Origin of the sequence: Litoribrevibacter albus, from assembly GCF_030159995.1 — a bacterium.
GTDB lineage: Bacteria > Pseudomonadota > Gammaproteobacteria > Pseudomonadales > Litoribrevibacteraceae > Litoribrevibacter > Litoribrevibacter albus.
The window spans coordinates 806,408-852,936 of record NZ_BSNM01000016.1; the positions used below are offsets into that span (position 1 = coordinate 806,408).

Sequence of the window (46,529 nt, forward strand, 5' to 3'; positions counted from 1 at the left end):
ACGTAGAGCATCCAGAGGTGGATGCTGAGTTGGAGATCGGTGAGGAAGCCGGTGTGGTGGAATCGGTAAAAGCAGCTTCCGACATTTATATGCCTATTTCAGGCACTATCGTCGAAGTGAACGAGTTGCTTGAAGATGCGCCTGAGACAGTAAACGCTGACCCTTATCACGATGGTTGGTTCTTTAAAATCAAGCCTTCTAACGAAGAAGAGCTTGAGCAACTACTTGATGCGGACGCTTATCGCGAGAAGTGCGAAGCAGACGATTAAGTTAGACATATCAACAAAACGGGGCAATTGCCCCGTTTTGTGTTTTTAGATTTGCGATCTCTTGACTGGTTAGTTAGGTTTTGGGCTGTCGCATAACGAGTTTCAATTATTTGAGGTTTCTCATGCCATTCATTCCTCACACTGAACTAGACGTTCAGGAAATGTTGGAAACGATCGGAGTTTCATCCATTGAAGATCTGTTTGATGAAATTCCTGCTCAACTTCGTGCCGGTGAACTAAAAAAAGTACCGGATGCATTGAGCGAAATGGAAATGATGCGCAGGATGCGAGAAAGAGCTGCTCAGGATGAAGGCGCGCTGTGTTTTATCGGAGCAGGTGCTTATGAGCATCATATCCCGGCTGCTGTGTGGGACGTAGCCACTCGTGGTGAGTTTATGACCGCGTACACTCCGTATCAGGCGGAAGCGAGTCAGGGCACACTGCAATTGATCTATGAATACCAGTCGATGATGGCATCGCTGATGGCGATGGATGTCTCCAATGCTTCTTTGTACGATGGTGCATCAGGCTTGGCGGAAGCGGTATTGATGGCTGTTCGAGCGAATCGCAAATCTAAAAGCCGTAAGATTCTGGTACCGGGTGCGGTTCATCCGATGTATCGCTCTGCACTGGCGTCCATTGTTGAATCTCAAAACATTGAGTTGGTTGAAGTACCTTGGTCTGACGCGCAGGGGACGACCGGTCTCGATGCGCTAAGTGCTTTCGAAGGTCAGGACATTACTGCGGTTGTGATTGCTCAGCCGAACTTCTTTGGTCAGTTGGAAGACGTAAATGCCTTGACTGACTGGGCGCATCAGCAGAAAGCGTTGGCGATTGCCTTGGTAAACCCGATGGCAATGGCGGTATTAGAAGCGCCGGGCAACTGGGGTGAGAATGGTGCAGACATCGCTGTTGGTGATGGTCAGCCTCTAGGCGTACCTATGGCGTCAGGTGGTCCTTACTATGGCTTTATGTGTTGTACGAATGCCATTGTTCGTCAAATGCCAGGTCGTTTGATTGGTCGTACTGTGGACTTAGACGGCAAGCCAGGCTATGCCTTGACGCTACAGGCCCGTGAGCAGCACATCCGTCGTTCGAAAGCGACGTCTAACATCTGTACTAACCAAGGGTTGGCTGTAACCGCTTCAACTATCTACATGAGCTTGGTTGGACCGGATGGTTTGGCCAATGTTGCTGGTCAAAGTTATAAGAATACTCAGGCGTTGGTTGAGTTGTTGTGCTCGATCGATGGCGTAGAGCGTCAGTATAGCGGTCACAGTTTCCATGAATGTGTGATCAAGCTACCAGCGAAGGCTTCTTTGGTGCTTGAGAAGTTGGCAGAACGCGAAATTCTAGGTGGTTTTGATTTGGGTCGAGTTGATGCTTCGTTAGAAAATGCCATGTTGGTGTGTGTAACGGAGACCAAGTCGGATGCCGATCTTGCATTGTATCAATCAGCGTTGATTGATGTTCTCAAAGAAATTCAAGGTTAACCTGCGGAGTCTATAACTATGTTGATTTTTGAACAGAGTCGTTCGGGTCGTAAAGCGACTGCTCAGGTGCCTAGCCAAGCTGCTGATTTATCAGGCTTGCCTTCGGATCTAGTGCGTACTGACAAGCCAGGTCTTCCTGAAGTGTCTGAGCTTCAGGCGATTCGTCACTACACAAACCTATCTCGTAAGAACTTTTCCATTGATACCCAGTTCTATCCGTTAGGTTCTTGTACGATGAAGTACAACCCTCGCGGTGCCTTGGCAGCAGCAACACTACCGGGAATTTTGAACCGTCACCCATTAGCGCCGGAGAGCCATTCGCAAGGTTTCTTGGGCTGCATGTACGAACTTCAGGAAATTCTGAAAGATGTGACGGGCATGAAAGGTGTGTCTTTGACGCCGATGGCCGGTGCTCAAGGTGAGTTCGCTGGTGTAGCGATGATTCGTGCGTATCACCAGTCGCGTAACGATGATGCACGTACTGAAATTTTGGTGCCTTCTGCAGCGCACGGTACTAACCCGGCCACTGCAGTTATGTGTGGTTACAAGGTGCGTGAAGTGCCTGTAAACAGCAATGGTGATGTTGACGTAGAAGCATTGAAGACGCTGGTTGGTCCTCAGACTGCCGGCATCATGATGACAAACCCATCCACTTGTGGTGTGTTTGAGCGTCAGATTGAAGAAATCGCTAAGGTAATTCACGAAGCGGGTGGCCTGTTGTATTACGATGGAGCCAACCTGAATGCAATTCTTGGTAAGGTGAAACCAGGTGACATGGGCTTCGATGTGATGCACATGAACCTGCATAAAACTTTTGCAACACCGCACGGTGGCGGTGGTCCGGGTGCTGGTCCTGTTGCTGTGAATGATCGTTTATTGCCGTTCTTGCCAACACCGATAGTCGGTAAAGAAGGCAGTGACGACGCGCCTGAATACCGTTGGTTGACGGACAAAGATATTCCTCAAACCATCGGTAACCTGTCTGCCTTCATGGGTAACGCAGGTATCTTGGTTCGTGCCTATGTCTATGCCATTTTACTAGGTAAAGAAGGTATGCACCGTGTCGGTGAGTACGCGACCTTGAATGCTAACTACATGGCGAAGCGTCTTGAGAAAGAAGGCTTCCAGTTGGCGTATCCTGATCGTCGTGCAACGCACGAGTTCATCATCACCTTGAGTAAGCAAACCAAGGAGTTAGGTGTGAACGCGATGGATGTTGCCAAGCGTTTGCTGGATTACAACCAACACGCACCGACCACATACTTCCCGCTTTTGGTTCCTGAGTGTCACTTAATTGAACCGACGGAGACCGAGTCAAAAGAAGCGATGGATGAATACATCGCAGCTATGGCCAGCATTCTGAAAGAAGCGGAAGCGAACCCTGAAATGGTTCGTGGTGCACCGTATACACAACCGGTGAAGCGTTTGGATGATGTGAAAGCGGCTCGTGAATTAGATTTGGCTTGGAAGGCATCATAACGCTTCTAATCTTGATCTCGTTCATGCTTAAAGAAACCGGGCTATTGCAGTCCGGTTTTTTTATGGCTTATAGTCTTGGGCTTACTCGTTTAGTCCTAGACTCATACACTCTTAACCGACATTACTGTTGAACTGACTGTTTTATAAGGAAATCCCATGTGGTTGAAGCATGCACACATGCTCTTTGCTCTTCTGTCTATCGTTGGCTTTAGTCTACGAGGTGTACTTAAACTGTTCTTGAATAAGTCATTGGATCATAAACTGTGGAAGATTCTTCCTCATGTAAACGATACCTTATTGCTGTCTGCCGCCATTGGTTTATTGGTGGTTTATCAATGGAATCCGTTTGAAATTCCTTGGTTGTTGGCAAAGCTGGTTGCACTGGTGTTGTACATCGGATTGGGGATGATGGCATTAAAGTTTGGTAAGACGCTGACTCAACAACGTGTTTGTTTTTTCGCTGCTATTATTGTGTTTGGTTACATTGTAATGACGGCTTTGACAAAGCAGGCTATGTGGTTTGTTGGTTAAGGAGAAATTATGTCCGTGAAGCAGGGGCATTGCCATTGTGGTGAAGTAAAGATTCAGGTTTCGTTGGAGGATGACCCTGAGGTCAGGGTGGTTTGTCGTGACGAAGCGTGTATTCGATACGGCCAGCAGTTGTACTTTGTGGACAAAAAGCGCTTTGCGTTAGTGGATGGCGCTCAGGAATTGAGCGTCTATCAGCTGGAAAAAAACGGTTTAAAACTGTTGTTTTGTCGACATTGTGGCCAACAAACGCACATGCGTTGGTTGGCGGATGAGAGAATCGCCGTTAACCGTCGCTTGGTGGATGAAGAACCGTCGGAAATTATTGAAGAACCTTGTGACCTGTGTTCGACGAATTACGATCATTAGTCGATAAAGGAGTCACCGACGGAAATCCCCATTTCTCTGAATCGGGCGGCCATGTCTTCAATGTCATAGGTGCCCAAACCTACATATTCTAAGATGCTTTCTCCGTAACGGCGCCACTCGTAATCGGTGTTTTGACCACCGAGTACCTGACAACTGGCGCAGATATGATCGGCGATTTTTAGAATCGCGATCAGATTCTTTTTCTCACTGTCGGCACTGTATTTATCATCAAACAGTTGGTTGAGGTTGTGATGCTCGGCGATGGCTGAGCACAAGTGCATTGGCATATTCCAGGCTTTGGCTGTGTAATAGCCAACCACGGCATGATTGGTGTTGTAACGCTCGTTTTCTAAATCAATGATGCGAATCTGATCTGAACCGTAAGCTTCACTCATGGTTTTGGAATATTCCTCAACACCAAACCGTTTCATCATTAACGGAATACCGCAATTATGGAATAACCCTAACAAGTACGCTTCGTCATGATTCTTATGGCCGATTTCTTTCGCGATGGTTGCAGCGACCATGGATATATCGTTGGCGGAATCCCAGAATCGATTCAGAGCAACAATGTCTTCGTCCGTCATTTCACTGCGAATAGTGAGCCCGTTTACTATATTAATGACGGAGCTGTAGCTGAGCAGATTAACGGCCTGTTCAACTGACGTGATTTTATTACTGAGTCCGAAAAACGGCGAGTTAACCAGTTTTAAGATGGTACCAGAGAGGCCCACGTCTTTGCTGATGAGTTGAGCAATACGTGCAATATCAGGATCAGGCATCGCCTGCTCCATCTGTAGATCGACCATGATTTGCGGTTGTGGCGGAATACGAATTCCTTGCAACACGTTTTGAATCTGGGTCTCAGAAAGTTCCCTGCTCGACATATCTGCTCCGGCCAAATAAATCACTGATATTATAGTAAATATTTTTGTACCCGACTGTTGTCCATATGTAAAACTTTTCTGATTCTTATTTTGATTTGGAGCATAATGGGCGCCAAATTTTGGGAGAGCCAAACATGCAACTAGCCAGTTTAAAGCTGAATCCTCGTGCTGACGCTCGTATACGAGCGGGTCATATGTGGATTTATAGTAATGAAATCGATACTAAAAGTACCCCGTTGAAAGGGTTTGATGCCGGCGAACAGGCTGTTGTGTATGCGGCCGATGGGCGGAGTTTAGGGGTTGCTATCGTGAGTCCGAACTCGTTGATTTGTGCCCGGATTATTTCCCGATCAGACAAGCAGACACTAAACCGTAAATTACTGAAACGTCGCCTGGAAAGCGCCTTGGCGCTTCGGGAACAACACTATGACGACCACAGCTATCGTTTGTGTTTTGGTGACAGTGATGGTCTGCCTGGTTTAGTCGTGGATCGATTTGCCGATACCGTGGTAATTCAGATTTCGAACCCGGCGATGGAAGGGCTGAAGCAAGAGATTATCGAGATTCTGGATCACTTATTAGACCCTCAGACCATCGTTTTGAAGAACGACGGTAAAATGCGGGCTGTGGAAGGTCTGGATGAATATGTGGATGTTGTTAAAGGTGAACTAGAAGACGGCTTCGCTCCGTTTGTCGAAAATGGCGTGACTTTCTATGCACCGGTATTAGCAGGTCAGAAAACCGGTTGGTTCTTTGATCACAGGGACAGTCGAGCTAGATTGGCTTCCTATGTGGAAGGTAAGCGTGTCTTGGACGTCTTTAGTTATATTGGTGGTTGGGGAATTCAGGCCGCAGCCTTTGGCGCATCGGATGTTGTGTGTCTCGATAGTTCTGAGTTTGCCTTGGATTGTGTCGCTCGAAATGCCATTGCCAATGGCGTTGAAGATCGTGTGTCCACCATTCAGGCAGATGCGTTTGTCGGCTTGAAGGCACTAGCCGATCAAAAAGAAAAGTTTGATGTGGTTGTGCTTGATCCTCCAGCGTTGATTGCCCGCCGAAAAGATATCAAAGTCGGTGAAAAGGCTTACCAAAAGTTGAATCAATTGGCGCTTCGTTTGGTTGAAATGGACGGTACTCTGGTCACTGCGTCTTGTTCGATGCATTTGAATCGCGACAGTTTGGTTAAAATTGTTCAAAACAGCGCACGTCAGGTGGACCGAAATGTTCAGATTGTGGAGCAGGGGCATCAAGCGTTGGATCACCCAATTCATCCGGCCATCACTGAGACCGAATACATTAAGTGCTTGTTCGTGCGTTCTTTGAAAAGCTGGTAAACATAAGTCCTTATCTCGGCCTGTAGCGTCTTACTCTTCAGGCGGAGAAAAGCTCAGCTCATTAGAAATTTCCAGCAGTTGATTGCATCGATTGCTGGTCAGTTCCAATAAAAGACTGTTACTTGGGTCAGCTTGGTATTGCTGATGCAAATCCAGCAGCGAGTTCAACACCGCATCAAACTCATCTTTCTCGGTTTGTGGATAGAGTTCCCAAACGGGTTTGACGGATTCGTGCAGTTGCTTAATGCTCACAATCCCGGAATCCAATAGTGCACGCTCTTCCCTTGCAAAGTGGGCGCGGCCGAGGATTAACGGTTTTTCCTGAATGCTGTTCAGGGCATCCAGTAATAGGGTTGTCTGTTTTTGATAGGTCTTCGTCAACGTCAATTTAAGATTGTTGCCCGTAAGTGAGGCAAATCGCTTCGCATCGTCTCCGTTTGTTGGGTGCCAGCGTTTGTGTAGTGATGATAAATCCTCAACCAGCTGATTCGCTTGTACCAGCAAGAGTGCTCGTCTTCGGTTGTTTGGCAGTTGTTCAATGAGTATGCCTTCCTGAGCTTCTTCATCTGATAGCGTTGTCATTGGTACCAGTTTTTTATAATGATCCGGACTGTAGTGATCAAACAGCAAAAACTCGATCGCCGACAATCCAAAAATCACTTGTTCATCGTTATCCAGAGTATGAAGTAAGGATAAGGATTCATGCTCAATTGGCAGCATAATGTCATGGACCAGTCCGCTGAACGGATAGTCAGGGATTTGATCTAAATAGCCAGGCAGAATAGGTAGTTTTTCCAGACGGTTCATCAATGGCGCACCACTGGATGTTAAAGCCGTCATATTGATGTAGGGCAGGGAGATCACCCATTGATTAAGTAACGCTAAGTAGGCTGTTTGTGCTTTCTTTAGGTTGGCATCAGTGGGGGTGTGCAGCAGCTCTGAGGTTGCAATGTGGAGTTGGTGTCCTAAATGAAGCAGTTCTGTTGTTTGACGGAAACTGTCTTCGGCAATCTCATTGAGCGCTTCTTGTTGAGGGGAACTCTCTTCTTGTTCTGCAGGTGTTGGTTCAGTGCTCTGTGTATCAGTGGACTGAGTTGCTGATTTTTCAGAGCAACCACTCAGAATAATGCCTGATAAAAATGCTAGAAGTAAAAAGAGAGTTCTCATTGTTATTATTTATCTCTAAGGCTGATGCTCGGCCAGCCACGTTGTTCCGCTGCTTTTAATAAATGATGATCACCGTCGACAATCACGGGATTATCCACTAATTCTAGTAGAGGGAGGTCGTTATGAGAATCACTGTAGAAGAAGCTGTCTTCGAGTGAATACTCATTCTCCTGCAACCACTCTTTAAGTCGTATGACTTTACCATGTTGGAAACTTGGTGTGCCAGTGACTTTGCCTGTGTATTGATTATCAATCAATTCAGGTGTAGGTGCGATGATGTCATCAACATTCAACAGATCTTTTGCAGGTTCGGTCACAAACAGGTTTGTAGCGGTAATTATCAGTAAATAGTCACCCTTGTCACGATGGCTCTTCAGTAATTCTGCTGCTTTTGGCTGCATCATCTTAGTGAAAACCTGATCATAGAAGCGCTCGCGCCACTGAGTGATTTCGTCGAAACTGTATTGGGTAAGTACGGACAGGCTGAACTCCAGGTATTCGTGAATATCCAGTGTGCCGTCTACATATTGGCGGTAGAAGTCGTCATTTTTGGAGCGATACAGCTCGCCGTCGACCAAATTGTGTTCTACAAGAAACTCTCCCCAGGCGTGATCACTGTCACCATGAATAAGAGTGTTATCCAAATCAAATATTGCTAAAGCCACAGTTACTCCCAAACAGATTGCAAAGGTTTTTCGGATAGATATGTTTGCCTACGATTCTTGAGGAATGCGTCTTGAGTCGACTGATTAAAGTACGGCCAGGAGAGAATTTCTCAAAGTGTAGGTATTTTGCATTAAACACCAAGCCTGCTGCAAATTCGTGACACGTCATTTATTGGTTATTTCTTCTTCTGAATGGTTCCCTTCGGCCGTTCTTTTATCATTTATTCCGCCTGAAAATCGGTCACAACTTCCCGAATTCAGGTTGTGGCTAGTTTGTAGATACGGTATTTTAGGGGAATTGTGGGTTCATCTGTCTGTCTATTCGGTCCAAATCCAATCAGCCAGCAGTTGAATATATTGAGCTAGACTTTAAATGGGTTAATTTTGTGATTGATTCGGACGGTTTCCGGCCAAATGTAGGGATCATTCTGTCGAATGATCATGGCCAGGTACTCTGGGCCAGGCGAATTGGTCAGGATGCTTGGCAGTTTCCGCAGGGTGGAATCAAGCATGATGAAACAATTGAAGAAGCTCTATACCGAGAGCTTCAAGAAGAAGTCGGGCTAAGAGAACACGATGTTGAGGTGCTGGCATGCACGCGGGGTTGGTTACGTTATCGTTTACCCAAACGTATGGTACGGTATAACAGTCAGCCGGTATGCATTGGACAAAAACAAAAGTGGTTTTTGTTACGAATGATCAGTGATGATGGATCCGTTAATCTGGGCCATTCCGGTGATCCTGAATTTGATGGATGGCAGTGGGTAAGTTACTGGTATCCGTTAGATCAAGTGGTTGCGTTTAAACGAGAGGTGTATCGCAAAGCGTTAAAAGAGTTGGCGCCCAAGATTCGTTTGGCTCCCTAGCAAAACTCTTTGATTCAGCTTTACTTAATTGCCTATCTATTTTTTGAGATTAGGAACGAATGCTTAAAACCCTTAGAGGCATTGTACAGGAAGTTAATAGTGCAGGGGATTTACAAACCGCCCTGGACATTATTGTGCGCCGTGTACGTGAAGCCATGAGTACTCAAGTATGCTCCGTGTATTTGTGGGAGCCAGACACGCATGAGTATGTGTTAATGGCGACTGAGGGCTTAAAAAAATCTTCCATCGGCCGTGTTCGATTGAGTTCCGCGCAAGGGCTGGTCGGCTTAGTTGGTGTTCGTGAAGAACCGATTAACCTGGACGATGCGCCTGAGCATCCAAATTATCAATATTTCCCTGAAACGGGTGAAGAGCAATTTCACTCTTTCCTTGGCGTTCCTATCATCCACCATCGTCGAGTGCTCGGCGTTTTGGTCGTTCAGCAGAGAGAGCGTCGTCGCTTCGATGAAGGTGAAGAAGCCTTTCTGGTGACTATGTCTGCTCAGTTAGCGGGCGTGATTGTTCACGCCGAAGCAACGGGTAAAATTACCGAATTTAATAAGCGCGACAGCAAGTCCAAACTTAAAAAAGACCAGCAATTCAAAGGTGTCTCTGGTGCACCCGGAATTGCGATCGGTCATGCGGTGGTGATGATCCGTTCGGCGGATTTAGATCAGGTACCGAGTAAACCTGCGAATAATATAGAGGCGGAACAAACGCTGTTCCGCGAAGCACTGGAAGCGGTGCGACGAGACATTCGGATGGCTGGCGATAAACTGGCCGATCAGTTGCGACCGGAAGAGCAAGCCTTGTTCGACGTGTACCTGAACATGCTGGATGATGAGGCGTTGGGAGCCGAGGTACGATCACTGATCGCTGGTGGAGAATGGGCTCAGGGTGCTCTGTCCCAAGTGATTCGTCAATACGAACAGCATTTCAGTGTGATGGATGATCCGTATTTGCGTGAGCGTGCCACTGATATTCGTGATATGGGTATCCGCTTGCTAGAATACATGCAGTCTGCGAAGACGGCACCGATTGAATATCCGGATGATGCGATTCTTGTAGGTGAAGAAATCACCCCCACCATGTTGGCAGAGGTGCCGAAAGGTAAGTTGCAAGGCATTGTGTCGGTGGAAGGTTCCAGTAACTCGCATGTGGCAATTTTGGCACGGGCGATGGGTATCCCGACCATTATGGGGGTTCAGGGGTTACCTTATTCTCGTCTGGACGGGAAACAGATCATCATCGATGGTTATCGCGGTAAAGTCTTTACCTTGTTTTCTGATCAGCTGTTGGAAAACTTCCGGGAAATTGTGGAAGAAGAAAAAGAGCTGGTCCGTGAACTGGATACGCTTAAAAACCTTCCGTGTGAAACCAAAGACAATCATCGCATCAAGCTTTGGGTGAATACCGGGTTGATGGCGGATGTGTTCCGATCTCTCGATCGTGGGGCTGAAGGTGTGGGACTCTACCGCACCGAAGTACCTTTTATGATTAAGGATCGCTTCCCCACTGAAAAAGAACAAATGCAAACTTATCGGGAGCAATTGAAGGCATTTGCTCCCAGTCCTGTGACCATGCGTACCTTGGACATAGGTGGTGATAAAGAGCTGAGTTACTTCCCTATCAAGGAAGATAACCCGTTCCTGGGCTGGCGCGGCATTCGAATCACCCTTGATCATCCTGAAATCTTTTTGGTTCAGGTGCGGGCGATGATGAAAGCCTCTGAAGGGCTGAACAATTTACGAATCATGCTGCCCATGATTACCGGGACAGGTGAAGTCGAAGAAGCCATGCGGCTGATTCACCGAGCGTATTATGAAGTTTGTGAAGAAGGCTTCCATGTAGTGATGCCGGAAGTTGGAGTGATGATTGAAGTTCCTGCAGCGGTTTATCAGACTCGGGAACTGGCGCAAATGGTTGATTTTATTTCGGTGGGCAGTAACGATTTGACGCAATACATTTTGGCGGTGGATCGTAACAACGCTCGTGTTGCCGATTTGTATCATTCATATCACCCTGCGGTGTTACAGGCATTGAAAAAAATTGCTGATGATGCCCACATGGAAAGCGTTCAGGTCAGTATTTGTGGTGAGTTAGCGGGTGACCCCATTGCGGCGCCGATTTTGTTAGCAATGGGTTATGACATCCTGAGTATGAACTCGGCTAGTTTACCCAAGGTAAAATACGTGGTGAGAAACATCAGTTACTCGTGGTCTCAGGAGTTGCTCGCACGGGTGATGATTGCTGACAGTCCTGAGGTGATCCACAGTACCATTGAATTGGCGCTGGAAGATGCTGGTGTGCTCTCCTTTATTCGTCCACAAGGTGGCCGTAAAACAAGTTAAAGACTGGCCTCGGAGCCAGTCTTTTTGTCAGTTGCTCTAGTTAAATCCTTCTAAAACGATCTTACCGATACTCTTAGATGTTTCGATCAGCTCATGGGCCTTGATCAGATTGTCTGCATTAATGCTTCCAAAATTTGATCGAACGGTAGATTGGATACGTTCTTCTTCCATCAGTTCTGCAACCTTGTTGAGTAGATGATGTTGCGCCACCATGTCTCCTGTTTGGTACATGGAACGGGTAAACATAAATTCCCAATGCAAAGACAGGCTCTTACTCTTTAGTGCTCTGATATCGAGAGATTGAGGGTCATCAATCAGTGCCAGTTTTCCCTGAGGTTTTAGAACCTTGATGATTTCATCCAGATGCTGCTCGGTATGCGTGAGGCTGGCCACAGAGGAGACCTCAGGAATACCTAACCCGGTCAATTGTTCACTCAGCGATTGTCGGTGGTCAATCACATGATGAGCGCCTAGCTGATGTAACCACTGCTTACTTTCGTCTCGTGACGCGGTGGCGATGATAGTTAACGACGTTAGCTGGCGTGCCAGTTGGATCAGAATGGAACCTACGCCACCGGCAGCACCTATGACTAATAGGGTGTCAGGTGCATTTTCGGTATGACTCGCTTTGTCTGGATGATTCGATGTGTCTACAGCAAGTCGGTCAAACAGCAATTCCCAGGCAGTAATGGCGGTTAAAGGCAATGCGGCTGCTTCAGTAAAGCTGGCATTGTTTGGCATACGTCCTACGATGCGTTCGTCAACCAGCTGATATTCTGCGTTACTTCCGGAACGGGTGAGATCGCCGGCGTACCAGACTCTGTCGCCCGGTTGAAAGAGGGTAACGTCTGGCCCGACTGCTTTAACAATGCCGCTGGCATCCCATCCCAGTACTTTCCAGTCGTTGGCATCGGCAGAGACGTTGGCGCGGATTTTTGTGTCCACGGGGTTAACTGAAATGGCTTTTACTTCCACCAGAAGATCCTGACCGGATACTTCTGGCATAGGTAGCTCTATGTCAGTAAGCGGGGCTGGGTGCTTGTCTGTATTCTTGCTTGAATTCGTGTCGTTGCTTGAATTCGTGTCGGATAAGGCATGTGCTTGTTGGTAGCCAATGGCGCGCATGGTGTGTGTCATCTTAATGTCTCAGTTTGTTTGCTGTAATGTTTGTTAAGTTTGTTTACTTAGTTGGCTGCTGATTGGTAATTTGGGTAGGTGGTGTAGCCTTCCTTCGAGCCGCCAAATAAGTGTTCGGGGGTGAACTCGCTTAAGGGCCATTGATGTTGAAGCCGGGCCGGAAAATCCGGGTTCGCGATGAAGGGTCGACCAAAGGCGATAATGTCGGCGTAGTTACGATGTAGTATGTCTCTGGCTTTCTCTGAGCCATAACCACCAGCCACTATAATGGCGCCGTTGAAGGTGCTGCGTAATTGCACTCGGAATTCCACTGGTACGGTGGGTGCGTCATCCCAGTCGGCTTCTGCAAGGTGTAGGTAGGCGATATCAAGTTTGTTGAGTTCTTGTGCGGCATGCAGAATAGTTGGAATGATGTCCGGGCAACTCATACCCCGAGCGGTAATGTAGGGCGCAAGACGTACACCAACGCGATCTGGCCCGATGGCCTCAGAGACGGCCTGACTGATTTCCAACAGAAAGCGCACTCGGTTCTCACGGCTTCCGCCAAATTTATCCTTGCGAATGTTTGAAGTGGTACGCAAGAACTGGTCAATCAGATAGCCGTTGGCTGCATGTATTTCGACACCATCAAAACCTGCTTCGATGGCATTGATGGCGGCTTGTCGATAATCGTTGATGATGGCGTGGATTTCAGCGGTGGCTAATGCACGAGGTGTGGGGCAGTCTACCATGCTCCCTTGACCGTGATGGTCGGCTACCCACACTTGGGCTTCTGGGTTGATGGCCGATGGCGCAACCGGCGATCCGCCTTGATGAAAACTGCTGTGAGACATGCGGCCAACATGCCACAGTTGGAGAAAGATTTTTCCGTGTTTTTGATGCACTGCGCGGGTTACTTTCTTCCAGCCTTCAATTTGCTCCTGGTTATGAATGCCGGGCGTGAAACTGTAACCCTGACCTTGTTCTGAAATTTGGGTGGCCTCACTGATGATGAGCCCGGCACTGGCACGTTGGGCATAGTATTCGGCCATCATCTCATTCGGAATGTTGCCCGGCTGATCGGTCCGGCAGCGGGTCATTGGGGCCATGGCAACTCGGTTGGTGAGGTTATATTGGCCGACTCGAATAGAGCTAAATAAGGTCATAAGTGGTCTCTCGCAGTCAAAGGATTAGGTTGTTAAACAGGTGTGGCGTGTTCACTCTGTAATAATGAAATCAGTGTAATAACAGGATTAATTTTGAAAAATGACTTAGTATTTGAATTAATTTCAAAAAAATATTGAAAATGAGTTCGATACAAGAATTACGTATATTTGTGGAAACGGCACGGCAAGGAGGATTGTCGGCGGCCGCTCGTCATCTGGATTTGTCGCCAGCGGTGACCAGTGCAGCAGTAAAACGATTGGAGTCCGAACTGGGAGCTCCGTTATTTATCCGCTCGACACGGCATCTGCGGTTGACCCATCAGGGTGAGGTGTTTTTGGATCACTGCCAAAAGGCGCTGCAGTTGATTGATGATGGCTATCAGTCGGTACGTGCCGGCGAGACCGTTATTCAGGATGTCCTGCAAGTGTCTATGCCATCGGATATTGGCCGACGGCATTTGCTGTCCTGGTTGGATGAATTTCAACAAATGCACCCGAAGGTTGAGTTACGAGTGCAGCTATCAGATCGCTTGGTGAACATCTATCAACAGCCTATTGATATCGCATTTCGCTATGGCCCGCCGCCGGACAGCCGATTAATTGCCTTGCCTTTGCTGGCAGAGAATCGACGGGTGCTCTGTGCCTCACCTGAGTACCTGAACCAACAAGGTCTGCCTGAATCACCCGAATCGCTAAAAGACCACAACTGTTTGTGCTTCATGCTCGGCGATGAGGTGCATAATCGTTGGCACTTTTCGTTGGCCGGGCAACCTATCACGGTAAAGGTCCGGGGTAATCGAGTGGCTGATGATGGCGACGCCGTGCGGCGTTGGGCTCTTTCCGGTCAGGGCGTTGCTTATAAATCCCGACTAGATGTGGTGGAAGATTTAAGAGCCGGACGTTTGATCGAGCTATGTCCTGAATGGCAAACAGAAGCGGCGCCCTTTCATTTGATGTGTGGCGATCGTCGTTTGCTGACGCCTGCAGTTCAGGCATTGAAAGCGTTTGTGGCAGAGAAATGCGTGGCTCTGTACCACTAGAAATGAGGTGACCGGGAGTTAGCTTGCCTTGATCTGGTTTATAGCATTGAGATAGTCGCGCTGTGATCTGCTTTGGTATCTCGATGATAGATGTCATCCCTGAATTGAATCATTCCATGATCGTCCACCCAGGCTGTCCAATACATCAAATAGACCGGGGTTTCCTGTTTTAATCCTAAATACATGGTGCGTTTATTTCGGTGTGCCCGCGCAATACGCTTCATATCCCAACCGGGGTTATCCTTGAGCAACTCGGCGGTCAATTCACGAGGCTTGGACACCCGTACACAGCCGGAACTCAACGCCCTCATCGAACGTTCAAACAATTTCGGTTGTGATGTGTCGTGCAGATAAATGGCGAAATCGTTATTGAGCGGGAATTTCACTTCACCCAAAGCGTTACCTCGGCCGGGCTTTTGTTCTAAGCGGTAGGGGAAGTGCTCAAGATCAATGTGTTTCCAGTCAATGCTTTTGGGGTCTATGACTTTACGTTCCGGCCCCGTGCCGCGCACAATTTCAATGCCACGTTTGGCTAAATACTTAGGGTTTTTCTTAGCTCTCGGCAGGACACTGGTTCGAGCAATGCGTGGTGGAATGGTCCAGGTGGGATTGAGCACTAAAGTGCGCATGTTCTGCACGAGAATGGGGGTACGGCGACTGGCTCGTCCAACAATGATATCCATCTCTAACGTGGTTTTCCCGTCATCCACCACTTGCAGGGTGTAATCGGCAATGTTTGCCATGATGTAACGAGCGCCCAGAGTCTCAGGAAGATAGCGCCAGCGTTTCATATTAACGGCGATTTGATGAATACGTTGATCCGGGGTGATGTTGAGTTGGGCTCGAGTGTTTTCATCGAGAATGCCGTTGGGATGAAGGCCATGTCGGCGTTGGAATTGTTTTAACGCTTCAACCAGATTGGCGTCGAAATAGTCCTGATGTGGTTGAAGTTCATTCCCGGGAAAATTAAGCGGGGTATTGAAGTCCCGTGCCGCCAGTTCGAGAAAGTTATGCGCAGGAATCATTTGGAAACTGTGATTGAACAAGTCTCCTAACAACGCCAGTCGTGTTCTGAGTTGAATTACTTCTGGGTGATGATCCCCCATTTTTAATTCGCTTTCCTCGCTGAAAGGGGTCCAGGAATACTCCGATTGCGCCAGCTTCAGGTAATAATCGAGGGCATCTCTGAGTTTTAAATACCCTGAGTGCTGAGGCGTCAGTACTTGCTCAATTAAACTTTGCAGTTGGTCGCGTGGCAATTCACCGTCCAGAAGACTGATGGCTTCAGGCGGTGCGGGGGAGGCATAATCTAGGTATTCCTGATGGGATGCGGCGGTTTTTATAATCGCGGGATGATCCGGTTCATTCTGGTTTGGAATGAGTGCGCCAGACAGGGCATCGTTGGCGTAACTTAGAAATGCATCGGTTAATAAGACATCAAGGTGAGTGACTTCCTTCGGGTGGGTTTGCATGCTTTGCAGACGATAGAGGATGTGATCCACATGGTAGGGGTAATTCTCTGGTTGATCGACGGCGTTTTCTTTGAGTGCTTGAACCAGAGATTGACCGGCGGGGGTCAGATCAAAATTATCAAACCACAGCGTTTGATTTTTCATACGATGGTAAATCTGTGTTATCTGCTGCGGGTGTTCTAGCTGGCTTTCCTGAAAGTGATGCTGGGGGCGAGTCAGTAACTGAGTAATGTATTTTTCGGCCACAGGGATAGGCAAGATCGGTTTGATCTCGGATGCGGCAGACAAGGCAAAGGCCAGTGCGGAGGTACACAGTACCAATACACAAGAGATTGTAATGCCCGGATATAATTCGAATTTCTTTCGTTCAGCCATAGTTTAATTATGGACAGACCACAGAATATGTGTCCGAGTTTTCGGTTACAGTTTGAATCAGTTATCGCCTGTTTTGTGAAGACGTTTAAGTCTGGTCAGGAATCGGATCACATTCTAAAAGCGAATTTTCAGAAAGCAAACCGGCGTTGCTGATAGGTTCCGCTTTCCTATAGCAAATAAGGCTTTTGTATGGAATGTTGTGCTGGCACTTTCTGGAAATGTTTGGCTTTCCAGGAAAATTCCTGCTGTGATGCCATTTCTCCGGTAGCAAACCAGTTACTCTCTCTGAAATAACACTTCGATTTTTGATCCTGCCAAAACACGCTGGTGCATCGGGTACCGTAGGTCGGACTGACAATAAAGGCCGATGACAGTATGTGCTCCATCTCTTTCGGAATGCCGGTGTCCGGTAGTAATTCATGGGCGTAAGGCGTTCTGTCGGACAAGGTGTTGGTCAATGTATCCGGATTAATCTGATCTTCAATAATGGCGTGCTGTAAGTGCGATTTTACCGCCTGGACTTTCGGCCAGGGAGTATCAAGAAACGCATTACTGAGTCCATACAGTCCAGGGGGAAGTGATAAGAAGCCTCGGTTCAGGCTGTTGCAGTAAAACAGCTTTCCCGATTCATAGATCAGCAGATTGAACGGATTAAAGAGATGACAACGATCACTCAGCTGTTTGAGGTACTGCTCGGCCGGGATGTTTTGGACTATGTAGTCGCTGACGATTTTGCCTCGTGACAAGGCTTGCTCTGCCTGAGGCGCCCGCCCCATACGCACATTGGTCAGACAGATCAAACGGCCGTGATGATCCGACGCCATCCAGCTGCCGCCAGCACTGAGATCCTTGCCTGCCACGACACTCGGCGCATCCGGCCACCAGTGTGCAGGGTGAGCTTGGCGATGGTGGTATTCATCACGATTAGCCACTGCAACTAAAGGGTATTCTGGATGTACTTTATAGGCTAAGGCCACTAGGCACATGACGGCTTTCCCGGTTTGGATCGTTAATTATCGTTCTATCTTAGAAAAATCGATGCAATAATAGCCAGCTTTTTATTGTAACCAAAAGGACATATTGATGGTTGTCTTGGTCTATTTAGCGGTGGGTGCTGTCGCTGGATTGTTGGCGGGGTTGTTTGGTATCGGCGGTGGCATGATCATTGTGCCGGCGTTGGTTTTGGCGTTTGAAGCGCAGCAGGTGAACCCGGAGGTGTTGACTCACCTGGCGGTGGGCACATCGTTAGCCACTATTGTCTTTACTTCGATCAGTTCGATACGAACCCATAACCAGAAAGGCGGAGTGGATTGGTCTGCCTTCAAGAAAATCTCGGTGGGTATTGTGATTGGTTCTGCGTTGGGGGTGGCAACCGCCGACCAACTCAGTGGCGAACATTTGCAAAAAATCATTGGAACCTTCGCGTTATGTGCGGCGGCCCAAATGGCCTTTCAATTAAGCCCTAAACCGACGCGTCAATTGCCGGGTTCGGTGGGTCTTGGTCTGGTCGGTAGCTTTATCGGCTGGGCATCTGCGATTTTTGGTATTGGTGGCGGTACTCTATCTGTGCCGTTTCTCACCTGGTGTAATGTCAAAGTGCAGCGAGCGATTGGTACGGCTGCGGCGATAGGATTCCCTATTTCCGTGATCGCTGCGATAACCAATGTGTTGGTAGGCTGGGACAAACAGGGACTCCCTGAGTGGAGTACCGGCTATGTCTATTGGCCGGCTTTCCTTGGTATTGTTATTACCAGTGTGTTCTTTGCCCGTCAGGGCGCTAAGCTGGCGCATCGATTACCACCCTTGGTATTGAAACGTATTTTTGCGTGCTTATTGGTCGTTGTGGGTACACGTTTCTTACTTGCGTAACGAACTTACTGTACTCTCTGGGTCTAACTAAAGGTTATTGCTAGGCCCATCCAGTTTTCAACCGTGTATTTACTGACAATTTATTTTCTAACAAATTAACTAAAACGCAGGGACGTTATGATTGCTTACCCTTCCATCGATCCGGTGGCCATTGAGCTAGGGCCGTTAAAAGTACATTGGTATGGTTTAATGTATTTGGTGGGCTTTGCCGCCGCCTATTTTCTGTTAAACCACCGCGCCAAAAAGAATGGACAGTACACTCAGGAGCAGATCTCCGATTTGGTGTTCTGGGGTGCCCTGGGTGTGATTTTGGGGGGGCGTATCGGATACGTACTCTTCTATAACTTCAGTCATTTCCTGGAAGATCCGTTATCGTTATTTGCTATTTGGGAAGGCGGTATGTCTTTCCACGGTGGTCTATTGGGGGTGATGATTTCACTGACCCTTTACGGTCGTAAGATCAATAAGACCTTCTTTGAACTGATGGATTTTATTGTGCCGGTAGTGCCCATCGGTTTGGGCGCGGGACGCATCGGTAACTTCATCGGTGGTGAGCTTTGGGGCCGGGCAACGGATGTCCCTTGGGCGATGGTGTTTCCAAGAGCGGATGAATTACCTCGCCATCCTTCACAGCTCTATCAATTTGCTTTGGAAGGCGTCGCGCTGTTTCTGATTGTGTGGTTCTTCTCCAGCAAAGAGCGTCCACGTATGGTGGTGTCCGGGTTGTTCCTTGCGTGTTATGGCGTCTTCCGATTTATCGTTGAATTTGTTCGTCAGCCAGATGTACAGCTTGGCTTCTTGTATGGTGATTGGTTAACCATGGGGCAAGTACTGTCGACACCGATGATTTTGATCGGATTGGCATTCATGGTTTATGGCTACAAAAAGAACAGTGCATCCGCAGCCTGATTCACCAACAGCCGATGTACAGAGGTAGGGTTTAATCCCTGCCTCATGCTACAATTTCCGGCTTCCATTCTTTGCGTTTAATTAAAAAATTAAGGCGATTTCCGATGAAACAATATCTCGACTTGTGCTCTCGAATTGTCGAGGAAGGCGTTTGGGTAGACAACGCCAGAACCGGTAAGCGTTGCTTAACGGTAATCAATGCTGATTTAACCTACAACGTTGGTGCGAATGAGTTTCCACTGGTGACAACCCGAAAGAGTTATTGGAAATCGGCCATTGCTGAAATTATCGGATATTTGCGTGGCTACGATAACGCCGAAGACTTCCGTAAGTTGGGCACAAAAACCTGGGATGCCAACGCCAATGACAACGACGCCTGGTTAGCCAATCCATATCGTAAGGGCACGGACGACATGGGGTTGGTTTACGGTGCGATTGGTCGTAACTTTCCAAAACCGGACGGTGGCAGTGTCGACTTGCTGCGTAAGATTATCGATGACCTGAAAGCAGGGCAGGATGATCGTGGTGAGATCCTGACTTTCTATCACCCTGGTGCGTTCCACATGGGGTGCCTGCGCCCATGCATGTACAGCCATCACTTCTCGTTGTTGGGTGATACGCTTTACCTTAACAGTACTCAGCGTTCGTGCGATGTGCCGTTAGGGCTGAATTTTAATATGGTTCAGGTTTACGTGTTATTGGCGCTGGTAGCTCAGATTACCGGGCACAAGCCGGGCATGGCCTATCACAAGATTGTGAACGCGCATATCTATGAAGATCAGCTGGACTTGATGCGCGATGTTCAATTGAAGCGTGAGCCGTTTGCGCCGCCTCAGTTGTCGATCAATCCCGACATTAAGTCATTGGAAGACATCGAGACCTGGGTGACGATGGATGACTTCGAAGTCACCGGCTACCAGTGTCACGAGCCGATCCAATATCCATTCAGTGTATAAGTGGGTGAGTATGTAAATGTGTAAGCGCGTTTATTGGCTGCACGATATCACCACACCGTATCTAATGTTCAGGCAGGCTCGGTTACGAGCTTGCCATCTCTGAGAAGGATTCCTAATGAAACTGTCAATGATAGTGGCGATGGCTGAGAACCGAGTTATCGGTCGGGACAATAAGCTGCCGTGGTATTTACCGGAAGATCTTAAATACTTCAAAAAGGTCACCATGGGTAAGCCGATTATTATGGGTCGCAAAACCTATGAGTCGATTGGCAGGCCTTTGCCGGGTCGTCCCAACATTGTGTTGAGCCGAAGTGGTTTTGAGGCACCGGAAGGGGTGCATGTGGTTTCGACCATTGATGCGGCCAAAGAACTTGCTGAGAGTCTGGCGTTAATTAATGGTTATGAAGAAGCGATGATCATTGGCGGTGCTCAAATCTACGCAATGGCCTTTGATCAGTGCGATCGTTTCTATCTGACTCAAGTGCATGCGGACGTTGAAGGTGATGCCTATTTCCCTGAATTTGATCAATCTGCGTGGCAGGAAATTGGTCGTGAAGAGTTCAAAGCTGAAGGTCCGAATCCCTACGATTACAGCTTCATTGTGTTAGAAAGAGCGGCGTAATTTCTGTCTTTTTGAGGGAGAGAATGGTTCTCTCCCTTTGTCGGTTTTACATCCTGTTGCAATTCTTTTTGGGGTAGAGCACCTACCTCTGGTCTATCCTGAAACTGATCGTTAAGTGTTTATTCCAACAAGAATTAGCCCTTTAGGTCTCCGAACAATCATTCGATGGAATCCTCTCTGAGGATCAAGGAAGACGCAGTAGCTCATAAGCAGGAGATGCCCAATGACTCAGTATCAGCCTTTAAAGTTAGTCTCATTAAATTCCAACGTTCCTTCCACTTCATCCAGAATAAAACTGCCCAACATTAAATGGTCGCTTTCCAGCCCGGCATCGGCGTTAGTGGATGCTTTTATGGATCAGAAGACGGTGACGATTCATGCCGACGATGGTTTACAGAACACCTTGCATGTCATGCATGCCATGAAAGTGCCGGTGTGTTTGGTTGAAAATGGTCGTAATGAAGTGATTGGCATTGTGACGAAACGTGATGTTATGGGGCAGCGAGCGGTGGCCTATGCGACAAAATCGGGAACGCCGATTGCCGAATTATCCGTTCGGGATGTAATGATTCCCAGATCGTCGTTGTTCTGTATTTCCAAGGACGAAGCTCGTTCGGCGGACATTGGCGATGTCGTGGAAACGTTGAAGCGGATAGGCGATAGCTATATTTTAATCACCGATGATCAAGTGAGCAGTTCGGTGATTCACTGTGTTATTCCTACGTCTGAAATCAATCAGCTACTGAATACGCACCTGCTGCTGGGATTCAGAGCCATCAATATGATGGACATGCATTTCGCGCTGTCGGGCGCACCGTGTGATTTTTAAGGGCTGAATCTTAATTATTGAAACTATAAAGGGGTCATGCATTTCACATTAGCCCCTTTATTTGTTTGACGCATGCGATCTGAATTTACAACATGCATCGATGTAGAGTGAGCTACATGCTCAGCATACGCTTAATCGCCCGAATTTTTTCTCGGGCAGAATCAATCCATTGTTCGCTCATATCTGCGGAAAAATTCAATTTTTCCAAGTGTCGGAATGCTGAAATCTCACTGGGCGGCGGACATTCGGAGAGGCGTTTTTTGCCCTTCATGTAATGGTATCGGGCGATCGTAATCAGATCCGTGGTATCCAGTGATTCGGTGGATTCGAAGTTCCAATTCCGACGGGCCTTAATGACATCTCCAAAGCTCTGTCCCAGTCCCCACAGCTTAACCAAGGCCAGTCCTGCTTTGGTGGCGTTTTCTTCCACCAGATGTTCGACGTCTTCTTCCTCGAGATCGGGAAAATGTTGGAGGTGATTGATTAATGGCAATACCCCAATGTTTTGCAACATCGCGGCAACCATTACATGGTCACTGTCAAAGTTGGGAATGTAATCTGCCAGTACGGTCACAATCGCCGCCAGTTCGGTGGCTTCATTCCATTGCTGAATGAGTACCTTTTTCCACGGCCCTTCTGTGTTCACAAACATAGTCCGCATGGTATAGGTTAAGGCCATGTTTAACACTGAATTAATACCGATCAAACCAATGGCTTCAGGCAGCCCTTTTACCGCATTTTTTGTACGGTAAAGCGGGCTGTTTGCTACTTTTAAAAAGTGAGCGGTTAGCCCAGGGTCGAGCATGATGACTTTGGCAACAGAATGAGCGGTGGATGACTTTTTCTTAACCTCTTCCTGAATGGTCATCGCGACCTCAGGCAGGCTCGGTAAGATAAGCTCTCCGGCTTCTAAATCTTTTCGTAGCGATGCTGATATTTGTTTTTTTAATTCAGTCATATAAGTCACATTATTAAGGCTACTTCTGAATATAGCTTATTATCATAGTCAGATTGTTACAAATGTCAGTCAGATTGACCATATTTACGACCAGTGACCAAAAGCTGGGAGTGTGCGGGGTGGTCTGTTATGCTATGCCGCTAAACGTAATCCCCCTGGTTTCAGACGATGTGAGATGATGTTTCCCGTCATGTTAGCCAGGGCAGAGCCTATAAGATTAATGATGAGGAAGATCCATGCCTGAGTATCGCTCCAAAACATCCACTCATGGTAGAAACATGGCGGGTGCTCGTGCCTTGTGGCGTGCCACTGGTATGAAAGACGATGACTTTCATAAACCTATTATTGCGGTTGCCAACTCTTTTACTCAATTTGTACCTGGACATGTGCACCTGAAAGACATGGGCCAGTTAGTGGCGCGTGAAATTGAGAAAGCGGGTGGTGTGGCGAAAGAATTCAACACCATTGCTGTTGATGACGGTATTGCGATGGGGCATGACGGTATGCTGTACAGCTTGCCAAGCCGTGAAATCATTGCTGATTCGGTTGAGTACATGGTGAATGCGCACTGTGCGGATGCTCTGGTATGTATTTCTAACTGTGACAAGATCACACCGGGAATGTTGATGGCCGCGTTGCGCCTGAATATTCCTGTGGTGTTTGTATCGGGTGGCCCGATGGAAGCCGGAAAAACCAAGTTGTCAGAGCACAAGCTGGACTTGGTTGATGCGATGGTGATTGCGGCAGACGATAAGGCAAGTGATGAGAAGGTGGCGGAATATGAGCGCAGCGCCTGTCCTACTTGTGGTTCTTGCTCTGGTATGTTCACAGCGAACTCGATGAACTGTCTGACTGAGGCCATTGGTTTGTCTCTGCCAGGTAACGGTACAACTCTGGCAACTCACTCAGATCGTGAGCAGTTGTTCCTGGAAGCGGCTCGTTTGGTCGTTGAGAACGCAAAACGTTATTACGATGAGAACGATGAGTCTGTGTTACCTCGGTCTATTGCGAGCTTCAAGGCGTTTGAAAATGCGATGACATTGGACATCGTGATGGGTGGTTCAACCAATACCATTCTGCATTTGTTGGCGGCAGCTCAGGAAGCGGAAGTGGATTTCACGATGAAAGACATTGATCGTCTTTCTCGCGTTGTACCTCAGTTGTGTAAAGTCGCGCCGAACACCCCAAAATATCACATTGAAGACGTTCACCGTGCTGGTGGCATCATGGGTATTCTTGGTGAGATTGATCGCGCTGGTTTATTGCATAACGACCTTCCTACCGTTCATAGCAAGACCATGAAAGACGCGTTGGATAAGTGGGACATCATGCGTAATCCGTCTGAAGAGGTGATTAAGTTCTTCAAGGCTGGGCCTGCTGGTATCCCAACACAAACGGCCTTCAGTCAAAGTACGCGTTGGCCAACTCTTGACGGTGATCGCTCAGAAGGTTGTATCCGTGATCTTGAACACGCGTTTTCGAAAGAAGGCGGTTTGGCTGTCTTGTACGGAAACATTGCCCAAGATGGCTGTGTGGTGAAAACTGCGGGTGTTGATGACTCTATTTTGGTTTTCCACGGTAAGGCTAAAATCTTCGAATCTCAGGATACGGCAGTAAGCGGCATTCTGAATGACGAAGTGAAAGAAGGCGATGTAGTGATTATCCGTTACGAAGGGCCGAAAGGTGGTCCGGGTATGCAGGAAATGCTGTATCCAACGTCGTATCTTAAGTCGAAAGGTTTGGGTAAAGCCTGTGCGTTGCTGACCGATGGTCGTTTCTCTGGTGGTACTTCTGGCTTGTCTATTGGTCACTGTTCTCCGGAAGCGGCGGCAGGTGGTGCAATTGGTTTGCTGAAAGACGGTGATCCGATCGTGATCGATATTCCAAATCGCGGTATCAACGTGGAGCTTAGCGATGAGGAGTTAGCGGCTCGTCGTGCAGAGCAAGATAAGAAAGGTTGGAAACCGGCAGAGGATCGTCCTCGTCGTGTAACAACTGCGTTGAAAGCCTATGCTAAGTTTGCAACCAGTGCCGATAAAGGTGCGGTTCGTGACAAGGCTATGCTAGACGACTAATACTATCGTCGATAAAAAAGCCCTAACAGTGTTAGGGCTTTTTTGTGGGTATCGCAATTTACTAATTAGTCTGCACGTAATTGTTCAAAGGCAGTAAGCACCTTCTTCATCGCGTCTTCCACTTCAACCGCCGTTTCTTTCACTGTATCCATTTTATCCATGGCGGCATCGAAAATGCCCATTAGGTAACTTTCCTGTTCTTCGGTCAGTCCCAAACTAAATAAGGCTTCTTCGAAGGAAAGGCGAATCTCTTGCACGATCTCGACGGTGTTGTTTTCGAGTACATGAACCAGCCCCATGACATGTTGAGTTCGCTCATAGGTAGATTCAAAAATAGTTTCAATTAATTGTTTTCGTTGTTGTTTAATTGCCTGCTCGGCACCGATGGTTTTCGCAACGCCATTCGCAGCAGATAGCAGAACGGCTAGATTATCCTTGTAGCGGCCACATTTTTCTTCGTCTTCAATGGGCATGTTTTTGACCAGCATTGAAACGTATTTTTGATTGAAAAACATGCGCTTACCGTGACCGATAATCCCCCCTGCCTTTCGGGCTTCGGTGATCATCTTCGCTTCAATACTGCCATCGATACAACCGTTTCCTATATTCAATACAAAGTCATCGTATGCGAACTGGAAGCAGCAGATTAAACCGAAATTCTTCGTTACTTCGTTCAATTGTGACGCCAGGCTTTCAAAGGATTCGGAGTCACTGGCCGATTCCATGAACTTGATAATTAATCCCAACTCACTGGAGTTGGTCATGGCGATCATAGCCGCTTGTTGTGCAGCCTGGGCCAGTTCTTTGGCTTCTTGAATGCTTTTTTGGCTGTTAACCACTTTAGAGATTTTGGCGATCAGTTCATCATGATTAAACGGCTTATTGATGAAGTCATCCGCCCCGAGTTTGTACGCTTGCAGTTTTTCATCATTGTCTGTGGAAGACGTGATAAAGATAATCGGAATATCTTGGGTTTGATAATCGGATTTAAGTTTCTTACAGACTTCAAAGCCGTCCATCTCGGGCATAACCAAGTCCAGAAGAATCAATCCCGGTTTGTTCTCTGCAATTTTTTCGAAACATTCCTGGCCGGATGCTGCTAAATAAATCCGGTAGGTATCGCACAATAAGGCGTCTAACAGCAGACGGTTATCCGTCATATCATCAACAATTAAGATGGAACCCGGCATAATTCATCGTTACCTATGTTGTCTCGTCTCTATATCAAGCAATACAACGGACTCTTATAAATATTCTTCTAATTCAACCAAGAGCGCTTGCACCAACTGACTGAGTTCTTCGATTTCTGTTGCCGCGTTCGCAATGTCCTGAGCCTTGTACTTATGTTCAAGCTCTTCGGCTTTTTGCGATACCGGATCGGCACCGTAATTACCGACGGACGATTTAATACTGTGAGCCGCTCTGCGCATGGTTTCATGATCTGCACTGGTATACGCCGTTTTCAATTCAGACAAAATCCCTTCCAGTGAGGCTCTTGAGCTGGAGAGAATGATGGAAAATTTCTCTTCGCCGATGAGTTGCTTGAGATTGTCTACGACGCTGGGGTTGTGAAGTTTTGACATTGATAGATGGCCTTATCCAAGTTAAATCCATTGGACTTAGTGTAGACGAGACTTTGAAGCTTGGGTAATTGAAATCTATAAAAGAAAGCCACTAACCGATATAGATCAATCAGTTAGTGGCAAAATGAGCATTGGCAGTCCGTTGCCTGTCACACTCCTCGCTGAACCCTTTATTGTGTTGATTATGGGTTCTGAGTGTTCGTTATTATGTTGGTCGATAACTGGTCGGAATTTTTTAGTCGTCTGTTGAGCAGGAGATTATTGTTCTGACAGTAATTGGTGCAGCTCCAGCGCTGCACGTTGGTGAGTAACGGCCGTTGGGTGAATCTCATCAAAGAAAACAAACGTCTCGAAGTTACACTCAGGGTTGTAGCCTCCGCCGGTAATGGCATAGACACAGGCGTCGGTGTTATTGGTGTAGCCGTACTCCTGGTAGTTGTCGATGGCATCATCCAGGAAGTTGAATAGATCGTATTCGATGATGTCGATGCCGGTGGCGTCTTCGATATCAGAAACCGCAGCGGACAATCGACCGTTATAGACAGCGGTCAGGACACGAGTAAACTTTTCGAGTTTTTTCGCCACAATTCGATCACGTATATTGTCGGCGTTCGCCAATGCTTGAGCCGCTACCAGGTCGGTTTCAGGAATGGCGCCAATGTCCGGAGCGTTAACAACCACAATGTGTTGAGCACCAGCGGAGATTAAGGTGGACAGTTGAGTCTCCACCGAGCGAATCGCTTTCTTGAGCAATTTATTGGCATCGCGTCTGGCACCCAGATCTCCATCCACCAAGACACTGCGTGCGGCACGAATATCATTCCCGCCGATCATGACCACATATAAGGCATCTTGAGGAGCCTGGAAGCCGTGAATCTGCAGGAAGGCACCAACCTGTGTCGGAAGGTTAATGTCCGGGGTAGCCAGATTGCCATCTTCATCCGTAGTGATGGCCCCGGCAATGGCGTAATTGTTGCCGTAATTACCTAAGGTGACTTCCGGCGGCAGCAGGTGGTAGGAAGGCGATAACGTCAGTCCTAACTGAGCTGCAAGTACTTCGACGGCTACCGCACCGTTGGTGAAGCGCTCGGGAATGTTAGGGTCTTGTGTGACGGCGTGAAGATTACCGTTATCGGACAGGCTGTCTCCAAAAACATAGATCTGACTGTAATCTTGAGCCGAGGCAACTGCCGTAGCGGTGCCAAATGCCAGACCTGTGATTAATTTTCGTAGTGAGCGTGCTTTCATTGGGATGACTCCTTGTTGTTATTATTTTTGTTGTCCGATCTGATGTGTGGTTCTCGTCATTAGGAACCAGACACAGCTCGGATAAGGTTGTCTTTCAAATTGGGGTCGGGCTTTGAATGAAAATTGATTCTGAATTCAAATGAGGCACGACCTAGCTCTAGAACATACCGAAAGTGTCCGGTAAAAGTGGGTCAAAATAGGGGCAAAAAAGGTTAAATCATAAAAAAGCCCCGGCAACACTTGGTGTTAACGGGGCTTTAAAAAGAAAGGAAGACAGTTAAATGGATAGTTTTTGAACTTAAATAACGGTCGAACTTAAATAACTGCCGAACCTAAATGGATTTAGCCAAAATGCGGGAATTCCGTTGCCAGTTGTACAGCTCCTTTCGCGCCGGAGGCAGTTGTTCTGGCTGAATGGCTTTGAAGCCGTGTTCCATAAACCAGTGACCGGTGCGGGTGGTTAACACAAATAAGGTGTTGTACTGGCGTTGTTGGCATTGTTGCTCGACGTAGTGAAGCAGTTTTTCTCCACGGTCATTACCACGGTATTCCGGGTGTACGACCACACAAGCAAGTTCGGCCCAGGTCGTCTTGGTTTCCGGATCTTGATACGGGTACATGGCTGAACAACCAACGATCATCCCTTCCCAATCCATGACGATGAACTGTTCGATCTCTTGTTCTAAACGTTCACGAGAGCGTTTGACTAGAATGCCTTCTTCTTCAAGCGGTTGGATTAGATCGAGAATACCGGCGACATCGCTGATCGAGGCTCTTCTTAATACTTCGGACGGTTCTCGTGTCAGTAGCGTACCCTGACCGTTGAGGGTATAGAGTTCTTGCAGTAACGCACCATCAGACTGATAGCTGATTAGGTGAACACGAGAGACGTAGTTCAACGCAACCAGGCTGGATTTCAGGTTGGCTTCAATGATGGCGTCCAGCTGGTGTTCAGCTAGCAGGGTTTTAATCTTGAGCGGCGTTAATTCACGAACCAATTGCCCATCCTGCATCACGCCGGCTTCTTTCTGGAACAAAATCAGTTTGTCGGCATGAATCGCTTTGGCAACGTCGGTGGCCAACGCTTCAGAAGAGAGGTTAAACACCTCGCCCGTGGGTGAGAACCCCATTGGGGGAATCAACACGATCCGTCCGTGATTGAGGTCATCCAGAATAGCCTGATGGTCTATGCGTCTGACTTCACCCGTGTGTCCAAAGTCGATGCCTTCTTTGACACCAATCGGTTGGGCTGTGATGTAATTACCACTGCTGATTCTGATGTCGGCACCGTGCATCGGTGAGTTCGGTAAACCCATCGATAACAGAGCTTCCAATTGAATGCGGATGCTGCCTACGGCATCTTTAATATGCGGCAGGGCAGTATCGGAGGTCACTCGATGGGTGAGCTTGATAATCGACTCCAACTGATGTTCTGCCAGCTTTTGTTCGATTTGAGGTCGTGCCCCAAACACAATACAGAGTTTGGCGCCAAGGCTGCTCAGAGTGGCAATATCGTGAATGATATTCGGGAGGTTCGGGTCCGCAATACTTTCACCATTCAATAACAACACGATGGTTTTACCACGGTGTGCATTGATGTAAGGAGAGGTATTTCTAAACCATTGTACGTATTGTTTCTGTTCCACTCTGTTCGTCCTGACGCCTGTCACTCTCTATTTCCTACTCGGGTAGGAAGAAATAAAGATTATAGAATCTCTTGTTTTAGTTGGTCGTGGCTTTCTGCAGGTAAGCGTGCACCAAAATGCGTTACCAGCTCAGAGGCAGAACGGCTTGCTAAGCGACCTGCTTCCTGAGGCGAATGACCGTGTGTAATGGCATACAAATAGGCTCCCGCAAACATATCACCAGCACCGTTGGTGTCGATGGCTTTTGCCGGGAACGCAGGAATTTGATAACGCTCACCGTCCTTCACAATCAACGCACCGTCTTTGCCCAAGGTCACAACCAGGTGAGGCGCGAACTTAGCTAGCTCTGAAATGGCAGCTTCAGCGGTTTCTTTTCCTGTGAACAGTTGCGCTTCATGTTCATTACAGAACAACAAATCCACGCCGTCCCCCAACATTTCTACTAACCCGTCTTTGAAGAACTGGGTCATTGCCGGGTCTGAAAAGGTCATCGCAATTTGGGTGTTTGCTTTTTTTGCGGCTTCGCGTGCCTGAATCGCAGCATGTCGGCCTGATTCAGACGTTACCAAATAGCCTTCAATGTAGAGGTAGGTTGAATCGGCAATGGCGTCTTCCACAATATTGCTGTGATCAAAATGCTCAGACACACCCAGGTACGTATTCATGGTGCGCTCGGCATCTGGCGTTACCATCACCAAACACTTACCGGTTACGCCGGTTTCACGGTTACCGTTCATGTTGGTGTCTACGCCGGCCGCCATTAAGTCTTTTACATAAAAGTCACCGGTTTCATCGTCTGATACCCGGCAAGAATAGAAGTTATTGGCACCGAAGTAGCTGGCCGCAATGATAGTATTTGCTGCTGAACCACCACTGGCTTGTTTCACCACACCAAAGGTATCTTTGAGGTCATCAAATAGGACGTGATGTTGATTTTCATCGATCAACGTCATCATTCCTTTCTCAATTCCTTTATCACTAAGGAACTGATCGCTCACTTCGAACTCCATATCTACTAACGCATTGCCCAAACCGTAGACATGATATTTTTTATTATTCTGAGACATTCTTAATACCTTCTAATTGAGTGTGTCACACGAGTATTGAACCACAGTCGTTAGGTTGCAGTGGTCGTGTAAAGATCATGGGTTATATAATATGCGACTTTAAAGACACGTAACAGGGATAGTCGCAGTAACTGTCTATTACAGTAACTACCTATTACTGTAATTACCTATGTATGTAATCTCTGTGCATAAGTGATTTCTATATATCAATGATCTCTCTGTTGAAACGAGAGATAAGCGTAAATATTTCATGGCTGAACGCAAAAAAACATCACCAAAAAGTAAGAATTCTTCCACCTCTGGTCGTAAGTCGGCTCAGAGAAATTCCGCTCCCAATGGACGTGACTCTAAAAGTGACAAACAACGAAAGAAAGCACAAGTATCTCATGAGAAAATCTATTGGTTGCCGGGCTGGTTTCGTTTTCTGATCAAATTAAGTTTGGTCGGGGTAGTCTGTTTGTTGGCGTTTCTGGTGTATCTCGATGCCACCTTACGCCAGGATCTGGATTCTGTTCAGTGGGAATTACCGGCACAAGTCTATGCCCGACCATTGGAATTGTATCCAGGAAAACAGTTAAGCCTCGATGAGTTGAGCCGTGAACTCAAGGCGCTGGGTTATCGTTTTCAGGATTACCGAGGCACAGGCTATGCCCTTCAGCGCAGTAACAGCATTCGCATTCATACGCGCGGTTTTCAATTTGTGGATGAGCATCAGGCGCCAGCTGAATGTTTGGTCACGTTCAGATCCGGGCGTATCGACCAGGTACGTGTGAATGGCCAGGAACGGGATTTATTCCGTCTCGAACCCTTATTGCTAGGTAGCCTCTTCCCGAATCACCATGAAGACCGTCAGTTGGTACAGATTGATGAAGTGCCTGATGCCTTGAAACATGCCTTGATTGCTACCGAAGATCGGGACTTCTATCAGCATCATGGGGTGTCTCCAAAATCCATTGTTCGGGCCATGTTAGCTAACTTCCAGGCGGGCAGTGTGGTACAGGGTGGAAGTACCCTGACTCAGCAATTGATCAAAAACCTCTATCTGACGCGGGAACGAACCTATACCCGTAAGCTTCAGGAAGCAGCAATGGCCTTGCTGGTGGATCTTCGATATCCCAAGGACAAGATTCTTGAAACCTACCTGAATGAAGTCTATCTGGGGCAGGATGGTGCACGTGCCGTACACGGTGTCATGGCGGCGAGTTATTTCTACTTTGGTGTCCCGGTGCGTGAACTCAAGCTTCATCAGATCGCCTTAATGGTGGCAGTGGTCAAAGGCCCTGCCTATTACAACCCGAAGCGTCATCCGGAACGGGCCTTGACCCGACGTAATTTGGTGTTGGATATGTTGACCGACCAAGGTTACATCGAAGCCAAAGTCGCCAACTGGTCAAAACGTCAGCCGCTAGATGTGGTCTCTCATCCAACCCGCTCGGCCAATCGATTCCCCGCGTATTTGGGTTTGGTACATCGACACTTGAAGCGGGATTACTCGGAAGACGAGCTTTCCAAGTCAGGTTTGCGGGTATTTACTTCTCTTGATCCGCAAATTCAGTGGGATCTTGAACAGAACGCAGTGGCTGAATTGGAACGCTTGGCAAGACGTCACCCTCGTGAGGGAGACGATTATCAGCTTGCCTCGGTCGTTACCTCTGTGGATAACGGTGAAGTGGTGGCTGTGATTGGCGATCGCAACGTGGGTTATTCCGGGTTTAACCGGGCGTTAGATGCCAAGCGGCCGATCGGTTCTTTGGCTAAACCAGCGGTTTTCTTGACCGCGCTGCAACGACCCGAGCATTACTCATTAACGTCTGTGCTGAAAGATCAGTCGTTTAAGATTCAGATGGACAATGGCGACGAGTGGCAGCCGCGAAACTTTGATAACAAGAGTCACGGGGATGTGCTTTTGTATCAGGCATTGGCTAAATCCTACAACCAGGCCACCGCGCGTTTGGGGTTAGAGATTGGACTGGATGCCGTGATCGATACCTTCCGTCAATTTGGCTTTTCGGATCAAGTGCCTATGCTGCCTGCTACGATGCTGGGGTCTTTGTCCTTGAGCCCTTATGAAATTACCAAAATGTATCAGACCTTGGCGGCCGATGGCTTTAGAGCTCCGTTGAAAGTGATTCGAACGGTCACCGATGCCGAAGGTGAAGTGCTTGATCGTTATCCGCTAAATGTCGAACAGGTGTTCGATCAGAAGCCGGTGTATCTGGTCAATTACGCCATGCAGGTTGGGGCCAGAGAAGGGACGGGCCGTTGGTTAAATAACGTCATTCCTTCCGATGAAGTGGTGTTCGGTAAAACCGGAACCTCCAATCAACAGCGTGATAGTTGGTTTGCCGGTGTCAAAGGCAATTATCTGTCGGTCACTTGGGTTGGCAAAGACGATAACTCTCCGACCGAGCTTACCGGCAGTTCTGGTGCGCTACGAGTCTGGGGGCAAGTGATGCGCCATATGCCGGCTAGCGACACCAAACGTGTGGTTCCTGATCAGATTGGCTTCAGTTGGGTGGATCAGGAGACAGGTCTGTTGGTGGATGAGCTGTGCTCTAGCGCACGGTTATTGCCGTTTATTGAAGGCAGTGCGCCCACGGAACAAACCACTTGTAAGGATTCAACCTTCACTCGGGGTAAGAACCTGTTAGAACGATTGATAGATTGGTAAAATCTTCGTATCAGTCGCCATGTTATTTTTTGGCGTCCATCTCATCATAAGAGAGGAAAGGCAATGCGATTTTTTTGGATGGGGTTAGTGTTGGTCACTATGGTTGGCTGCGCGACTCATCAAAATGTCCCGGTTGTATCCGGTGGTCAGAACGAACCGGTCTATCAGGGGAACGTCATCAACAATGGCAATGGCGTTTACATTAAGCCGCAGGAAGAACGTAAAGCGCTGAATGCTAAATCACTGGATACCCAGAAATCCCGTCACGATACCAAGCTGGGCGTGGTGAAGTTATTAGCCAGTGCTGAAAGCTATGCGTTGAAGAAAAAATACGGACAAGCACAGTCAGTTCTGGAACGGGCGCAACGAATTGACCCGAAAGAACCTAAAGTTTATTACGAGCTGGCGGTGATTCATTTAAAGAAAAACCAGCCCAGACAAGCAGAGCAACTGTGTAAGAAAGGTCTGTCTTTGTCTCATGGCAACCCGATTCTACAAAAGGAGTTGTGGGTGGTGATGGCTAAAGCTTTGGATGCCCAAGGTAAATCTCAAAAAGCACAGCGCGCGTTACAACGGGCCTACCAGATTAAGGTTTAGTGCCTTTGTAGGGGCATAAAAAAAGAGGCTGAATATAGCCTCTTTTTTTATGGTTATAGGAAGTTGTTATAACTTCGCAAACGCTCTTTCAGCCGCATCCAGGGTTTTCTGAATGGCTTCATCATCATGTGCCGCAGACACAAAACCTGCTTCATACGCCGACGGTGCCAGATAGACTCCTTCTTCCAGCATCAAATGGAAGAACGTCTGGAATCGTTCCAGATCACAGGCCGTCGCTTGAGCAAAGCTGGTGACTTTGTCCTGATCGGTAAAGAATAAACCAAACATTGCGCCCACTTGGGACGTGGTAAACGGTATACCTGCTTTATCAGCACGTTCCTGAAGCCCTTGAACCAAGGTCGTGGTCTTTTCGGTCAGTGCTTCAAAGAAACCTGGCTGTGAGATTTCGTTCAGTACCGCAAGACCAGCCGTCATCGCTACCGGATTACCTGACAAGGTACCCGCTTGATATACCGGGCCGGTTGGCGCAATGTAATCCATGATTTCCGCTTTACCACCAAAGGCACCCACTGGCATGCCGCCGCCGATGACTTTACCTAATGTGGTTAGGTCTGGAGTAATGTTATACACAGACTGGGCGCAACCTAATGCGGTACGAAAGCCGGTCATCACTTCGTCAAAAATAAGTACCAAACCGTGTTGATCACACAGTGCACGCAAGCCTTCAAGAAAACCTTCTACCGGAGGAATGCAGTTCATGTTGCCCGCAACCGGTTCGATGATTATACAGGCAACCTGATCACCGATTTCCTTCAGGGTTTCGTCTACCTGAGCCAAGTTGTTGTACTCAAGCGTTACTGTGTGTTTTGCAAGATCGTCAGGGATACCCGGAGAGCTCGGTACACCCAGCGTTAATGCGCCGGAGCCTGCTTTCACCAATAAAGAATCGGCATGACCGTGGTAACAACCTTCGAACTTGATCAGCTTGTCGCGCCCGGTGTAACCGCGTGCAAGACGAATCGCACTCATGGTAGCTTCGGTACCAGAGCTCACCATACGCACTTTTTCGATGGATGGAATCAGGCTGCATACTTTCTCTGCGGCTTCGATCTCAATGGCCGTTGGCGCACCAAAGCTCAAACCTTTGTCCACTTGAGCGTGAATGGCTTCCAACACTTTAGGGTGTCCATGACCTAAGATCATTGGTCCCCAGGAACCGATGTAGTCTACATAAGCGTTGTCATCTTCATCGATGATGTAAGCGCCTTTACCTTCTTTGAAGAATATAGGTGTACCACCTACACCTTTGAAGGCGCGAACGGGTGAGTTCACGCCACCAGGAATGACTTTGGATGCAGTGTCAAAAAGTTCTTGAGATCGAGTCATGAAATACCCTTTTTTCCTACTGATGTTTCGTACTGAAGTATGTTCTCTAGTCACTCACGGAGGTACTGAATTGATTGAATGTGGTGACCAGTGTGTTCGCTGCTTGCTGGATGTCTGACTGCCCAAATAGTGCGTCAATGATGGCAATGGCATCGGCGCCAGCGTTTATTAATGGGGACATATTATGCGCGTTTATGCCACCAATCGCGACTATCGGGATGGATAAATGTTGCTTTGCCTCAATAAGACGGTCAATTTGGGCTGGCTTAGCCTGGGGTTTGGTCTTGGAGGGATAAAAGCGTCCAAAGGCTGCATACGAAGCGCCAAACCGTTCTGCTATTCGCGCCAGCTCAAGATCATCATGACAGGTAACGCCGAGGATCTTGTTTCTGGAAAGGGTTAAGTGGCTTAAATCCGATGCGCCGTCGGTTTGTCCTAGGTGCACACCGTCAGATCCAGATGCCATCATCAGATCCACAGAATCATTGATGATGGATAGGGCGTTGTAGGTTTTGCATAGCTGGTGGATGGCTTTCGCTCGTTCGAGCTTTTGATCGTTTGTCGCCAATTTATCCCGATACTGAATGATTCGGACGCCCTCGGCCAAGGCTGTATCCACCGCGTCAAGCAGTGCTGCTTCGGTGGTCAGAAGTTTTGGATCGGTGATGGCGTAGATCCCGGAAATATCGTGGTCTGTCATAAGGCTGCTTGTTATCACTCTGGTTAGGCTGAATGAACGGATAAAGGTCTGAACCGCTTTGGCGCAATTGGCACCGTCTGTGGGTATCTATGATTTATACAGATCTGCAGGAATACGGTTGGGAATACGCTGTCCATCGCCAATGGCATAACTGTCTTCAAGGGTTTTAATGGTCAGCGCTTGTGCTTGTTCAACCGCCTCAACCAAGGGGATTCCGTGCGCTAACAGACCCGCGACCAGCGAAGCAAGTGTGCAGCCTGACCCGTGATAGACGTCTGGCAGACGCTCCCAATGCCATTCTGTTTCTGATTCTTTGGTGTACAGCCGATTATGAACCCGGTCTTTATCCGTTTCGTCATGGGTTCCGGTTAATAGTACCGATGTTTGAGCTGTAACCAAGGATTCGGCCGCTTGATAGGCATTGCTGATATCTGCCAGTTTACAGGCTTCATCGGTATTGGGGGTGATTAACGAGCATACCGGCAATAGGTGTTCGCGGATGGCGTCGAGAAGTTGATCGCTGCTGAGATTGGTCCCTCCGCCTGCGGCAAGTACCGGGTCAAACACCACGGGCAGTTGAGGGCAATCGATGCGAATGTCTCTGATGAGCGCGGCCACGGTCAGCACAATCTCTGTTGATCCAAGCAGACCGATTTTTATGGCTTGGGGTCGAACGTCTCGAACCAAACAGCGCGTACTCTGCTCAATCACATCCTTACTCAAGGGGTAAATTGAATAGACGTTATGGGTATCTTGCGATGTATAGCTGGTGATAATCGGGCAACAGTGGCTATTTACCAGTGTTTGACTGGCAATGTCAGCCTGTATGCCGGCACCACCGGTTGGGTCCAGTCCTGAAAATGTCAGAATAACGGGCGGACGGTACGACATACTCACTGAATTACTCCCAACTTAAAAGGGTTTAACCACTACCATAATGATAATACCAATCAGCAAGAGTACTGGCATTTCATTGAACCATCTGAAATAGACATGGCTCTTTGTATTTTTATCTGCTTTGAACTGTTTAAGGTGGTAGCCGCAGATCGCATGATAAATCACCAACAACAGTACCATGGTCACTTTAGCGTGGAACCAACCACCGGACATATAAATATTCGGCATCAAAGACACTAGCCAGATACCTAAAGCTACGGAGACTACGGCGGAAGGCGTCATGATGCCTCGATACAGTTTTCGCTCCATGATTTTAAAGCGTTCTTTGGAAGTTTCATCGTCCGACATGGCATGGTAAACAAACAAGCGAGGCAGATAAAACAATGCCGCGAACCAGCATACAACGGCAATAATATGAAAGGCTTTCACCCACAAATAGGTCACGCAATTCTCCTTACTTCAATGTTGATTTGGCGTTAACGGCCATTGCCTTGCTCGGGAGCTTCAAAGAACTCATCGAACTTCCGGTTAGAATAGAAATGATCTAAATCGTTCTGCGTAATAATACCAAGGAGCTTAGGGGCTTGTCCTTCTGGCGGGGTGCTCTGGATCAACAGAGCATCGGTTTTATGGCTGTCGATCAGCGACAGTGCCTCTCCAATGTCGGCTTTAATGTTGATGGCTGTGAGTTCAAGGCGCGACGCTGGTATGGACAACAAATCCGTTTCTAATGCCGCATCGTCTTTAATTCTCTCAATGTTTTCGGGTGAGCTTAATTGGTACTGAAGCCAGTTGGCCAGGTCCGAGGCCTGCATTAAGTAATATCGAGTACTGGAATCAATGACGACCCAGCGAGGTTGGCTGTACAGCAGTTGGATCACGTTTTTGGTATTCATGACCTGTTCGGCCACTACAAATCGTCGATCCATAATAGGCATGATACCAAACTGCTCAAGAGTATGAGATTGGGCATTCATTCGATCTCGATCGTGTCGAATCTTTTGTAATGCATCAAAAATCGCTTGCTGACCACAGAGACCTTTATTTATCAGATAGGCCATTACGATGCTGATCATTCCCGGCAAAATGATTTGAGAAGAGTTGGTCATCTCTAACAGGGTGATCAACGCCGCAATGGGCGCGTGTAGGCTGGCGCCCATCATGGAGGCCATGCCGATCAGACAGAAAAGTCCTGGATTGATATCAGGTTGTATGTTTTGTAACGTCAGCCCCACAATGAAGCCGGCACAGGCACCCATTAATAAATTGGGGCCGATCAACCCACCGGGCACGCCATAGGCCAGTACAAAACTGGTCAACAACAGCTTGGCACAAAGAATGATGACCACCCATTGCCAGTCAGAGACACTACCAAGCAATAAGTTAATGGTGTCATAACCGACACCCATGACTTCCGGCACATAGTAAGCCACGGCTCCGGTAATGAGTCCTGCTATGGGCAGAGAGTACCATTTTGGCAGTTTGTTGGTGTTTTGCCAGGCGATCAGTAAGCGATTAAACACCACTGATAGACCCCCGATGAAGATACCTAGCAATACCAACCCAGGGAAATCCCAGAGATTTAGAATAATTTCAAAGCTGGGGAAAATGGCGAGTTCACCCAACGCCAGTTGTGTGACCAGTGAACCGGACACGGCAGCAATGGCCAGTGGCGTCATACTGATCAGGCTGTACTGACGCAACACCACTTCCTGCGCGAAGATTACTCCGGCTAATGGTGTGTTAAATGAGGCTGAGATAGCTGCCGCGATACCACTGGCAATCAGCATTCTGCGGTAGGCGTACGGCAGTTTGCTATAGCGGGCAATGAAGCTGCTGACGCCGCCGCCCATGTGTATGGCGGGGCCTTCCCGGCCGGCACTTTGGCCTGAGATTAAGGCTATGGTGGCGCCAATAAATTGCATCAGGGTATTTTTAAAGGGCAAATGCCCTTGGTGGTAATCCAACCGTTGTAAAAGATAGGGTACTCCAACGTCATGATGCTCTTTGGGCACCAGACGGTAGATAACGGCGAGAATCAACGCCCCAAAAACGGGTAAGAAGAAACGGACGTCTGCGGATAAGTGTTCAAACCCTTCGTGATTTTGGCTGGGCATTAAACCACTGATGGCGTGTTCGGTCAGAATACGAAATAACAGGATCACCAAGCCGGAGGCAATGCCCACCAGAACAGCGATGGCAGATAGCTTGGGTAAGGCTTTTCTTTGTGACCAGCTTCTCATAGTGCAGTGATTCGAGCAGAGCCTTAGTAGATAATCGACAATTTATGTACAGCTTTAATCGCTTTTATTAGCAGATTACTTTAGCTTTTTAGCTTAGCCCATTATCATATCAAGGGTTTCCAATTTGAGCGACTACAGAGGAAAGATTGTGATTAAAGTCGGAGTGGTAGGTGGTACAGGTTATACAGGCGTTGAGTTGCTAAGACTCTTGGTATTGCATCCTGAGGTTGAACTTAAGGTGGTGACCTCTCGATCTGAATCTGGCCGAAAAATTTCTGATCTTTATCCTAATCTTCGTGGGCATCTGGATATTGAATTTACTGAGCCGGATGTAGATCGGTTAGCCGAATGTGATTTGGTGTTTTTTGCCACACCGAACGGCATTGCAATGAAGTCGGTTCCTACCTTGCTTGAAAAAGGTGTAAAAGTTATTGATTTGGCAGCAGATTTCCGGATCAAAGACGCTGATTTGTGGTCTCAGTGGTATGGTATGGAGCATGCTTGTCCTGAGTTATTGGAAGAAGCGGTCTACGGATTGCCTGAAACCTCCCGTGCGGAAATTGCCAAGGCACGCTTGGTGGCAAACCCAGGCTGTTATCCAACTGCAGTGCAGCTAGGTTTCTTGCCTTTGATTAAAGCCGGGTTAGTCGATCCTTCGGCCTTGATTGCCGACACCAAATCGGGTGTCAGTGGTGCGGGTCGTGGTGCCAGTGTAGCTACACTGTTATGTGAGGCTACTGAATCAATGAAAGCGTATAAAGCGGATGGCCATCGTCACTTGCCTGAGATTACTCAGGGCTTGCAATGGCACAGCGAGGGGAAAGTGGGCTTGACCTTTGTTCCTCACTTAACGCCAATGATTCGTGGTATTCACGCGACTTTGTATGCAAATCTGACGCAGGATGTGGATGATCTTCAGGCTTTGTTTGAGCAGGCGTATCAGGATGAACCGTTTGTGGATGTGATGCCGGCTGGTTCTCACCCAGAGACGCGTAGTGTAAAAGGCGCAAACACTTGCCGAATTGCAGTGCATAAGCCTCAGAATGGCAATACCGTGATTATCCTCTCTGTGATTGATAATCTGGTTAAAGGTGCTGCCGGACAGGCGATTCAGAATATGAACATTATGATGGGCTTAGAAGAAGACGCAGGTTTGCGTCATGTTGCATTACTGCCTTAAATTAATGTTTACAGATAAAAGCCGATAATAAAGGCTTGTATTACAAATCATCGAGTTGCATTCGGCGGCTCGGTGATTTTTTGTCAGGCTATACAAGAAAAGCGCGTATAAAGAAGGGAAAGGTTATGGCCGTGGTGAAAGGCTCTCCACATCAACGTCTTAGAGTAGTAGCGTATAATCCAGCGACCGATTTCATCCGAAATACTTTTTTGATTCTATTGCTGGCTGCAGCCTTGGTTGGGGCGTATTTTGCCGGCAGTTGGCATGTTTCGACGAAGTTATCTGAAGTAGAGAATCAAAAAGAAGTCATCGAAAAAGATCTCACTGAAAAAACATCGAAAGTAGATGTTTTAACGCAACGAGTGGCGGTTCTGGAAGAAGGCAGCAAATTAGATAAGCAGGCCAGTGACGCGGTACGTCAATCCGTCAAAGAGTATCGTGATCGAATTGCAGAGTTAGAAAAAGAAGTTACTTTCTACAAAAATATTATGGCGCCAGGTGGCCCTAATACTGGGCTGCACATTCAGAAAATTGAGCTTTCTTCGACTCCTGAAGCAGAGCGTTTCAAATTTAAAATTGTGCTTACACAGCTTGAGAAGAATCAGTCCTACCTTAATGGCCAAGCGGCGGTTAATATCATTGGACAGCTGGATGGAAAGAAAACTATTTATTCTTTGAGAGAACTCTCTGAGGACTATAAAGATTTAGGTATTAAATTTAGATTCAGATATTTCCAGAATATTTTGGGTGAAATAAAGCTGCCAACAGGCTTTAAGCCAGAAGAAGTTCAGGTGATTCTACAAACTACAGGCAAGCAGCCGGTTCGTGTTGAAAAGGCATTTACTTGGGTAATGGGAGAGAGTGTCAACAATGTGGGGCAGTAAAGGTGGTCATCATCACTGGGATACAGTGATATCAGGCAAGACAACAATTACCGGTGATGTACATTTTACGGGTGGTTTACACATCGATGGACATGTTCGTGGCAATATAATTGCCGATGATGAGTCTAATGGAATTGTACGTATCAGTGACCGTGGTCATGTAGAAGGAGAGATCCGGGCTCCGAACGTAATCATCAATGGTCGGGTGCATGGCAATGTATTTTCCAGTAAACATCTGGAGTTGGCGAAAAAGGCGTCGGTGAAAGGTGATGTTTACTATACTGTAATGGAAATGGTGATGGGCGCTGAAATTAATGGTCAGCTGAAGCACACCACCGAAGTGAAAGAAACCAAGAAAAGCGCACCTAAGCCACAAGTGGTTGAAGCGAAGCCGATCAGTGACAATGGTTAATCTTGACTAAATTGGTTGGATAAAACGATAATACCGACCCATTTAATTTAGTTCGGAGCGATATATGAGTGGCGTGGTTGAAGTTCAAAGCCCTTATGTGATTGATTTTACAGATGCCGCCGCTGATAAGGTAAGATCTCTGGTTGAGGAAGAAGAAAACGACCAGTTGAAGTTACGGGTTTATGTAACTGGCGGTGGCTGTTCAGGGTTTCAGTACGGTTTCACTTTTGATGAAACCCTAAATGACGATGACACAACGGTTGAAAAGCAAGGGGTTACCTTGGTAGTCGACAGTTTGAGCTATCAATATCTGGTAGGCTCAACAGTGGACTATTTGGAAGGCTTGGAAGGTTCACGGTTTGTAGTGAACAATCCTAATGCAACAACCACTTGTGGGTGTGGTTCATCGTTCTCCATCTAGCGGTGATCTCTCTATGAAGCATGGCCGACTCTCTGCAATTGTTTTTGGGTTCGTGTTGCCAGGGTTTCTCTTTACTCAGGGGGGATATTCTGACCCTCTTGAGTCTCATAAAATTTCTTACGCTGAAAATGATCAGGGTTTGTATGTGGCTAAGGTCCAGTTACATACCCCGGAAGAACTGAAAGAGCTGTTTGATCGTGCGGAAAGCTTTCTCGATACCAATCAAAGCTATCTTGGTAGCAGTCCCATTGAGGTGGTGCTGCACGGGCCTGAAGTTCGGGTCTTTCAACGCAAAAACTATCAGCAATACAAAATGCTGGTGGATCAAGCCGCTCGATTAGATGCCTATAAAATTATTGATGTTCGAATTTGCGAAGTGTGGATGTCAGTGGATAACGTTCAGCACTCTGAATTACCTCCGTTTGTAGACACGGTTCCTAATGGACCTGAGTATCAAGAGGAATTGATCGAAAAGGGCTATAGCCTTTTTTAGTATCGGTTTAGGGGTAGTAGATGCCGCCAAGTACTGCATTTCTTGATGCGCCAGTGGTGGAGGCTTGTTGGCTGTCTTGTCTATGCAGTGTGTTAGCAGCCAGCCAGGCAAACGCACAGGCTTCTACCCAGTCAGAGTGAATACCCAGAGCTTCTGTAGAGGCCAGAGTGTAGGATTCGCCAAGAGCCTGCTTTAAGCGTTCAACTAAAAACTGATTCTTCCAGCCACCGCCACATACATAAACTTCACCAGTATTCAGATGATTCTTAACTGCTATGGCAATGCTTTGTGCTGTTAACTCAGTAAGGGTTGCCTGAATTTCTTCTGGTTCAAGAGATACGGTTGCGTCATCCAATCTGGAATGAAGCCATTCAGGGTTGAACAGTTCCCGTCCTGTACTTTTAGGCGCAGGTAGCATAAAGAAGGGGTCATTGAGCAATCGTTGCAGAAGTGTCGAGTTAATCTCCCCTGACTTCGCCCAATCTCCGTTGGTATCAAAGGTGCCCTCATGATGTCGGGCAAACCAATAATCTAATAGAGCGTTTCCGGGGCCACAGTCATAGCCCAATGGTTCTGCCGCTGGCATAAGTATTGTAACGTTGGAAATCCCACCAATATTAACGATGACTCGAGAGGATGAAGTGCTACTAAAGATGGCCTTATGAAAAGGCGGGACTAATGGTGCACCTTGCCCGCCCAGCGCGACATCTTTTCTACGGAAATCACCGATGGTTGTAATTTGGGTTTCGGCTGCGACCAGGCTCCAGTCTCCTAATTGGACTGTAAACGCGGGTGATAGGTTTGGCTCATGACGTATGGTTTGGCCGTGTAAGCCTAATGCAGCTAGATCTGAAGGATTGATGCTTTCTTGTTTTAGAAATGCATTAATCGCGTTTGCACAGAACCGTGAGTAACGTTGCTCAGTCTGGTATAGGTCATTCAGTGGTATGTTGTCTGTATGACAAAGATCAAATAACGCTTGTCTGAGCTCTTGAGGGAAGGGTGTGAAGTGACTGGCCTTTAAAATGTTGGTAGAACTGAAATCACATAGCGCGATATCCAGTCCATCCAAACTGGTTCCAGACATGGCGCCTAAAAAAAGTTCAGACGCCACAGGATTAATCTACACTCGCAACAAGAACAGAGCGCTGATTGCTTTCCAGGATCGCAAGCCACTTGTTGGCATCTGCAAGAAATTCCTTACGGTATTTCTTCTCAATAGGTCGAGCCTCAGGAAGCTTCACTTTAACCGGGTTTTTGTGCACACCATTTACTCGGAACTCATAATGCAAGTGAGGTCCGGACGCTAGGCCGCTGCTACCAACGTAGCCAATAACCTGGCCTTGGCTAACACGTGCGCCTTTCTTGGTCTTCTTGTTGAATTTGCTCATGTGTGCGTACAGCGTTTGAATGCCTTGCCCGTGCTGAACAATGACGCAGCGACCAAATCCACCTTTCCAGCCAGCAAATACAACTTTACCGTCGCCGGCAGTACGAATTGGCGTGCCTCTTCCTGCTGCGTAATCCGTCCCTTTGTGGGCGCGGATCTTGTTCAGTACAGGGTGCTTTCTGCTCAAATTAAAGTGAGAACTGATTCGGGCAAAGTCGATCGGGGATCTCAAGAAGGCTTTGCGCATGCTCTTACCTTCTGGAGTGTAATAATGCGTGCGGCCGAATTCATCCACATGGCGGATGGCCTGGAACTTAGTACCTTGGTTTACAAACTCGGCGGCAACAATGTCACCGGTACCAATAGATTCTCCATCTAAGAATAACTCTTCATACATTAAGGAAAAGTTGTCACCTTGACGAAGATCTTGAACAAAATCGATATCCCAGCCAAAGATATTGGCAAAGTTCATGATGGATGTTTGGTCTAATCCAGCTTCTTTCGCATCAAGAAACAGTGATGAGTGAATCGTTCCTTGAGCAAAGCGATACTCAATGGAAGGTTCACGGACGACTTCTTCAACTTGATAATCGTCGCTTACTTTTTTAATGATATTTGAAACAAGCTTGGTTTTTTGATGTTTAAACGCTTTAAACGAACCGTCGGCGTTATAGGCAAAGCTGACTTGTTCTCCAGGATGAAGTCGGGTGGCGTCGTCGTACACTTTTGCAACGTGATAGACGTCCCGAGAGCTTAAATCTGCTTTCTGAAATATCAGTGCCAGAGTATCGCCATTTTTTACCGTGTATTGCTTGGTAAATTCGATGCCTGACTTTTTAGGGATGTTTTTGGCTGGAACCGTTGGTGCTGCTTCAACAGTCGATGAAATTACACGGTCAGAATCAATAGGGTGGATAGATTCATGAGTGGTTTCATCATCTTGAGTGATATCACTCATTGGTAATGTTAAGTCTACTTGCGTGCGGCTTGCCGATACTTTTTCAGAGGTTGGCAGAATCGCAAGGGTTAATAAAAAACTGGCCACCGCAGAAGCTGCGACAAAATGCTTCTTTGGGTAGTGTTTTGCGATACTTGTCAGGTTTTTCTTAGAGGTCATATTAAAAAAGTCGCCTAACTTACTATTTTATGGTGAAAATTGTACATATCTTAGTCATTTTTGGGGTTTTTAACAAGAAAAGTTCGGTCGCATTCTTGTAAGTGAGTGTTATAATTCGCGACCGTTTGACCCCTAAGTGATGTATTTCGTTCAAGAAAAGTTGGATAAAAAATGGCAAGTGTTGAAGAGTCTTTGAAGATTATTAGACGTGGTGTAGAAGAAATTCTTCCAGAAGAAGGTTTGATCAAGAAGCTGGAGTCTGGCCGTAAGCTTCGTATTAAAGCTGGCTTTGATCCAACCGCACCTGACTTGCACCTGGGTCATACTGTGCTTATTAATAAACTGAAACAATTTCAGGACTTGGGTCATGACGTATTGTTCCTAATCGGTGACTTTACCGGGATGATCGGTGATCCCACGGGTAAAAGTGCTACTCGCCCTCCATTAACTGAGGAACAAGTTCAGGAAAATGCTCAAACCTATAAAGAGCAGGTATTTAAAATCCTGGATGAATCCAAAACCACGGTGATGTTTAACTCTGAGTGGATGGGGAAAAAGTCAGCGGCGGACATGATTCAGTTGGCGGGCCAGTTTAATGTGGCACGTATGCTAGAGCGTGATGATTTCAAAAAGCGCTTTAAAGGTGGTCAAAGCATTGCCATTCATGAATTCTTGTATCCATTGATTCAGGGGTATGACTCCGTAGCCATGGAAGCAGACATTGAATTGGGTGGTACGGACCAGCGTTTCAACTTGCTGGCTGGACGCCAATTGCAGGAACACTTTGGGCAAGAGCCTCAAGCTGTCATTATGATGCCTATTCTGGAAGGCTTAGACGGTGTTAAGAAGATGTCTAAGTCATTAGGTAATTATGTAGGTATTAATGATGCGCCTGGAGATATGTTCCAAAAAATCGTATCAATGCCTGACTCTTTAATTTGGCGTTACTTTGAATTGTTGAGCTTTAAGTCGATTGAGGAAATTGATGCATTAAAGGCGTCTGTTGACGCGGGAGCAAATCCTCGCGACATTAAAATGGAGCTGGCTCGTGAATTGATTGAGCGTTTCCATGGTGAAGAAGCGGCAGAGAATGCCCATAAAGCTGCAGGCAACCGTTTGGCGGATGGTGAGTTGCCAGAAGATTTGCCTGAAGTAGAAGTGGCGTTCGATGGACAGGATGAAATGCCAATCTCGGCTATCCTTAATAAAGCGGGTTTAACTAAAAACTCGAATGCCGCAAGAGATATGTTAAAGAGCGGTTCGGTGAAGGTGGATCAAGAAGTAGTAGAGTCTACTTTTAAGATGCAGGCGGGTGCTGAGCATGTGATTCAAGCCGGTAAGAAAAAGTTTGCACGAGTGAAAGCCGTGTAGCTAACTCTTAATCGTGAATAAAAAGACGAGCTAAGCTCGTCTTTTTTCGTTTATGGGGAAATGTTTTTAGTTTTTTGGCGGTTATTTTGAGTCTTTGTTTAAAGTTAGAAATATTCGCCAAATTTTACGCTGGTCGAATATTGTCCAGGTATTGAGTTATTGGCGGTGTCTTGTGCTTTGGATAGGGTGGTTTTGAGTGCTTTTTGATCGGCATTGATGGTTCTTTGAGCGATTTAAAATTAATTTGAGTTTTTTTGAATTTTTTATGAAAAAGCGCTTGCGCTGCGAATTAATCTCCCTATAATGCGCTCCACGTTCTGAGGGGGACACGCCACAGAGACAGAAAGAAAGGGATCTGATCCTGATCTGGAAAGCTCGAAAGGCTGAAAAAACTTCTTCAGAAAGTTAAAGAAAAAGGTTGACACAGAGATTTGAATCGTTAAAATGTGCGTCCTCTTTCGAGATAA

At 47.3% G+C, this 46,529-nt stretch carries 43 protein-coding genes (1 of these 43 cut by a window edge); 23 read left to right on the forward strand and 20 right to left on the reverse strand.

Features of this window, described 5'->3' with window-relative positions; genetic code table 11:
* From gcvH to QQL66_RS18270, 5 genes are all read left to right on the forward strand, one after another.
* Nucleotides 1–269 carry the 3' portion of a glycine cleavage system protein GcvH gene (gene gcvH / locus QQL66_RS18250; protein WP_284383399.1) on the forward strand. It extends 124 nt beyond the left edge of the window, so only the last 269 of its 393 coding nucleotides appear in the window; its start codon lies off the left edge, out of view; its stop codon occupies nucleotides 267–269.
* A 122-nt stretch (nucleotides 270–391) separates the two neighbouring features.
* A complete protein-coding gene (gcvPA, locus tag QQL66_RS18255; RefSeq protein WP_284383400.1) occupies nucleotides 392–1,762 on the forward strand; it encodes an aminomethyl-transferring glycine dehydrogenase subunit GcvPA in 1,371 nt (456 codons plus the stop codon).
* Nucleotides 1,763–1,780: 18 nt separating this feature from the next.
* Nucleotides 1,781–3,241: an aminomethyl-transferring glycine dehydrogenase subunit GcvPB gene (gene gcvPB / locus QQL66_RS18260; protein ID WP_284383402.1), complete on the forward strand. Its 1,461-nt coding sequence runs from the start codon at nucleotides 1,781–1,783 to the stop codon at nucleotides 3,239–3,241.
* 156 nt (nucleotides 3,242–3,397) lie between these two features.
* Nucleotides 3,398–3,772: a SirB2 family protein gene (locus QQL66_RS18265; RefSeq protein WP_284383403.1), complete on the forward strand. Its 375-nt coding sequence runs from the start codon at nucleotides 3,398–3,400 to the stop codon at nucleotides 3,770–3,772.
* Nucleotides 3,773–3,781: 9 nt separating this feature from the next.
* Nucleotides 3,782–4,138 carry a GFA family protein gene (locus QQL66_RS18270; RefSeq protein WP_284383405.1) on the forward strand — a complete coding sequence of 119 codons (357 nt, stop codon included), beginning with the start codon at nucleotides 3,782–3,784 and terminating at the stop codon, nucleotides 4,136–4,138.
* Here QQL66_RS18270 and QQL66_RS18275 read toward each other — a convergent pair.
* On the reverse strand, nucleotides 4,135–5,025 hold the full coding sequence (locus tag QQL66_RS18275) for an HDOD domain-containing protein (protein WP_284383406.1): 891 nt from the start codon (nucleotides 5,023–5,025) through the stop codon (nucleotides 4,135–4,137). The genes QQL66_RS18270 and QQL66_RS18275 overlap by 4 nt on opposite strands.
* Before the next feature lie 134 nt (nucleotides 5,026–5,159).
* Here QQL66_RS18275 and QQL66_RS18280 point away from each other — a divergent pair, with 134 nt between their 5' ends.
* Nucleotides 5,160–6,359 (forward strand): class I SAM-dependent rRNA methyltransferase, encoded by a 1,200-nt coding sequence (locus tag QQL66_RS18280; RefSeq protein ID WP_284383409.1) that lies wholly within the window; start codon nucleotides 5,160–5,162, stop codon nucleotides 6,357–6,359.
* 30 nt (nucleotides 6,360–6,389) lie between these two features.
* Here QQL66_RS18280 and QQL66_RS18285 read toward each other — a convergent pair whose 3' ends face one another.
* Together QQL66_RS18285 and QQL66_RS18290 are read right to left on the reverse strand one after the other, a co-directional pair.
* Nucleotides 6,390–7,526, reverse strand: coding sequence for an imelysin family protein (locus QQL66_RS18285; protein ID WP_284383411.1), 1,137 nt, complete (start codon nucleotides 7,524–7,526; stop codon nucleotides 6,390–6,392).
* A gap of 5 nt (nucleotides 7,527–7,531) precedes the next feature.
* Nucleotides 7,532–8,191, reverse strand: a complete 660-nt coding sequence (locus tag QQL66_RS18290) for a histidinol-phosphatase (protein ID WP_284383412.1) — start codon at nucleotides 8,189–8,191, stop codon at nucleotides 7,532–7,534.
* A 386-nt stretch (nucleotides 8,192–8,577) separates the two neighbouring features.
* On the opposite strand from QQL66_RS18290, the gene QQL66_RS18295 reads away from it, so the two are divergent.
* Both QQL66_RS18295 and ptsP read left to right on the forward strand, forming a co-directional pair.
* The gene (locus QQL66_RS18295; RefSeq protein ID WP_284383413.1) at nucleotides 8,578–9,057 is read left to right on the forward strand and encodes an RNA pyrophosphohydrolase; all 480 of its coding nucleotides are present in this window, start codon (nucleotides 8,578–8,580) and stop codon (nucleotides 9,055–9,057) included.
* Nucleotides 9,058–9,116: 59 nt separating this feature from the next.
* Nucleotides 9,117–11,408, forward strand: coding sequence for a phosphoenolpyruvate--protein phosphotransferase (gene ptsP / locus QQL66_RS18300; protein WP_284383415.1), 2,292 nt, complete (start codon nucleotides 9,117–9,119; stop codon nucleotides 11,406–11,408).
* 36 nt (nucleotides 11,409–11,444) lie between these two features.
* Here the strand turns inward: ptsP and QQL66_RS18305 are convergent, their stop codons facing one another.
* A complete protein-coding gene (locus QQL66_RS18305; protein WP_284383478.1) occupies nucleotides 11,445–12,533 on the reverse strand; it encodes a zinc-binding alcohol dehydrogenase family protein in 1,089 nt (362 codons plus the stop codon).
* A gap of 59 nt (nucleotides 12,534–12,592) precedes the next feature.
* Nucleotides 12,593–13,690, reverse strand: coding sequence for an alkene reductase (locus tag QQL66_RS18310; protein ID WP_284383416.1), 1,098 nt, complete (start codon nucleotides 13,688–13,690; stop codon nucleotides 12,593–12,595).
* Nucleotides 13,691–13,830: 140 nt separating this feature from the next.
* Here QQL66_RS18310 and QQL66_RS18315 point away from each other — a divergent pair, with 140 nt between their 5' ends.
* Nucleotides 13,831–14,730 (forward strand): LysR family transcriptional regulator, encoded by a 900-nt coding sequence (locus tag QQL66_RS18315; RefSeq protein ID WP_284383417.1) that lies wholly within the window; start codon nucleotides 13,831–13,833, stop codon nucleotides 14,728–14,730.
* A gap of 38 nt (nucleotides 14,731–14,768) precedes the next feature.
* On the opposite strand, the gene QQL66_RS18320 is transcribed toward QQL66_RS18315, so the two are convergent.
* Together QQL66_RS18320 and QQL66_RS18325 are read right to left on the reverse strand one after the other, a co-directional pair.
* Complete coding sequence (locus QQL66_RS18320) at nucleotides 14,769–16,577, reverse strand: L,D-transpeptidase family protein (RefSeq protein ID WP_284383419.1); 1,809 nt, start codon at nucleotides 16,575–16,577, stop codon at nucleotides 14,769–14,771.
* Between the two features lie 167 nt (nucleotides 16,578–16,744).
* On the reverse strand, nucleotides 16,745–17,563 hold the full coding sequence (locus QQL66_RS18325) for an NRDE family protein (protein WP_284383420.1): 819 nt from the start codon (nucleotides 17,561–17,563) through the stop codon (nucleotides 16,745–16,747).
* Nucleotides 17,564–17,660: 97 nt separating this feature from the next.
* On the opposite strand from QQL66_RS18325, the gene QQL66_RS18330 reads away from it, so the two are divergent.
* From QQL66_RS18330 to QQL66_RS18350, 5 genes are all read left to right on the forward strand, one after another.
* Entirely contained in the window at nucleotides 17,661–18,446 is a 786-nt protein-coding gene (locus QQL66_RS18330; RefSeq protein WP_284383422.1) for a sulfite exporter TauE/SafE family protein, read from the forward strand.
* Between the two features lie 117 nt (nucleotides 18,447–18,563).
* On the forward strand, nucleotides 18,564–19,355 hold the full coding sequence (gene lgt, locus QQL66_RS18335; protein ID WP_284383423.1) for a prolipoprotein diacylglyceryl transferase: 792 nt from the start codon (nucleotides 18,564–18,566) through the stop codon (nucleotides 19,353–19,355).
* 104 nt (nucleotides 19,356–19,459) lie between these two features.
* Nucleotides 19,460–20,311, forward strand: coding sequence for a thymidylate synthase (locus QQL66_RS18340; protein ID WP_284383424.1), 852 nt, complete (start codon nucleotides 19,460–19,462; stop codon nucleotides 20,309–20,311).
* A gap of 115 nt (nucleotides 20,312–20,426) precedes the next feature.
* Complete coding sequence (locus tag QQL66_RS18345) at nucleotides 20,427–20,933, forward strand: dihydrofolate reductase (protein ID WP_284383425.1); 507 nt, start codon at nucleotides 20,427–20,429, stop codon at nucleotides 20,931–20,933.
* A gap of 223 nt (nucleotides 20,934–21,156) precedes the next feature.
* A complete protein-coding gene (locus QQL66_RS18350; protein ID WP_284383427.1) occupies nucleotides 21,157–21,762 on the forward strand; it encodes a CBS domain-containing protein in 606 nt (201 codons plus the stop codon).
* A 112-nt stretch (nucleotides 21,763–21,874) separates the two neighbouring features.
* Here the strand turns inward: QQL66_RS18350 and QQL66_RS18355 are convergent, their stop codons facing one another.
* Complete coding sequence (locus QQL66_RS18355) at nucleotides 21,875–22,720, reverse strand: HDOD domain-containing protein (protein ID WP_284383429.1); 846 nt, start codon at nucleotides 22,718–22,720, stop codon at nucleotides 21,875–21,877.
* A gap of 236 nt (nucleotides 22,721–22,956) precedes the next feature.
* Here QQL66_RS18355 and ilvD point away from each other — a divergent pair, with 236 nt between their 5' ends.
* On the forward strand, nucleotides 22,957–24,795 hold the full coding sequence (ilvD, locus tag QQL66_RS18360; protein WP_284383431.1) for a dihydroxy-acid dehydratase: 1,839 nt from the start codon (nucleotides 22,957–22,959) through the stop codon (nucleotides 24,793–24,795).
* Nucleotides 24,796–24,860: 65 nt separating this feature from the next.
* Here the strand turns inward: ilvD and QQL66_RS18365 are convergent, their stop codons facing one another.
* The 5 genes from QQL66_RS18365 to QQL66_RS18385 all read right to left on the reverse strand — a co-directional run bounded on the left by QQL66_RS18365 (nucleotide 24,861) and on the right by QQL66_RS18385 (nucleotide 30,339).
* Nucleotides 24,861–25,985 (reverse strand): response regulator, encoded by a 1,125-nt coding sequence (locus QQL66_RS18365; RefSeq protein ID WP_284383433.1) that lies wholly within the window; start codon nucleotides 25,983–25,985, stop codon nucleotides 24,861–24,863.
* Between the two features lie 54 nt (nucleotides 25,986–26,039).
* A complete protein-coding gene (locus QQL66_RS18370) occupies nucleotides 26,040–26,378 on the reverse strand; it encodes an Hpt domain-containing protein (protein WP_284383435.1) in 339 nt (112 codons plus the stop codon).
* Nucleotides 26,379–26,636: 258 nt separating this feature from the next.
* Entirely contained in the window at nucleotides 26,637–27,626 is a 990-nt protein-coding gene (locus QQL66_RS18375; RefSeq protein WP_284383436.1) for an SGNH/GDSL hydrolase family protein, read from the reverse strand.
* 332 nt (nucleotides 27,627–27,958) lie between these two features.
* Nucleotides 27,959–29,272, reverse strand: coding sequence for an amino-acid N-acetyltransferase (gene argA / locus QQL66_RS18380; protein ID WP_284383438.1), 1,314 nt, complete (start codon nucleotides 29,270–29,272; stop codon nucleotides 27,959–27,961).
* A gap of 59 nt (nucleotides 29,273–29,331) precedes the next feature.
* On the reverse strand, nucleotides 29,332–30,339 hold the full coding sequence (locus QQL66_RS18385; protein ID WP_284383440.1) for an adenosine kinase: 1,008 nt from the start codon (nucleotides 30,337–30,339) through the stop codon (nucleotides 29,332–29,334).
* A gap of 250 nt (nucleotides 30,340–30,589) precedes the next feature.
* Between QQL66_RS18385 and mrcB the strand changes: the two genes are divergently transcribed.
* Nucleotides 30,590–33,010: a penicillin-binding protein 1B gene (gene mrcB / locus QQL66_RS18390; protein ID WP_284383442.1), complete on the forward strand. Its 2,421-nt coding sequence runs from the start codon at nucleotides 30,590–30,592 to the stop codon at nucleotides 33,008–33,010.
* Nucleotides 33,011–33,073: 63 nt separating this feature from the next.
* Nucleotides 33,074–33,607: a tetratricopeptide repeat protein gene (locus QQL66_RS18395; RefSeq protein WP_284383444.1), complete on the forward strand. Its 534-nt coding sequence runs from the start codon at nucleotides 33,074–33,076 to the stop codon at nucleotides 33,605–33,607.
* 66 nt (nucleotides 33,608–33,673) lie between these two features.
* On the opposite strand, the gene hemL is transcribed toward QQL66_RS18395, so the two are convergent.
* The 5 genes from hemL to QQL66_RS18420 all read right to left on the reverse strand — a co-directional run bounded on the left by hemL (nucleotide 33,674) and on the right by QQL66_RS18420 (nucleotide 38,794).
* Nucleotides 33,674–34,954 carry a glutamate-1-semialdehyde 2,1-aminomutase gene (gene hemL / locus QQL66_RS18400; protein ID WP_284383445.1) on the reverse strand — a complete coding sequence of 427 codons (1,281 nt, stop codon included), beginning with the start codon at nucleotides 34,952–34,954 and terminating at the stop codon, nucleotides 33,674–33,676.
* Nucleotides 34,955–35,000: 46 nt separating this feature from the next.
* Nucleotides 35,001–35,654, reverse strand: a complete 654-nt coding sequence (gene thiE, locus QQL66_RS18405; protein ID WP_284383448.1) for a thiamine phosphate synthase — start codon at nucleotides 35,652–35,654, stop codon at nucleotides 35,001–35,003.
* 87 nt (nucleotides 35,655–35,741) lie between these two features.
* Nucleotides 35,742–36,545, reverse strand: a complete 804-nt coding sequence (gene thiD, locus QQL66_RS18410) for a bifunctional hydroxymethylpyrimidine kinase/phosphomethylpyrimidine kinase (RefSeq protein WP_284383480.1) — start codon at nucleotides 36,543–36,545, stop codon at nucleotides 35,742–35,744.
* Nucleotides 36,546–36,566: 21 nt separating this feature from the next.
* On the reverse strand, nucleotides 36,567–36,995 hold the full coding sequence (gene hemJ / locus QQL66_RS18415) for a protoporphyrinogen oxidase HemJ (RefSeq protein WP_284383450.1): 429 nt from the start codon (nucleotides 36,993–36,995) through the stop codon (nucleotides 36,567–36,569).
* A 32-nt stretch (nucleotides 36,996–37,027) separates the two neighbouring features.
* Entirely contained in the window at nucleotides 37,028–38,794 is a 1,767-nt protein-coding gene (locus QQL66_RS18420; protein ID WP_284383451.1) for a chloride channel protein, read from the reverse strand.
* Between the two features lie 148 nt (nucleotides 38,795–38,942).
* Between QQL66_RS18420 and argC the strand changes: the two genes are divergently transcribed.
* The 5 genes from argC to QQL66_RS18445 all read left to right on the forward strand — a co-directional run bounded on the left by argC (nucleotide 38,943) and on the right by QQL66_RS18445 (nucleotide 42,184).
* Nucleotides 38,943–39,974 (forward strand): N-acetyl-gamma-glutamyl-phosphate reductase, encoded by a 1,032-nt coding sequence (gene argC, locus QQL66_RS18425; protein WP_284383452.1) that lies wholly within the window; start codon nucleotides 38,943–38,945, stop codon nucleotides 39,972–39,974.
* A gap of 35 nt (nucleotides 39,975–40,009) precedes the next feature.
* The gene (locus tag QQL66_RS18430; RefSeq protein WP_284383453.1) at nucleotides 40,010–40,858 is read left to right on the forward strand and encodes a DUF6776 family protein; all 849 of its coding nucleotides are present in this window, start codon (nucleotides 40,010–40,012) and stop codon (nucleotides 40,856–40,858) included.
* A complete protein-coding gene (locus QQL66_RS18435; RefSeq protein WP_284383454.1) occupies nucleotides 40,845–41,270 on the forward strand; it encodes a bactofilin family protein in 426 nt (141 codons plus the stop codon). Before QQL66_RS18430 ends, QQL66_RS18435 begins: the two co-directional genes overlap by 14 nt.
* A 64-nt stretch (nucleotides 41,271–41,334) precedes the next feature.
* The gene (erpA, locus tag QQL66_RS18440) at nucleotides 41,335–41,691 is read left to right on the forward strand and encodes an iron-sulfur cluster insertion protein ErpA (protein ID WP_284383456.1); all 357 of its coding nucleotides are present in this window, start codon (nucleotides 41,335–41,337) and stop codon (nucleotides 41,689–41,691) included.
* Nucleotides 41,648–42,184: a DsrE family protein gene (locus tag QQL66_RS18445; protein ID WP_284383458.1), complete on the forward strand. Its 537-nt coding sequence runs from the start codon at nucleotides 41,648–41,650 to the stop codon at nucleotides 42,182–42,184. Before erpA ends, QQL66_RS18445 begins: the two co-directional genes overlap by 44 nt.
* A gap of 7 nt (nucleotides 42,185–42,191) precedes the next feature.
* On the opposite strand, the gene QQL66_RS18450 is transcribed toward QQL66_RS18445, so the two are convergent.
* Together QQL66_RS18450 and QQL66_RS18455 are read right to left on the reverse strand one after the other, a co-directional pair.
* Complete coding sequence (locus tag QQL66_RS18450; protein WP_284383461.1) at nucleotides 42,192–43,298, reverse strand: anhydro-N-acetylmuramic acid kinase; 1,107 nt, start codon at nucleotides 43,296–43,298, stop codon at nucleotides 42,192–42,194.
* A 4-nt stretch (nucleotides 43,299–43,302) separates the two neighbouring features.
* A complete protein-coding gene (locus tag QQL66_RS18455; RefSeq protein WP_284383462.1) occupies nucleotides 43,303–44,691 on the reverse strand; it encodes an OapA family protein in 1,389 nt (462 codons plus the stop codon).
* Nucleotides 44,692–44,862: 171 nt separating this feature from the next.
* Here QQL66_RS18455 and tyrS point away from each other — a divergent pair, with 171 nt between their 5' ends.
* Nucleotides 44,863–46,062, forward strand: a complete 1,200-nt coding sequence (gene tyrS / locus QQL66_RS18460) for a tyrosine--tRNA ligase (RefSeq protein WP_284383464.1) — start codon at nucleotides 44,863–44,865, stop codon at nucleotides 46,060–46,062.
* Nucleotides 46,063–46,529 lie beyond the last annotated feature (467 nt).

Coding starts and splice junctions, on each gene's coding strand:
- ilvD (WP_284383431.1), top strand. CDS start 22,957: ATGCCTGAGTATCGCTCCAAAACATCCACTCATGGTAGAAACATGGCG.
- QQL66_RS18420 (WP_284383451.1), bottom strand. CDS start 38,794: ATGAGAAGCTGGTCACAAAGAAAAGCCTTACCCAAGCTATCTGCCATC.
- QQL66_RS18315 (WP_284383417.1), top strand. CDS start 13,831: ATGAGTTCGATACAAGAATTACGTATATTTGTGGAAACGGCACGGCAA.
- erpA (WP_284383456.1), top strand. CDS start 41,335: ATGAGTGGCGTGGTTGAAGTTCAAAGCCCTTATGTGATTGATTTTACA.
- QQL66_RS18350 (WP_284383427.1), top strand. CDS start 21,157: ATGACTCAGTATCAGCCTTTAAAGTTAGTCTCATTAAATTCCAACGTT.
- lgt (WP_284383423.1), top strand. CDS start 18,564: ATGATTGCTTACCCTTCCATCGATCCGGTGGCCATTGAGCTAGGGCCG.
- QQL66_RS18370 (WP_284383435.1), bottom strand. CDS start 26,378: ATGTCAAAACTTCACAACCCCAGCGTCGTAGACAATCTCAAGCAACTC.
- hemL (WP_284383445.1), bottom strand. CDS start 34,954: ATGACTCGATCTCAAGAACTTTTTGACACTGCATCCAAAGTCATTCCT.
- QQL66_RS18310 (WP_284383416.1), bottom strand. CDS start 13,690: ATGACCTTATTTAGCTCTATTCGAGTCGGCCAATATAACCTCACCAAC.
- mrcB (WP_284383442.1), top strand. CDS start 30,590: ATGGCTGAACGCAAAAAAACATCACCAAAAAGTAAGAATTCTTCCACC.
- QQL66_RS18375 (WP_284383436.1), bottom strand. CDS start 27,626: ATGAAAGCACGCTCACTACGAAAATTAATCACAGGTCTGGCATTTGGC.
- QQL66_RS18365 (WP_284383433.1), bottom strand. CDS start 25,985: ATGCCGGGTTCCATCTTAATTGTTGATGATATGACGGATAACCGTCTG.
- QQL66_RS18270 (WP_284383405.1), top strand. CDS start 3,782: ATGTCCGTGAAGCAGGGGCATTGCCATTGTGGTGAAGTAAAGATTCAG.
- QQL66_RS18355 (WP_284383429.1), bottom strand. CDS start 22,720: ATGACTGAATTAAAAAAACAAATATCAGCATCGCTACGAAAAGATTTA.
- QQL66_RS18455 (WP_284383462.1), bottom strand. CDS start 44,691: ATGACCTCTAAGAAAAACCTGACAAGTATCGCAAAACACTACCCAAAG.
- QQL66_RS18325 (WP_284383420.1), bottom strand. CDS start 17,563: ATGTGCCTAGTGGCCTTAGCCTATAAAGTACATCCAGAATACCCTTTA.
- QQL66_RS18395 (WP_284383444.1), top strand. CDS start 33,074: ATGCGATTTTTTTGGATGGGGTTAGTGTTGGTCACTATGGTTGGCTGC.
- QQL66_RS18320 (WP_284383419.1), bottom strand. CDS start 16,577: ATGGCTGAACGAAAGAAATTCGAATTATATCCGGGCATTACAATCTCT.
- gcvPB (WP_284383402.1), top strand. CDS start 1,781: ATGTTGATTTTTGAACAGAGTCGTTCGGGTCGTAAAGCGACTGCTCAG.
- QQL66_RS18330 (WP_284383422.1), top strand. CDS start 17,661: ATGGTTGTCTTGGTCTATTTAGCGGTGGGTGCTGTCGCTGGATTGTTG.
- thiE (WP_284383448.1), bottom strand. CDS start 35,654: ATGACAGACCACGATATTTCCGGGATCTACGCCATCACCGATCCAAAA.
- gcvPA (WP_284383400.1), top strand. CDS start 392: ATGCCATTCATTCCTCACACTGAACTAGACGTTCAGGAAATGTTGGAA.
- QQL66_RS18345 (WP_284383425.1), top strand. CDS start 20,427: ATGAAACTGTCAATGATAGTGGCGATGGCTGAGAACCGAGTTATCGGT.
- QQL66_RS18285 (WP_284383411.1), bottom strand. CDS start 7,526: ATGAGAACTCTCTTTTTACTTCTAGCATTTTTATCAGGCATTATTCTG.
- QQL66_RS18445 (WP_284383458.1), top strand. CDS start 41,648: ATGCAACAACCACTTGTGGGTGTGGTTCATCGTTCTCCATCTAGCGGT.
- QQL66_RS18435 (WP_284383454.1), top strand. CDS start 40,845: ATGTGGGGCAGTAAAGGTGGTCATCATCACTGGGATACAGTGATATCA.
- QQL66_RS18265 (WP_284383403.1), top strand. CDS start 3,398: ATGTGGTTGAAGCATGCACACATGCTCTTTGCTCTTCTGTCTATCGTT.
- QQL66_RS18385 (WP_284383440.1), bottom strand. CDS start 30,339: ATGTCTCAGAATAATAAAAAATATCATGTCTACGGTTTGGGCAATGCG.
- ptsP (WP_284383415.1), top strand. CDS start 9,117: ATGCTTAAAACCCTTAGAGGCATTGTACAGGAAGTTAATAGTGCAGGG.
- QQL66_RS18340 (WP_284383424.1), top strand. CDS start 19,460: ATGAAACAATATCTCGACTTGTGCTCTCGAATTGTCGAGGAAGGCGTT.
- tyrS (WP_284383464.1), top strand. CDS start 44,863: ATGGCAAGTGTTGAAGAGTCTTTGAAGATTATTAGACGTGGTGTAGAA.
- thiD (WP_284383480.1), bottom strand. CDS start 36,545: ATGTCGTACCGTCCGCCCGTTATTCTGACATTTTCAGGACTGGACCCA.
- QQL66_RS18305 (WP_284383478.1), bottom strand. CDS start 12,533: ATGCGCGCCATTGGCTACCAACAAGCACATGCCTTATCCGACACGAAT.
- QQL66_RS18275 (WP_284383406.1), bottom strand. CDS start 5,025: ATGTCGAGCAGGGAACTTTCTGAGACCCAGATTCAAAACGTGTTGCAA.
- QQL66_RS18280 (WP_284383409.1), top strand. CDS start 5,160: ATGCAACTAGCCAGTTTAAAGCTGAATCCTCGTGCTGACGCTCGTATA.